Annotated in this window: 52 protein-coding genes, 1 tRNA gene and 1 pseudogene (2 of these 54 cut by a window edge); 30 read left to right on the forward strand and 24 right to left on the reverse strand. The window is 69.2% G+C overall.

What is annotated here, in order from left to right; all coding sequences use genetic code 11:
• The 6 genes in view from rsmH to mraY are tightly spaced (at most 43 nt apart) and all read left to right on the forward strand, a layout consistent with a single transcriptional unit that may run on beyond the window.
• Positions 1–761 carry the 3' portion of a 16S rRNA (cytosine(1402)-N(4))-methyltransferase RsmH gene (gene rsmH / locus DDE23_RS03555; protein WP_107749988.1) on the forward strand. The gene continues 229 nt to the left of window position 1, outside the view, so the window shows 761 of its 990 coding nt (coding positions 230–990); its start codon lies beyond the left edge, outside the window; the stop codon is at positions 759–761.
• A gap of 1 nt (position 762) precedes the next feature.
• Positions 763–1,089: a cell division protein FtsL gene (gene ftsL, locus DDE23_RS03560; protein WP_107749989.1), complete on the forward strand. Its 327-nt coding sequence runs from the start codon at positions 763–765 to the stop codon at positions 1,087–1,089.
• Complete coding sequence (locus DDE23_RS03565; protein ID WP_107749990.1) at positions 1,086–2,861, forward strand: peptidoglycan D,D-transpeptidase FtsI family protein; 1,776 nt, start codon at positions 1,086–1,088, stop codon at positions 2,859–2,861. Before ftsL ends, DDE23_RS03565 begins: the two co-directional genes overlap by 4 nt.
• Positions 2,862–2,904: 43 nt before the next feature.
• Positions 2,905–4,377 (forward strand): UDP-N-acetylmuramoyl-L-alanyl-D-glutamate--2,6-diaminopimelate ligase, encoded by a 1,473-nt coding sequence (locus tag DDE23_RS03570; protein ID WP_107749991.1) that lies wholly within the window; start codon positions 2,905–2,907, stop codon positions 4,375–4,377.
• 1 nt (position 4,378) lies between these two features.
• The gene (locus tag DDE23_RS03575) at positions 4,379–5,779 is read left to right on the forward strand and encodes a UDP-N-acetylmuramoyl-tripeptide--D-alanyl-D-alanine ligase (protein ID WP_107749992.1); all 1,401 of its coding nucleotides are present in this window, start codon (positions 4,379–4,381) and stop codon (positions 5,777–5,779) included.
• Position 5,780: 1 nt separating this feature from the next.
• Positions 5,781–6,866 carry a phospho-N-acetylmuramoyl-pentapeptide-transferase gene (gene mraY / locus DDE23_RS03580; RefSeq protein WP_107749993.1) on the forward strand — a complete coding sequence of 362 codons (1,086 nt, stop codon included), beginning with the start codon at positions 5,781–5,783 and terminating at the stop codon, positions 6,864–6,866.
• A 110-nt stretch (positions 6,867–6,976) separates the two neighbouring features.
• On the opposite strand, the gene DDE23_RS03585 is transcribed toward mraY, so the two are convergent.
• Positions 6,977–7,480, reverse strand: a complete 504-nt coding sequence (locus DDE23_RS03585) for a GNAT family N-acetyltransferase (RefSeq protein WP_133239514.1) — start codon at positions 7,478–7,480, stop codon at positions 6,977–6,979.
• A 100-nt stretch (positions 7,481–7,580) separates the two neighbouring features.
• The gene (locus DDE23_RS03590) at positions 7,581–7,838 is read right to left on the reverse strand and encodes a DUF6455 family protein (RefSeq protein ID WP_107749995.1); all 258 of its coding nucleotides are present in this window, start codon (positions 7,836–7,838) and stop codon (positions 7,581–7,583) included.
• A gap of 147 nt (positions 7,839–7,985) precedes the next feature.
• Here DDE23_RS03590 and DDE23_RS03595 point away from each other — a divergent pair, with 147 nt between their 5' ends.
• Positions 7,986–8,960 carry a tetratricopeptide repeat protein gene (locus DDE23_RS03595; RefSeq protein ID WP_107749996.1) on the forward strand — a complete coding sequence of 325 codons (975 nt, stop codon included), beginning with the start codon at positions 7,986–7,988 and terminating at the stop codon, positions 8,958–8,960.
• Here DDE23_RS03595 and der read toward each other — a convergent pair.
• The 3 genes from der to DDE23_RS03610 all read right to left on the reverse strand — a co-directional run bounded on the left by der (position 8,944) and on the right by DDE23_RS03610 (position 12,477).
• Complete coding sequence (der, locus tag DDE23_RS03600; protein ID WP_107749997.1) at positions 8,944–10,416, reverse strand: ribosome biogenesis GTPase Der; 1,473 nt, start codon at positions 10,414–10,416, stop codon at positions 8,944–8,946. The two genes, DDE23_RS03595 and der, sit on opposite strands and share 17 nt — an antisense overlap.
• 61 nt (positions 10,417–10,477) lie before the next feature.
• Positions 10,478–11,800, reverse strand: coding sequence for an outer membrane protein assembly factor BamB family protein (locus DDE23_RS03605; protein WP_107749998.1), 1,323 nt, complete (start codon positions 11,798–11,800; stop codon positions 10,478–10,480).
• Positions 11,801–11,817: 17 nt separating this feature from the next.
• A complete protein-coding gene (locus DDE23_RS03610; protein ID WP_107749999.1) occupies positions 11,818–12,477 on the reverse strand; it encodes a hypothetical protein in 660 nt (219 codons plus the stop codon).
• Positions 12,478–12,857: 380 nt separating this feature from the next.
• On the opposite strand from DDE23_RS03610, the gene DDE23_RS03615 reads away from it, so the two are divergent.
• The gene (locus DDE23_RS03615) at positions 12,858–14,006 is read left to right on the forward strand and encodes an efflux RND transporter periplasmic adaptor subunit (protein ID WP_107750000.1); all 1,149 of its coding nucleotides are present in this window, start codon (positions 12,858–12,860) and stop codon (positions 14,004–14,006) included.
• Positions 14,007–14,010: 4 nt separating this feature from the next.
• Complete coding sequence (locus tag DDE23_RS03620) at positions 14,011–17,727, forward strand: efflux RND transporter permease subunit (protein ID WP_107750001.1); 3,717 nt, start codon at positions 14,011–14,013, stop codon at positions 17,725–17,727.
• 275 nt (positions 17,728–18,002) lie between these two features.
• Here DDE23_RS03620 and DDE23_RS03625 read toward each other — a convergent pair whose 3' ends face one another.
• Positions 18,003–18,779, reverse strand: coding sequence for a heme-dependent oxidative N-demethylase family protein (locus DDE23_RS03625; RefSeq protein ID WP_107750002.1), 777 nt, complete (start codon positions 18,777–18,779; stop codon positions 18,003–18,005).
• A gap of 81 nt (positions 18,780–18,860) precedes the next feature.
• Between DDE23_RS03625 and dddP the strand changes: the two genes are divergently transcribed.
• On the forward strand, positions 18,861–20,195 hold the full coding sequence (gene dddP / locus DDE23_RS03630) for a dimethylsulfonioproprionate lyase DddP (RefSeq protein WP_107750003.1): 1,335 nt from the start codon (positions 18,861–18,863) through the stop codon (positions 20,193–20,195).
• A 374-nt stretch (positions 20,196–20,569) separates the two neighbouring features.
• Here dddP and DDE23_RS03635 read toward each other — a convergent pair whose 3' ends face one another.
• The 4 genes from DDE23_RS03635 to DDE23_RS03650 form a co-directional block, all read right to left on the reverse strand.
• Positions 20,570–21,406 (reverse strand): hypothetical protein, encoded by an 837-nt coding sequence (locus DDE23_RS03635; RefSeq protein WP_107750004.1) that lies wholly within the window; start codon positions 21,404–21,406, stop codon positions 20,570–20,572.
• 119 nt (positions 21,407–21,525) lie between these two features.
• On the reverse strand, positions 21,526–21,942 hold the full coding sequence (locus DDE23_RS03640) for a hypothetical protein (RefSeq protein WP_133239515.1): 417 nt from the start codon (positions 21,940–21,942) through the stop codon (positions 21,526–21,528).
• 154 nt (positions 21,943–22,096) lie between these two features.
• Positions 22,097–23,503, reverse strand: a complete 1,407-nt coding sequence (gene glnA / locus DDE23_RS03645) for a type I glutamate--ammonia ligase (protein WP_107750006.1) — start codon at positions 23,501–23,503, stop codon at positions 22,097–22,099.
• Positions 23,504–23,537: 34 nt separating this feature from the next.
• Positions 23,538–23,876, reverse strand: a complete 339-nt coding sequence (locus DDE23_RS03650) for a P-II family nitrogen regulator (protein WP_107750007.1) — start codon at positions 23,874–23,876, stop codon at positions 23,538–23,540.
• A 182-nt stretch (positions 23,877–24,058) separates the two neighbouring features.
• Here DDE23_RS03650 and DDE23_RS03655 point away from each other — a divergent pair, with 182 nt between their 5' ends.
• Positions 24,059–25,705, forward strand: a complete 1,647-nt coding sequence (locus DDE23_RS03655) for an NAD(P)H-hydrate dehydratase (RefSeq protein ID WP_107750008.1) — start codon at positions 24,059–24,061, stop codon at positions 25,703–25,705.
• A gap of 33 nt (positions 25,706–25,738) precedes the next feature.
• On the opposite strand, the gene DDE23_RS03660 is transcribed toward DDE23_RS03655, so the two are convergent.
• Positions 25,739–26,242: a Hint domain-containing protein gene (locus DDE23_RS03660; RefSeq protein ID WP_107750009.1), complete on the reverse strand. Its 504-nt coding sequence runs from the start codon at positions 26,240–26,242 to the stop codon at positions 25,739–25,741.
• A 127-nt stretch (positions 26,243–26,369) separates the two neighbouring features.
• Between DDE23_RS03660 and DDE23_RS03665 the strand changes: the two genes are divergently transcribed.
• Positions 26,370–26,453, forward strand: a tRNA-Leu gene (locus tag DDE23_RS03665).
• A 45-nt stretch (positions 26,454–26,498) separates the two neighbouring features.
• Here the strand turns inward: DDE23_RS03665 and DDE23_RS03670 are convergent.
• Positions 26,499–26,942, reverse strand: a complete 444-nt coding sequence (locus DDE23_RS03670; RefSeq protein ID WP_107750010.1) for a winged helix-turn-helix transcriptional regulator — start codon at positions 26,940–26,942, stop codon at positions 26,499–26,501.
• Between the two features lie 98 nt (positions 26,943–27,040).
• On the opposite strand from DDE23_RS03670, the gene DDE23_RS03675 reads away from it, so the two are divergent.
• Together DDE23_RS03675 and tig are read left to right on the forward strand one after the other, a co-directional pair.
• On the forward strand, positions 27,041–28,426 hold the full coding sequence (locus tag DDE23_RS03675) for an MATE family efflux transporter (protein WP_107750011.1): 1,386 nt from the start codon (positions 27,041–27,043) through the stop codon (positions 28,424–28,426).
• 94 nt (positions 28,427–28,520) lie between these two features.
• Positions 28,521–29,852, forward strand: coding sequence for a trigger factor (tig, locus tag DDE23_RS03680; protein ID WP_107750012.1), 1,332 nt, complete (start codon positions 28,521–28,523; stop codon positions 29,850–29,852).
• Between the two features lie 332 nt (positions 29,853–30,184).
• On the opposite strand, the gene DDE23_RS03685 is transcribed toward tig, so the two are convergent.
• Together DDE23_RS03685 and DDE23_RS03690 are read right to left on the reverse strand one after the other, a co-directional pair.
• A complete protein-coding gene (locus DDE23_RS03685; protein ID WP_107750013.1) occupies positions 30,185–31,696 on the reverse strand; it encodes a malonate--CoA ligase in 1,512 nt (503 codons plus the stop codon).
• 135 nt (positions 31,697–31,831) lie between these two features.
• On the reverse strand, positions 31,832–32,773 hold the full coding sequence (locus DDE23_RS03690; RefSeq protein ID WP_107750014.1) for an L-threonylcarbamoyladenylate synthase: 942 nt from the start codon (positions 32,771–32,773) through the stop codon (positions 31,832–31,834).
• A gap of 118 nt (positions 32,774–32,891) precedes the next feature.
• Between DDE23_RS03690 and DDE23_RS03695 the strand changes: the two genes are divergently transcribed.
• The 4 genes from DDE23_RS03695 (at position 32,892) to DDE23_RS03710 (ending at position 36,595) form a co-directional block, all read left to right on the forward strand.
• Positions 32,892–34,601: an acyl-CoA dehydrogenase gene (locus DDE23_RS03695; protein ID WP_107750015.1), complete on the forward strand. Its 1,710-nt coding sequence runs from the start codon at positions 32,892–32,894 to the stop codon at positions 34,599–34,601.
• Positions 34,598–35,662, forward strand: a complete 1,065-nt coding sequence (locus DDE23_RS03700; RefSeq protein WP_107750016.1) for an MBL fold metallo-hydrolase — start codon at positions 34,598–34,600, stop codon at positions 35,660–35,662. The genes DDE23_RS03695 and DDE23_RS03700 overlap by 4 nt, the downstream gene beginning before the upstream one ends.
• Positions 35,663–35,787: 125 nt before the next feature.
• The gene (locus tag DDE23_RS03705) at positions 35,788–35,922 is read left to right on the forward strand and encodes an aa3-type cytochrome c oxidase subunit IV (RefSeq protein WP_107750017.1); all 135 of its coding nucleotides are present in this window, start codon (positions 35,788–35,790) and stop codon (positions 35,920–35,922) included.
• A 73-nt stretch (positions 35,923–35,995) separates the two neighbouring features.
• Positions 35,996–36,595 carry a hypothetical protein gene (locus DDE23_RS03710; protein ID WP_107750018.1) on the forward strand — a complete coding sequence of 200 codons (600 nt, stop codon included), beginning with the start codon at positions 35,996–35,998 and terminating at the stop codon, positions 36,593–36,595.
• 56 nt (positions 36,596–36,651) lie between these two features.
• Here DDE23_RS03710 and DDE23_RS03715 read toward each other — a convergent pair whose 3' ends face one another.
• The 5 genes from DDE23_RS03715 to DDE23_RS03735 all read right to left on the reverse strand — a co-directional run bounded on the left by DDE23_RS03715 (position 36,652) and on the right by DDE23_RS03735 (position 39,697).
• Entirely contained in the window at positions 36,652–36,984 is a 333-nt protein-coding gene (locus DDE23_RS03715; protein ID WP_107750019.1) for an AzlD domain-containing protein, read from the reverse strand.
• Positions 36,981–37,709: an AzlC family ABC transporter permease gene (locus DDE23_RS03720; protein WP_107750020.1), complete on the reverse strand. Its 729-nt coding sequence runs from the start codon at positions 37,707–37,709 to the stop codon at positions 36,981–36,983. The genes DDE23_RS03715 and DDE23_RS03720 overlap by 4 nt, the downstream gene beginning before the upstream one ends.
• A gap of 20 nt (positions 37,710–37,729) precedes the next feature.
• The gene (locus tag DDE23_RS03725; RefSeq protein WP_107750021.1) at positions 37,730–38,698 is read right to left on the reverse strand and encodes a hypothetical protein; all 969 of its coding nucleotides are present in this window, start codon (positions 38,696–38,698) and stop codon (positions 37,730–37,732) included.
• 13 nt (positions 38,699–38,711) lie between these two features.
• Positions 38,712–39,182, reverse strand: a complete 471-nt coding sequence (greA, locus tag DDE23_RS03730) for a transcription elongation factor GreA (protein ID WP_107750022.1) — start codon at positions 39,180–39,182, stop codon at positions 38,712–38,714.
• 131 nt (positions 39,183–39,313) lie between these two features.
• Complete coding sequence (locus tag DDE23_RS03735) at positions 39,314–39,697, reverse strand: VOC family protein (protein ID WP_107750023.1); 384 nt, start codon at positions 39,695–39,697, stop codon at positions 39,314–39,316.
• A 76-nt stretch (positions 39,698–39,773) separates the two neighbouring features.
• On the opposite strand from DDE23_RS03735, the gene soxR reads away from it, so the two are divergent.
• From soxR to DDE23_RS03755, 4 genes are all read left to right on the forward strand, one after another.
• On the forward strand, positions 39,774–40,226 hold the full coding sequence (gene soxR, locus DDE23_RS03740) for a redox-sensitive transcriptional activator SoxR (RefSeq protein ID WP_107750024.1): 453 nt from the start codon (positions 39,774–39,776) through the stop codon (positions 40,224–40,226).
• 122 nt (positions 40,227–40,348) lie between these two features.
• On the forward strand, positions 40,349–42,004 hold the full coding sequence (locus DDE23_RS03745; RefSeq protein ID WP_107750025.1) for an electron transfer flavoprotein-ubiquinone oxidoreductase: 1,656 nt from the start codon (positions 40,349–40,351) through the stop codon (positions 42,002–42,004).
• Positions 42,005–42,121: 117 nt separating this feature from the next.
• Positions 42,122–43,837, forward strand: a complete 1,716-nt coding sequence (locus tag DDE23_RS03750; protein ID WP_107750026.1) for a tetratricopeptide repeat protein — start codon at positions 42,122–42,124, stop codon at positions 43,835–43,837.
• The gene (locus DDE23_RS03755) at positions 43,837–44,682 is read left to right on the forward strand and encodes a 4-(cytidine 5'-diphospho)-2-C-methyl-D-erythritol kinase (RefSeq protein WP_107750027.1); all 846 of its coding nucleotides are present in this window, start codon (positions 43,837–43,839) and stop codon (positions 44,680–44,682) included. Before DDE23_RS03750 ends, DDE23_RS03755 begins: the two co-directional genes overlap by 1 nt.
• A gap of 9 nt (positions 44,683–44,691) precedes the next feature.
• On the opposite strand, the gene DDE23_RS03760 is transcribed toward DDE23_RS03755, so the two are convergent.
• On the reverse strand, positions 44,692–45,687 hold the full coding sequence (locus tag DDE23_RS03760) for a polyprenyl synthetase family protein (RefSeq protein WP_107750028.1): 996 nt from the start codon (positions 45,685–45,687) through the stop codon (positions 44,692–44,694).
• A 52-nt stretch (positions 45,688–45,739) separates the two neighbouring features.
• Between DDE23_RS03760 and DDE23_RS03765 the strand changes: the two genes are divergently transcribed.
• The 3 genes from DDE23_RS03765 (at position 45,740) to DDE23_RS03775 (ending at position 46,976) form a co-directional block, all read left to right on the forward strand.
• Positions 45,740–45,943 carry a putative signal transducing protein gene (locus DDE23_RS03765; protein WP_107750029.1) on the forward strand — a complete coding sequence of 68 codons (204 nt, stop codon included), beginning with the start codon at positions 45,740–45,742 and terminating at the stop codon, positions 45,941–45,943.
• Positions 45,933–46,700, forward strand: coding sequence for a tRNA1(Val) (adenine(37)-N6)-methyltransferase (locus DDE23_RS03770; RefSeq protein ID WP_420330155.1), 768 nt, complete (start codon positions 45,933–45,935; stop codon positions 46,698–46,700). Before DDE23_RS03765 ends, DDE23_RS03770 begins: the two co-directional genes overlap by 11 nt.
• Before the next feature lie 108 nt (positions 46,701–46,808).
• Positions 46,809–46,976: a YdcH family protein gene (locus DDE23_RS03775; protein ID WP_107750031.1), complete on the forward strand. Its 168-nt coding sequence runs from the start codon at positions 46,809–46,811 to the stop codon at positions 46,974–46,976.
• Here DDE23_RS03775 and yddG read toward each other — a convergent pair.
• The gene (gene yddG / locus DDE23_RS03780; protein ID WP_107750032.1) at positions 46,954–47,835 is read right to left on the reverse strand and encodes an aromatic amino acid exporter YddG; all 882 of its coding nucleotides are present in this window, start codon (positions 47,833–47,835) and stop codon (positions 46,954–46,956) included. The genes DDE23_RS03775 and yddG overlap by 23 nt on opposite strands.
• A gap of 145 nt (positions 47,836–47,980) precedes the next feature.
• On the opposite strand from yddG, the gene DDE23_RS24840 reads away from it, so the two are divergent.
• Positions 47,981–48,166, forward strand: a complete 186-nt coding sequence (locus DDE23_RS24840; protein WP_133239516.1) for a hypothetical protein — start codon at positions 47,981–47,983, stop codon at positions 48,164–48,166.
• A 53-nt stretch (positions 48,167–48,219) separates the two neighbouring features.
• Here the strand turns inward: DDE23_RS24840 and phbB are convergent.
• The 3 genes and pseudogenes from phbB to DDE23_RS03795 all read right to left on the reverse strand — a co-directional run bounded on the left by phbB (position 48,220) and on the right by DDE23_RS03795 (position 51,236).
• A pseudogene (gene phbB, locus DDE23_RS03785) lies at positions 48,220–48,942 on the reverse strand (acetoacetyl-CoA reductase).
• Positions 48,943–49,047: 105 nt separating this feature from the next.
• On the reverse strand, positions 49,048–50,220 hold the full coding sequence (locus DDE23_RS03790) for an acetyl-CoA C-acetyltransferase (protein WP_107750033.1): 1,173 nt from the start codon (positions 50,218–50,220) through the stop codon (positions 49,048–49,050).
• Positions 50,221–50,402: 182 nt separating this feature from the next.
• Entirely contained in the window at positions 50,403–51,236 is an 834-nt protein-coding gene (locus DDE23_RS03795; protein WP_107750034.1) for an EAL domain-containing protein, read from the reverse strand.
• A 130-nt stretch (positions 51,237–51,366) separates the two neighbouring features.
• Between DDE23_RS03795 and argH the strand changes: the two genes are divergently transcribed.
• The 4 genes from argH to DDE23_RS03815 form a co-directional block, all read left to right on the forward strand.
• Positions 51,367–52,755, forward strand: a complete 1,389-nt coding sequence (argH, locus tag DDE23_RS03800) for an argininosuccinate lyase (RefSeq protein ID WP_107750035.1) — start codon at positions 51,367–51,369, stop codon at positions 52,753–52,755.
• Between the two features lie 106 nt (positions 52,756–52,861).
• Entirely contained in the window at positions 52,862–53,164 is a 303-nt protein-coding gene (locus tag DDE23_RS03805) for a DUF2834 domain-containing protein (RefSeq protein WP_107750036.1), read from the forward strand.
• 38 nt (positions 53,165–53,202) lie between these two features.
• On the forward strand, positions 53,203–54,468 hold the full coding sequence (gene lysA, locus DDE23_RS03810; protein WP_107750037.1) for a diaminopimelate decarboxylase: 1,266 nt from the start codon (positions 53,203–53,205) through the stop codon (positions 54,466–54,468).
• A 12-nt stretch (positions 54,469–54,480) separates the two neighbouring features.
• Positions 54,481–55,392: the 5' end (the start) of a DUF4175 domain-containing protein gene (locus DDE23_RS03815; RefSeq protein ID WP_107750038.1), read on the forward strand. Its footprint extends 1,620 nt past the window's final position; 912 of the gene's 2,532 nt are visible here — the first part of the coding sequence; the start codon lies at positions 54,481–54,483; its stop codon lies off the right edge, out of view.

The following is a 55,392-nucleotide window of genomic DNA, read 5'->3' on the forward strand; positions in this document are numbered from 1 at the left end:
TGGTGCAGGGCACGTTTTCGGACCTCGATACGCTGGCGGGCGAGCCGCTTGACGGCGTGGTGCTCGACCTTGGCGTGTCGTCCATGCAGCTCGACCTGCCCGAACGCGGCTTTTCTTTCGCCAAGGACGGCCCCCTCGACATGCGGATGAGCCAGGAGGGGCCCTCGGCCGCCGATCTGGTCAACCACGAGGATGAAGCGGCGCTGGCCGACATCCTCTACCATTACGGCGAAGAACGCGCCTCGCGCCGCATCGCCCGGGCCATCGTCAAGGCCCGCGCGCTGGAACCCATCGAGACCACGCTGCGCCTGACCGAGATCGTCAGCAGCCAGCTGCCCCGGCCGAAACCCGGGCAAAGCCACCCCGCGACGCGCAGCTTTCAGGCGCTTCGCATCGCGGTGAATGCCGAGTTCCACCAGCTCGCCGAAGGGCTCGAGGCCGCCGAACGGGCGCTGAAACCGGGCGGCATGCTGGCCGTGGTCAGCTTCCATTCGCTGGAAGACCGGATCGTGAAACGCTTCCTGCAGCAACGCTCGGGCCGCGCCGGGCAGGGGAGCCGCCACGCCCCGATGCAGGAGGCCGAAGCGCCGCGCTTCGAGACCCTGACCCGCAAGGCGGTCGCCGCCGACGAGGCCGAATGCGCCGCCAACCCCCGCGCGCGCTCGGCCCTTCTCAGGATCGCCCGGCGCACCGATGCCCCGGCCGGCCCCGTCGACCGTTCGGCCCTTGGCCTTCCCTCGCTTGTCCTGAAAGGAGACTGAGTTGCGCGCGCTCTTCTATCTGCTGACGGCCTTCGGGGTGATCGGGCTGGCGATCTGGGCCTATGACCAGAACCAGAAGACCCAGGTGGCGATCCGCGACGTGCGGGGCCTGCGCGCCGAGATCCGCGCGCTGCACGAGGCGCTGGATGTGCAGCGCGCCGAATGGGCCTATCTCAACCGCCCGCAACGCCTGCGGGCGCTGGCTCAGATGAATTTCGAGCGCCTGGGCCTTCTGCCGCTGCAAGGCGGGCAATTCGGCCAGGTTGACGAGATCCCTTATCCGCTGATCGGCGCCGCCGCCAGCACCGGCCCGGAGGATACGCTGTGAACCGCCTGCCGCTGCGCCCGCTGGCCCGCATCCTCGATGCCCGCGCCCAGGGCGTGAACCCGCTGACCATCGAGAAGGAAAACCTGCGCCTGCGCCGCGAGCAGCAGCGCGACGCCGGGCGCCGCCGGGCGGAATGGCGGCTGCTGTTCCTCGCCACCGCGTTTTTCGCGGGCTATGCGGCGATCGGCGCCAAGATGGGGATGCTGGCCGCCTCGCCGGTCGTGGAATCCGAACCCTATGTCGGCGAGAGCATCTCGGGCGAACGGGCCGATGTGCTTGATCGCAATGGCAATATCCTCGCCACCAACCTGGTGACGCATTCGCTTTACGCCGAGATGCGCTACATGGTCGACGGCCGCCGCGCCGCGCATGAACTGGTGCAGATCTTCCCCGATCTGGACGAGGAACGTCTGGCCGCGCGGCTGACCGATCCCAACCGCCGCTTCGACTGGATCCGGGCCCGCGTTTCGCCCGAACAGGCGCAGGCCGCGCATGACATCGGCGAGCCGGGCCTGCTGCTGGGCCCGCGCGACATGCGGCTTTATCCCAACGGGACGCTGGCCGCGCATGTGCTGGGTGGCACGACCTATGGCGAACAGGGTGTCACCGCGGCCGAGATCCAGGGCGTTGCCGGCCTCGAATACGCCCAGAACCAGCGGCTGAGCGACGCCGATCTGGCCGACGTGCCGCTCACCCTGTCGCTGGACCTTGGCGTGCAGGCGGCGGTCGAGGAGGTGCTGGCAGACGGCATCGCCATGTATAACGCCAACGGCGGCTCGGCGATCCTGATGGACGCGCATACCGGCGAGATCGTCGCCATGACCTCGGCCCCGACCTTCGATCCGAACGACCGCCCGGCGCCGGCACTGACCGGCGATCCGGCCGATTCGCCGCTGTTCAACCGGGCGGTGCAGGGGCTTTACGAGCTGGGCTCGGTGATGAAGGTCTTCACCGTGGCCCAGGCGCTCGACATGAACATGGTCACGCCCGAGACGATGATCGACACCCGCGGCCCGATCCGCTTCGGCCGCTTCCGGCTGAGCGACATGCATTCGATGCCCGCCTCGATGTCGGTGACCGACGTGCTGGTCGAAAGCTCGAACGTCGGCACCGCGCGGATCGCCCAGATGATCGGGGCCGAGCAGCAGCAGAACTTCCTGCGCCGTCTGGGCCTTCTGGACCAGATGCCGCTGGAGGTCAGCGAAACCGGCCGTGTGCGCCCGCAATACCCGGCGCGCTGGTCGGAGCTTTCGGCCATGACCATCAGCTATGGCCACGGCATGACCATGACGCCGCTGCATCTGGCGGCGGGCTATGCGGCGATGGTGAACGGGGGCACGCTGGTGCAGCCGACGCTGCTGCGCCGCCCCGACGCGCCCGTGGGGCAGCGGGTCATCACCGAAGAGACCTCGCGCATCATCCGCACCATGCTGCGTGATGTGGTGACCGAGGGCACGGCCTCGTTCGGCGATGTCGACGGCTATGCCGTGGGCGGAAAGACCGGGACCGCCAACAAGGTCCGTCCCGAGGGCGGCTATTATCAGGACCGTACCGTTGCCACCTTTGCCGGGGCCTTTCCGATGAACGACCCCCGCTATGTCTTTGTGGTGACGATGGATGAGCCGACGATCTTTGTCGCCGGCCAGAACCGGCGCACGGCGGGCTGGACGGTGGTGCCGGTGGTGGCGCAGATGATCGGCCGGGTGGCGCCGATGCTGGGATTGCGCCCGCAGACCCCCGCAGAGATTGAAGCGGGCATGCAGCTGCGTTAGGCATCCCCCAGACGGGCTGACGCCGACGGGCAAGGGGACCAGGATGACCGACAAGACCCTGGGAGAGCTGGGACTTACCGCGCAAAGCGGCGATTCCCGGGCGCCGATCACGGCGATCACGCTCGACAGCCGCGCGGTGCGGCCCGGGACGCTGTTCGCGGCGCTGCCCGGCAGCCGGGTGCACGGGGCCGAGTTCATCGACCCGGCGCTGCGCATGGGGGCCTCGGCCATCCTGACCGACCGGCAGGGCGTCCAGATCGCCGCCGAGACGCTGGCCCGCCACCCGCAGGCAGCCCTTGTCGTGGCCGAGGACGCACGCGCGGCGCTGGCCATGGCGGCGGCGCTTTTCTACGGCGCGCAGCCCTCGGTGATGGCGGCGGTGACGGGGACCAACGGCAAGACCTCGGTCGCCAGCTTCACCCGCCAGCTCTGGACCGCGCTGGGCCATGCCGCGATCAATGTCGGCACCACGGGGGTCGAGGGCGCCTGGGGCATGCCGCTGGCCCATACCACCCCCGACGCGGTGACGCTGCAATCGCTGCTGGCCCAGGCCGCGGCGGCGGGCGTGACGCATGCGGCGATGGAGGCGAGCTCGCACGGCCTCGACCAGCGGCGGCTGGAGGGCGTGCGCCTGTCGGCGGCGGCCTTTACCAACCTCACGCAGGACCACCTCGATTATCACCCCTCGATGGAGGAGTATTTCCTCGCCAAGGCCGGGCTCTTCACCCGCCTCCTGCCCGAGGAAGGGATCGCGGTCATCAACACCGACGATGCCTATGGGCGGCGCCTGTTGGGCATGGTCGAACAGCCGGTGCTCAAGGTCGGCCAGGACGAGGATTGCGACCTGCGCATTCTCGACCAGCGTTTCACCGCCCATGGTCAGACGCTGCGTTTCCGCTGGAAGGGCCGGGCGCAGCAGGTCGATCTGGCGCTGGTCGGGGGCTTTCAGGCGGCGAATGCGCTGCTGGCGCTGGGGCTGGTGCTGGCCACCGGCGGCGACGCGGCCGAGGCGATTTCGGCGATGGAGACGCTGCAAGGCGTGCGCGGCCGGATGCAGCTGGCCGCCACGCGGCAGAACGGCGCCCCGGTCTTCGTCGATTACGCCCATACCCCGGCAGCGGTGGAAACCGCGCTGAAGGCGCTGCGCCCGCATGTGATGGGGCGGCTGATCGTGGTGCTGGGGGCGGGCGGCGACCGTGACAAGACCAAGCGCCCGCTGATGGGCAAGGCGGCGGTCGAGAATGCGGATGTTGTTTTTGTGACAGACGACAACCCTCGGAGCGAGGATCCGGCGGTGATCCGTGCAGAAATATTGCAAGCCGCGCCCGAAGCCACCGAAGTCGGCGACAGGGCCGAGGCGATCCTGCGGGCCGTTGACGCGCTGGAGCCGGGCGATGCCCTGTTGATCGCGGGCAAGGGGCACGAGACCGGGCAGACGGTCGGAGGCATCGTCTATCCCTTCGACGATCTGGAACAGGCCAGCGTGGCGGTGGCCGCGCTTGACGGGACATTGTGACATGAGCCTCTGGACCCATACCGAGGCCGAAGCGGCCACCGGCGGCAGCGCCACCGCGCCCTTCGCGGTGACCGGCCTTTCCATCGACACCCGCAGCCTGCGCCCGGGCGACCTGTTCGTCGCCCTGAAAGCGGCGCGGGACGGGCATGATTTCGTGGCCCAGGCCTTTGCCGCAGGCGCCGCGGCGGCGCTGGTCGACCACGTGCCCGAGGGCGTGACCGGCCCCTGCCTGGTGGTGCCCGAGGTGCTGGCGGCGCTGACCGCGCTGGGCGCGGCCGGGCGCGCGCGGGCCAAGGGCAAGGTGATCGCCGTCACGGGGTCCGTCGGCAAGACCTCGACCAAGGAGATGCTGCGCGAGATGTTCGACGCTTTCGGCAGCGTCCACGCCGCCGAGGCCAGCTTTAACAACCATTGGGGCGTGCCGATCACCCTGGCCCGGCTGCCCGCCGAGGCCGATTTCGCCGTCATCGAGATCGGCATGAACCACCCCGGCGAGATCGCGCCGCTGGCCCGCCTCGCCCGGCCGCATGTGGCGATGGTCACCACCATCGCCCCCGCCCATCTGGAGGCCTTCGACTCGCTCGCGGGCATCGCGCGGGAAAAGGCCGACATCTTCCTCGGCCTCGAACCCGGCGGCACCGGCGTCTACAACGCCGATCTCGAGACCAGCCCGATCCTGGCCGCGGCGGCGGGTGAGGGGGCGCTGTCCTTCGGCCTGAGGGGCACGGTGACACTGACCGCGATCCGCCAGACCGCGGTCGCGACGGTGGCCGAGGCCGATATCGACGGCGGGCATTACCTGCTCAGGCTCGCCGACGCCGGACCGCATTTCGCGCTGAACGGGCTGGGCTGTCTGGCGGTGGCCCGGGCGCTGGACCTCGACCTCGCGCTGGCGGCGCAGGCGCTGGGCCGCTGGCGGCCGCCCGCCGGGCGCGGCAAGCGCGAGGTGCTGCTGCTCGATCCGGCCAGCGATGCCCGGGCCACGCTGATCGACGACGCCTTCAACGCCAATCCCGCCTCGCTCGCCGCCGCGCTCGACGTGCTGGCCGCGACCCAGCCCGGCCCGGGCGGGCGCCGCATCGCCATCCTGGGCGACATGCTGGAACTCGGCCCCGACGAAATCGCCCTGCACCGCGCCATTGCCGACCACCCGGCCATCGCCCGCACCGACCTTGTGCACACGGTCGGGAGGCGGATGGAGGCCCTGTGGCAGGCGCTACCGCAATCGAAGCGCGGCAAGCATGTCGCGCAGGCCGACGATCTGGGCGCCAAGGCGCATCACCTGGTCCATCCCGGTGATGTCGTGCTGGTGAAGGGGTCGAAAGGCAGCTATGTGTCCCGCGTCGTGGATGCGCTGCGCCATCTGGGTCACCCGCTACCTGAAGAGCCGACAGGGGAATAGGATGCTCTACTGGCTTGCCGAATTTTCCGAGGCCTTCATCGGCTTCAACCTGTTTCGCTACATCACCGTCCGCGCCGGCGCCGCCTTCTTCACGGCGCTGATCTTCGGCTTCGTCTTCGGCAAGCCGCTGATCAACTTCCTCAGGAAGCGGCAGGGCAAGGGCCAGCCGATCCGCGAGGACGGGCCGCAATCGCATCTATTGACCAAGAAGGGCACGCCGACCATGGGCGGGCTTTTGATCCTCAGCGCGCTGACCGTCTCGACCCTGCTCTGGGCGCGGCTCGACAATCCCTATGTCTGGCTGGTGATGGGCGTGACCTGGGGCTTCGGGCTGATCGGCTTTGCCGACGATTACGCCAAGGTGACCAAGTCCAACGTCAAGGGCGTTTCGGGCAAGATCCGCATGGCGGCGGGGCTGGTGATCGCGCTGATTGCCGCCGTGGTGGCGATGTGGCTGCATCCGGCCGAGCTGACCGGCCAGCTGGCCATGCCGGTGTTCAAGAGCGCGCTCCTCCCGCTGGGCTGGGCCTTCGTGCCCTTCGCCATGCTGGTGATCGTGGGATCGGCCAATGCGGTCAACCTGACGGACGGGCTGGATGGTCTGGCCATCATGCCGGTGATGATCGCGGCGGGGACGCTGGGGGTGATCGCCTATGCGGTCGGCCGGGTCGACTTCACCGCCTATCTGGACGTGCATTACGTGCCGGGGACCGGGGAACTGCTGATCTTCACCGCGGCGCTGGCGGGCGGGGGCCTCGGCTTCCTGTGGTACAACGCGCCGCCGGCGGCGGTGTTCATGGGCGACACCGGCTCGCTGGCGCTGGGCGGCGCGCTGGGGGCGATCGCGGTGGCGATCAAGCATGAGATCGTGCTGGCCATCGTCGGCGGCCTCTTCGTGGTCGAGGCGATGTCGGTCATCATCCAGGTCGTCTATTTCAAGCGGACCGGGAAACGGGTCTTCCTGATGGCCCCGATCCACCATCATTTCGAGAAACGGGGCTGGGCCGAGCCGCAGATCGTGATCCGGTTCTGGATCATCAGCCTGATCCTGGCCCTGATCGGCCTCGCGACGCTGAAAATCCGCTGACGGTGCCGGTGTCCCCCGCGTGGGACACCCCGACCGGCCAAGCCTTTCCAAAGGCTTGGCCGCGCGCATTCAGGAAAACTTAAGAAAGTCCCTTTGGACGGAAGGCGGGGTCAGAACCGCGCTTCCAGCAGGACCACGGCGATCGGCGGCAGACCCTCGCGCCCCGGGAAAACGCCGCGCCCGACTTCGGCAAAGCCCCAGCGGCGGTAGAAGGCCACCGCGTTCAGCGTGGCCTCGATGCGGATCAGCCGGTCACCCGCCGCCCGCGCATCGGCCAGCGCGCGCTCCATCAGCGACTGGCCCAGCCCGCGTCCGGCATGATCGGCGCGCACGAATAGGCGTTTCACCTCACCCGGCTCACCCAGGGCAAAACCCAGGGTCACGCCATCCGCCTCGGCGATCCAGACCTTGCCCGCGGCGCAATCGGGCCGGTAATCCTCGGGCGTGCGGCCGGTCATCCAGGTGGCGACGACCTCGGGCGGATAGGGATCGGGCGCCAGCCGCCGCACCGAATCGCCGGTCAGAGAAAAGACGGTTTCGGCGTCTGCACCCGTCGAGCGCCGGTAGATGACGAATTGCGAAGATATGGCGGATTCTCCTGTTTTCCGGCTCACCTTGCCGACGAAAAAGGTACCGTCAATCTACAGAAGCGTGATTCTCCTCCTGCGGGACAGGCGGCACCGGAACACACCCGGCCACCGCCCCGCCCCCAGGTCAGTCCGCGCGCAGGCGATGCAGCATCGCCCGGTTGCGGCAGTAATCGGGCGTATCCCCGGCGCCCGCGGCGTGATCGCTCAGCCAATTGGCGCACTCGCCCGAGCCTTCGCAGCCCATGCAGGCCATGACCGCGTTGCGCATATCCTGCCCGGTAATCCTGCCTTCCGCCAGACCCTGGCCGAGATCGGCGTGAAGCGTTTCGGCCATGCTGCCGATCAGGCCGCTTGCGCGGTCCAGTTTCTTGAAAAAGCCCATGGTGTGCTCCCGCCCAACCCCGTTGCATTGGCAACAACTATGCGGGGCCCGGGGCGGCGGCTCCTTGATCCAGATCAAGCTGTGCCGCGGGGAACAGCAGGGCACGGCGTCTGCGGGGCAGGGTGGGGCATACCCAAGGAGCCCGTCATGGTCGAAACCGTCGCTGCCCTGATCGCCGATGCCGAGAGGCTGACAACCCATCACCGCCCGGATGCGGCCGCAACGAGGCTGCGCCGGGCGCTGGCCTTTGACGGGCCGAGCCTTGAGGACCGGGCACGGCTGAACCTGGCGCTGGCCCGGTCCCTGTGGGCGCTGCGCGACGGCGAGGCGGCGCTGGATGCGGTCTGCGCGGCGATGGTGATCGACCTGCCCGAGGTGCTGCCGGATCTGGCCGCGGTGCTGGGGCAGATGCCGGCGCCCTCGGTTCAGGGGGCGCTGCGGCTGGTCCGGGCCCGGGCCATGGCCGGGCTGTCCGGTGCGCCTCTGGCCGGGGTGCTGGCGGTCAGCGGCCAGCATCTGCTGGCGCTGGCCACGACCTGTGACCATGGCAGCACGCGTCCCGACCGCGCCCGGGAGCAGGCGCTGGCGGGTGAGGCTTTCGCCGATCTGACGGCGGCGCTGGCCTTTCCGCAGCCCGAGGCGGTTCACGCGGCCCGGGCCGAGGCTTGCGCCCGCAGCGGCGCGCATCGCGAGGCGGCGGCGCTCTGGCAGCGGGTCGGGCAGGAGTTCGGGCTGCCGGTGGCCTTCGCCCGGCAATCCAACGCCCTGATGGCGCTGGAGGATTGGGTCGGCGCGGCGCGGGCCTATGCCTGGTACGAGGCGGGCGGGGCGGAACCCCTCTGGTCGGCGGGCGCGGCCCGGGCCGAGGCGCTGCTGGACGAGGGGCGGGCCGCCGAGGCCATCGCGCCCGCCCGCATGGCGCTGAAGGCCTCGCGCGACCGGCAGGACGCGCGCTTCGCGGCGCTGGCCGGGGGCGCGCTGGGACGGGCGCTGGCGGCCACGGGGCAGGGGGCAGCGGCCCGGCGCGTACTGCGCGAGGCTCTGCCGCTGTTGCGCGAGGAATGGGGCGAGGGCATCGCCCAGGTCGCAGCCGCCGAGGCGGCGCTCAGCGCCCTGGGTTGATGTGCTTCTTCAGCCGCGAGGGCTGGCTGGTCTTGCGGCCCTGATAGGGGTTCTTCTTCGCATCCGAGCGGAAGAACAGGCGAATCGGCGTGCCGGGCATGTCGAAGCGTTCGCGCAGCCCGTTGACCAGATAGCGGCGATAGGCCTCGGGCAGTTCCTCGGGGTGCGAACATTTCACCACGAAACCCGGGGGGCGCGTCTTGGCCTGGGTGATGTATTTCAGCTTGATGCGGCGGCCGCCGGGGGCGGGCGGGGGATGCGCCTCGGTCATCGCGCCCAGCCATTGGTTGAGGCGCGAGGTGCCGACGCGGCGGTTCCAGATCGCATGCGCCCGCAGGATCGCGGCATGCAGACGGTCCAGCCCCCGGCCGGTCTTGGCCGAAACGGTGACCAGCGGCGCGCCTTTCAGCTGCGGCAAGGCGCGCTCGAACATCTCGAGCAGCGCTTTCAGCTTGTCCTGCTTGTCGTCCTCGAGGTCCCATTTGTTGACCGCGACGACGACGGCGCGGCCCTCGGTCTCGGCGAGGTCGGCGATGCGCAGGTCCTGCGTTTCGAACGGGATCTGGGCGTCGAGCAGCACGACCACGACTTCGGCGAATTTCACGGCGCGCAGGCCATCCGCAACCGACAGCTTCTCCAGCTTGTCCGTCACCCGGGCGCGGCGCCGCATCCCGGCCGTATCGAACAGCCGCATGGGCGTCTGGTTCCAGGTGAAGGGCAGGGCGATGGAATCGCGGGTGATCCCGGCCTCCGGCCCGGTCAGCAAGCGGTCCTCGCCGATGATCTTGTTGATGAGCGTGGATTTTCCGGCGTTCGGGCGGCCGATCACCGCGACCTGGAGGGGGCGCTTTTCGGTGGGGGCCCAGACCGGGGCCTCTTCACCCTCGGTGTTGTCGTCCTCGCTGTCCTCGGCGATGGAGACATCGGTCTCCGGCGCCTCGGCGGCGGCGCGTTCCTCGAAGGTGGCGGCCAGCGGCAGGAGTTCGTGGTAAAGCTCGTCGATCCCGGCGCCGTGTTCGGCGGACAGGCGAATGGGCTCGCCCAGACCCAGCGAGAAGGCCTCGAGATAGCCGCCCTCGGCCGCGTTGCCCTCGGACTTGTTGGCGGCGAGGATGACGTGGCGCGCCCGGCGGCGGAGGATGTCGGCGAAGATCTCGTCGGCCGGGGTCACCCCCACCCTCGCGTCGATCATGAAGAGGCACACATCAACCATCTCGACCGCGCGTTCGGTCAGGCGGCGCATCCGGCCTTGCAGGCTGTCGTCGGTCACATTCTCCAGCCCCGCGGTGTCGATCACCGTGAAGCGCAGGTTGTGCAGACGCGCCTCGCCCTCGCGCAGGTCGCGCGTGACGCCGGGCTGGTCGTCGACCAGGGCCAGCTTCTTGCCGACGAGGCGGTTGAAGAGCGTGGACTTGCCCACGTTCGGGCGGCCCACGAGGGCGAGGGTGAAGCTCATGATCTACTCGGGTTCAGCGCAAGCCGCCCCGATACGCGGGACTGCCGCGTTTGTAAAGCGCTCAGCGGTAGGCGAGCAGATCCCCGTCGCGGCTGAGGATGTACATGATGCCGCCCGCAACGATCGGGGCCGAGGCCGCGCCGCCGGGAATCTCGATCTCGGCGGTGGTGTTGCCCGAGACAGGATCGAAGCCCCTGAGCACCCCGTCGCCCGACGCGACCCAGAGCCGTCCGCCGGCCAGGACCGGCCCGTGCTGCGGATAGATCGCCAGACGGCGGCGCACGCGGGACGTGGTGTAGAGCGGCAGCTCATGCGCCCAGATCAGCGAGCCGTCGCTGGCGTCGAGCCGGAGCAGGCGGTTCTGGTCGGACACGAGGAAGACCGAGCCGCCCACCGGCCAGACCGGGGCGTTGGCGCCTTCCTCGACCGACCAGATGGTGGCGCCGCTGCGGGCGTCCATGGCGAAGACCCGGCCCGATTGGTTCGCGGCATAGATGCGGTTGCCCTCGACCACGGGATCGCCGGTCAGCGCCGGGATCGTACCCAGCGCGGCGCCGGTGCGGCGGCCTGCGGCGACCGTGGTCCAGAGGAGCCCGCCGTTCGAGCGGCGCACGGCGGTCAGTTCCCCGGCCTGGGTCGGGAAGACCACGGCTTCCCCGGCGATGGCCGGGGCCGAGCCGCGGGCGATGGTCGACAGCGCGGGCGTGCCGGCCAGGGTCCATTCGATGCGGCCCGTCGCGGCGTCGAGGCCCCAGAGGGTCGAATCGATGGCCGTGACATAGACCCGGTTGTCGGCGACCGCGGGCGAGCCGGTCAGCGGCGCCGCGAAATCGGTGCGCCAGATCTCTTGCCCGGTCGCGGCATCGAGCGCGGCCAGATAGGCCTGGGCCGAGGCGACGAAGACCCGGCCCCCCGCCACGGCCAGCGAGCCGCCCGAGGCCGAGGAGCGCGCATCGCGGGACGGCGTGAGGTCCGTGCCCCAGAGCACCGCGCCCGAGGGCGAGGTCGCCTGCACATGGGCGCGGGCGTCGAGCGTGTAGACGCGGCCGTCGGCATAGACCGGATCGGTGGTCAGGCGCGCGCGGCGGCTGTCGCCCTGGCCGATCGGGGTAGACCAGATCAGCTGCGGGCTGGCCGAGAGCGCGGGATGACCCGGGCGGCCGCCGGGCGTGCCCTGGCGCTGGCTCCAGCTGGCATTGGCGCTTTGCCCGGGCAGCGAGATCGGCAGACTGCGGTTGGCGGTCTCGGCGTCGCTGCCGCCCCAGGGGGCGCGCAGGTCGACGCGCTCGCCTTCCAGCGGGCGCTCGCGGTTGCAGGCAGCCAGCGCGCTGGTGGCCATCAGGGCGGCAAGGCCGGTCAGGGCGTGTCGGCGGGTCAGGCTCACGGTCGCTCTCCCTCGTCTCAGCCCAGATCGGTCGGCTGGGCGCCGCCGAGCAGGACGATCAGTTGCGCGACGCGGCGGCGCAGCCCGTCGGTCAATTCGGGTTCCTGGGCCAGCGCCTGCGCCTGTTGCAGCGCGGCGGCGCGGTCGCCCTGTTCCAGCGCCAGAAGCGCCAGTTGTTCCAGCGCCAGCGGCCGGAAGGTGCCGCCCGGCGCCGCAAGGCCCTGCAGCGTGGCGCGGCGGTCGTCGGCGGGAATCTCGGCGCCGCCGATCATCACCCGCTTCAGCGCGGCGATCTGGCGGTAGCTGAGCGGCAGAGTCGCGTCATTCTCGACCGCGGCGAGGGCGGTCAGCGTGCCGGGGCGGTCGCCCTCGGCCAGATCGGTGGCGGCGATGAGCAGGTTCAGGATGCCCTGGCGGTCGCCCGCGGCCGTCACCCCGCCCAGCGCGGCGCGGCGCGCCTCGGGGTCGGTCACGTCGAGCGCGGCAACCACCTGATCGCCAAAGGCTTCGGCGGCGGCACGGTCCTGGGCCTTGCGCCATTCGTTATAGGCGGCACCGCCCACCAGCACGATCACCAGCACGATGGCGATCCAGCCGTAGCGGCGCATGGCGGCGAACAGGCGGTCGCGCTTGAGTTCCTCGTTCACCTCGTCGATGAAGCTGTCGGGGTTGCTCACGTCTCGCCTCCGGGTCCTGCTGGGCAGCCCGCGAGGCGGGCTCGCGGCGCTTTGGTCCCCCTCTTAGCGCGGACCGGCCGGGCTGCCAAGCCTGCCGCCATCACCCCCGCGTGGGTTTGCCGCTTTTCACGTCAGCGCGGGGCAGGGCTGCCCCTGGGGCAGCGGCCGGGCGCAAGGGGCGGGGTGACGTGGCGGCAGGCCGCGCGCCGCGATTGCAAAAAAAAGGGGCTGGGAGTAATCCACCGGCCATAGCCTGCCTATATAAGGCACGCGCACGCCAGGGGCGTGGATCGCGGGGCGCCGGGGTCTGCGCCTTGCGGGTGACGCTTCCGGCGGCGCGAGAAATCCGGGCATGGGTCCGGGCAAGGATGGGTGTAGACATGCGAGTGGTCCCGCTGATTACCGCCACGCTGGTGCTGGTGTTGCTGTACCTGTTCGTGATGGAGCGCGAGACGCTGCTGTCCTGGGTCGGCGTCGAGCCCGCCCCGGTCGAGGCTGCGGCGCCCGCCGGGGCGGCGATGGCCGCGCCGGTGGCCGAGGATCTGCCCTTTGCCGTGGTCGTCGAGCATCTGGTCGAGCGTGACCTCGAAAGCGCCATCGTTCTGCGCGGGCGCACCGCCGCCTCGCGCTCGGTCGAGGTTCGGGCCCAGACCACGGGTCTGGTGATCTCGTCGCCGCTGGCGCGGGGCTCGATGGTGGCCGAGGGCGATGTGCTCTGCGAACTCGATCCCGGCACCCGGGCGGCCTCGATGGCCGAGGCGCGGGCGCGGCTGGCGGGGGCCGAGGCCGGTCTGGCCGAGGCCGAGCTGAACCGCGCCACCGCCACCCGGCTGGCCGAGGGTGGGTTCCGCGCCCAGAACACCACCGCCAGCGCCGACGCCGCGCTCGAAGGCGCGCGCGCCTCGGTCGAGGCGGCGCATGCGGGCGTCGAGGCGGCGCAGGCCGAGCTGGACCGCCTGACCATCACCGCGCCCTTTGCCGGGCTGGTCGAGGCCGATCCGGCCGAGACGGGCAGCCTGATGCAGGCGGGCGGGCTCTGCGCCACGGTGATCCAGCTCGATCCGCTGCTGATCGTGGGCTATGCCGCCGAGGCGCAGATCGACCGGCTGGCGGTGGGGGCCATGGCGGGCGCGCAGCTGCCCAGCGGCGAGCAGGTTGTGGGGCAGGTGACCTTCCTCGCCCGCGCCGCCGATCCCGCGACCCGGACCTTCCGCGTCGAGGTGACGGTGCCGAACCCCGATTTCGCCATCCGCGACGGGCTGAGCGCCGACATGCTGGTCGCCGCCACCGCGACGCGCGGCCATTTGGTGCCGGGTTCGGCGCTGACCATCAACGACGAGGGCGAGCTGGGCCTGCGGCTGGTCGATGCCGAGAGCCGCACCTTCTTCCAGCCGGTGCGCGTGCTGCGCGACGCGCCGCAGGGTTTCTGGGTCGATGGTCTGCCGACCGAGGCCGATGTCATCGTGGTCGGTCAGGAATATGTCACCGACGGGATCGAGGTGCGGGTGACGCGCCGCGGGGAGGAATAGCGCGATGTCGGGCATGATCGACTGGGCCGCGGCCCGCGCCCGCATGGTTCTGGCCTTCGTGGCGCTGACGCTGGCCGCGGGGCTCATGGCCTATGTCGGCCTGCCCAAGGAGGGCGAGCCCGATATCGAGGTGCCCGCGCTGTTCATCTCGGTCCCGTTCCAAGGGATTTCCGCCAGCGATTCCGAGACCTTGCTGGTCCGGCCGATGGAGCAGGAACTCTCGGGCCTGACCGGGCTTACCGACATGACGGCGACGGCGTATCAGGGCTATGCCTCGGTCGTGCTGGAATTCGAATTCGACTGGGACAAGAACGCGACCATCGCCGACGTGCGCGACCGGATGAGCCGGGCGGCGACGAATTTCCCCGAAGGCGCCGACAGTTACACGATCAACGAATTCAACTTCAGCCAGTTCCCCATCGTCATCGTGGCGGTGGCGGGCGATGTGCCCGAACGCACCCTGATGCGCGCCGCGACCGATCTGCAGCGCGCCATCGAGGGGGTGGACGCGGTGCTCAGCGCCGAGGTGGCGGGCACCCGCGACGAGATGGTCGAGGTGGTGATCGACCCCTTGCGGCTGGAAGCCTACAACGTCAGCGCCGGTGAGCTGATAAACGCCGTCACCCTGAACAACCAGCTGGTGGCCGCGGGCGAGATCGAAACCGAGAGCGGGCGCTTCTCTCTGTCGCTGCCGGGCTCGTTCGAGGATATCCAGGACATCTACGAGCTGCCGATCAAGGTGAACGGCGACCGCACGGTGACGCTGGGCGATCTGGCGACGATCCACATGACCTTTCAGGACCGCACCGGCACGGCGCGCTTCAATGGCGAGCCGACGCTGGCCCTTCAGGTGGTCAAGCGCAAGGGCTTCAACCTGATCGACACGGTGGCCGCGGTGCGCGCCGCCATCGACGCCGAGGTCGCCACCTGGCCCCAGGCGCTGCAACAGACCATCCATGTGACGCCCGCGCTCGACCGCAGCTATCAGGTCGCCTCGATGATCGACCAGCTCGAAGGCTCGGTGCTGACGGCGATCGCGCTGGTCATGATCGTGGTGCTGGCCTCGCTCGGCACCCGCACGGCGCTGCTGGTCGGCTTCTCGATCCCGTCCTCGTTCCTTCTGTCCTTCATTCTGCTGGGGATCATGGGGGTGACGATCTCGAACATCGTCATGTTCGGCCTGATCCTGGCCGTGGGGATGCTGGTCGACGGCGCCATCGTCGTCGCCGAATACGCCGACAACCAGATCGCCGAGGGCAAGGGGCCGATGGCCGCTTATACCACGGCCGCCAAACGCATGTTCTGGCCGGTCGTCTCCTCGACCGCGACGACGCTCTGCGCCTTCCTGCCGATGCTGTTCTGGCCGGGCGTGGCGGGCGAGTTCATGGGCATGCTGCCGGTCACGCTGATCTTCGTGCTGGCCTCGTCGCTGATCGTGGCGCTGATCTATCTGCCGATCCTGGGCGGCGTCACCGGTCGCATCGCGCGGCGCTTCGACCAGATCGCGCAGGGGCTGCGGCGCCTGCCCTGGCTGGCGCGCGTGCCGGTCATGCTGCTGGCGCTGGCCCTGCTGGCGGGCGGGGTGGTGGCGATGCTGAACCCGGGGCTGCTGTTCCCCGATCCGGCCGCGCGGCTGGCGATGGGGGCGCTGGCCGTGGTGCCCGGCGCGCTAGGCATGGCGCTGGGCGCGGCGGGCATGTCGATCACGCTGAACGCGCTGAAGCCGCGGGCCCGGCCGAAACCCGTGGACGCCACCTATCGCCACACGCTGTTCGGCTGGATCACCAAGCTGATCGTCGGCAATCCGGTGATGCCCTTCGTCGCCACCGCCACCATCGTCTTCGCCGTCTGGCAGGTATTCACCTATTACGGCGAGAACAATTACGGCGTCGATTTCTTCGTCGAGACCGAGCCCGAGCAGGGCATCGTCTATGTCCGTGCCCGCGGCAACCTGTCGCTCGCCGAAAAGGACGCCATGCTGGCCCAGGTCGAGGCCATCGTGCTGGAGGAACCCGGCGTCGCCGCGAGCTTCGCCTTCGGCGGCTCGGGCGGGCTCAATTCCAACACCGGCGGCGGGCAGGCGCCCCGCGACGCCGTCGGCCAGATCCAGTTCGAACTGGTCAACTGGGATCAGCGCGGCGGCCATCCCGAGATGCTGGGCCAGGCGATCCTCGACCGGATGGAGGCGCGCTTCCAGCAGATCCCGGGGATCATCACCGAATACATGATCATGTCGGGGGGGCCCGCCTCGGCCAAGCCGATCCATCTGCGGCTGACCGGGCAGGATTTCGACGCGCTGGGTCAGGCGGTCGACATCGTGCAGGCCCGCATGCGCGAGATCGGCGGCATCACCGGCATCGAGGACAGCCGCCCCTTGCCCGGCATCGACTGGGAAATCCGCGTCGATACGGCGATGGCCGGACGGTTCGGGGCGGATGTGGCGACGGTCGGCGGCATGGTGCAGCTGGTCACCCGCGGCATCATGCTGGACACGATGCGGGTCGAGACCTCGGACGAGGAAATCGAGATCCGCGTCCGCCTGCCCGAGGAAGACCGCCTGCTGGCGACGCTGGACACGCTGCGGGTGCCTACGGCGCGCGGGCTGGTGCCGCTCTCCAACTTCGTCACCCGCGCCCCGGTGGCGCTGCGCGGCACCATCGACCGCTACGGCGAGGAACGCTATTTCGACGTCAAGGCCGATGCCGCGCCCGCCATGCTGAGCGTGGTCGATGCCGGGGGGCAGAGCCTGCGGCTGGTGCCGGCGGCGCAGGTCGATCCGCGGCTGCATCCGGCGGGCTCGGCCGAGGCCGAAGCCGCGCGCGCGGCCCGGGCCGAAATTACCGGGGCCGGGCAGCATCTGGTGCCGGTCACGCCCTCGGAACGGATCGCGGCGCTGACCCAATGGCTCACCGCCGAGACGCCGCTGCCCGACGGCGTCAACTGGCAATGGACCGGCGAGCAGCAGGACCAGGAAGAGACCGGCGCCTTCCTCGGCGTCGCCTTCAGCGCGGCGCTGGGGCTGATGTTCATCATCCTGCTGGCGCAGTTCAACAGCTTCTACAACGCCATTCTGGTGCTGCTGGCGGTGGTTCTGTCCACGGCGGGCGTGCTGATCGGCATGCTGGTGATGGGGCAGAGCTTTTCCATGATCATGACCGGCACGGGCGTGGTGGCGCTGGCCGGGATCGTGGTGAACAACAACATCGTGCTGATTGATACCTATCAGGAATTCGTCCGCTACATGCCGCGGCTCGAGGCCATCGTGCGCACGGCGGAACAGCGGCTGCGGCCGGTGCTGCTGACCACGATCACCACCATGGCGGGGCTGGCCCCGATGATGCTGGGGCTTTCCATCGATTTCGTGAATGGCGGCTACACGATCGACAGCCCGACCTCGATGTGGTGGAAACCGCTGGCGACGGCGGTGGTCTTCGGGCTCGGCGTCTCGACGGTGCTGACGCTGGTGCTGACCCCGGCGCTGCTGGCGGTCCGGGTCTGGGTCGAGGCCTTCTTCAAGGCGGTGCTGCCCTTCCTGCGCTCGCTGGCCGGGGGACGCGCGCGCGACGACCGCAGGCTCAAGCGCCGCACTGGCCGCGTGCGCCATGCCGAGATCATCTGGGACCCGACTGGCGCCCCCGCCGCGCCCGCCTCGGTCCCGGAAAAGCGCCCCGAGACACCCGTCCGCGGGGCCCCCGGCACGCCCCGCCACGCGGCGGAATAGGCGAGGTGTTTCGCCCTCGTTGCCCGCTGCCGCGGGCGCCTCGGGCGACCAACGGCGCGGCGTGCCGCCGCGCCGAAGAAGGGGGGCTTTCTGCCCCCCTCTTGGCCTGAAGGCCAATTCACCCCCCGAGGATATTTGCAGCGCAAAGAAGTCGGCGTAACGCCCTCTTAATCTTCATCTTTGTTCTTCAAATATCCACGGGGTTTCCAAAGGGGGGCGTACCCCCCTTTGGGCAGGGGGTGCGGGGGGCGGCAGCCCCCCGCATGACCCGGCCTCTACCGTGGCCGGGCCGAAAAGGCCGCCTCTTCCTCGGCCGTCAGCATTTCGCGCGCCACGACATACGTGTGGATCGAGAAGATCACCGCCTGCGTCCGGGGCAGCCGCATCAGCCCCTGCCGTTCGCTGCGGATGAAACCGCGCGGGCCTTCGGGCTTCTCCCGCCGGTTGGCCTCGGACCGCGGCTGGTAGAGCGAGGGATCGACGTAATCGAGCACATTCGCCCGCCAGAGCGGCTGCCCGACCCGCACCGCGTCGAACAGCCGCTGCACGCGGGCCGCGAGCCCCTCGTCATAGACCGAGACCGGGCGGTGGATGCCGGGCAGGCCGCGGCCGAGTTTCTCGACCAGCGTCCAGCTGGCGGGAAAACAGAGCACGGCGGCGGTCAGGACATGATGCCCCTCGGGACCCGCTTCCATGACGCAGAGATCCTCCTGCACCAGCTGCCCCAGCCGGGCGAGCACCGGGCCGCCATCCGCCACCAGCCGCCCGTCCGGGCAGCGCCAGGCCGCCCCCTCACGGGCGAAGCCGAGGCCGGGCAACCGTGCCTCCACCGCCTCGGCCAGTTCCGCCACCGCCGGTTCCGAACCGGGCAGGGCTCCGGTCACCGCCCCGGGCTCGCCGGCGATCAGCCGTGCGCGTTCCGCCATCTGCCCGGCATAGGCCTCGTCCACCCGCAGCCAATCCTCCGGGTCCATGGGCAGGATCCCCGGCAGCCGGGTCAGGCGCGGGTCCATCCAGACCTTGAAGGGCAGGGAATCGTGCAAAATCGCCATGGGATCGGGGCTCCGGGTCGCGTTCAGGCCAGACCCGCCCCCGGCCCCGCGCGAGGCTTCCCGGGGACAGGAGGCGCGACGATGGACCACTACCGAGACCGGCGCAAGATCGACCCCGGCCGCGGCGAGACGCTGGCGGACGGCACGCCGAACGACAACGACCGGGTCGAGATCGGACCCACGCAGCTGGCCTTCCGCGAATGGGCCGAGGCGGGGCTGGCGCTGCCGGACCTGGCGCGGATGCGGCGCTACCGGCTGGACCGGCTGGTGGCGGCCCTGCAGGCGCGCGACATCGGCGGGCTGCTGCTGTTCGACCCGCTGAACATCCGCTACGCGACCGACACGACCAACATGCAGCTGTGGAACAGCCACAACCCGTTCCGCGCCTGTCTGGTCTGCGCCGACGGGCATATGGTGGTCTGGGAATACAAGCAATCGCCCTTCCTCGTGACCTTCAACCCGCTGGTGGCGGAGCTGCGGCACGGCGCGTCCTTCTTCTATGCGGTGACCGGCGACAAGGGCGAGGACGCCGCCCGGGGCTTCGCCGGTCAGGTGGACGAGGTGATGCGGGCCCATGCCGGGGCGAACCGGCGGCTCGCGGTCGACAAGATCATGGTCGCGGGGCTCAGGGCGCTGGAACGCGCGGGATTCGCGGTGCTGGAAGGCGAGGAGGTGACCGAACGCACCCGCGCGGTGAAGGGCCCGGACGAGATCCTGGCCATGCGCTGCGCCCACCACGCCTGCGAGGCGGCGATGGCCGGGATGGAGGCCTTCGCCAGGGCCGAGATCCCGAAAGGCGGGGTCAGCGAGGATGATGTCTGGGCCGAGCTTCACCGCGGCAACATCCGCCGCGGCGGCGAATGGATCGAGACGCGGCTTCTGGCCTCGGGTCCCCGGACCAACCCCTGGTTCCAGGAATGCGGGCCCCGGATCATCCAGCCGAATGAGATCGTGGCTTTCGACACCGACCTGATCGGCTGCTACGGCATCTGCATCGACATCAGCCGCACCTGGTGGGTGGGCGAGGGGCGGCCGACCAACGCCATGGTCTCGGCCATGCAGCACGCGATGGACCATATCCGGACCAATATGGCGATGCTGAAACCCGGCGTCGCGATCGAGGACCTGGTGCGGGGCGGGCATCAGCTGGCACCGGAATACTGGGCGCAGAAATATTCCTGCAAGATGCATGGGGTCGGGCTCTGCGATGAATGGCCCTACGTGCCCTATCCCGACGGCTGGATCCCGGGGGCCTTCGACGCCGTGCTGGAGCCCGGCATGGTGCTCTGCGTCGAGGCACTGGTCTCGCCCGAGGGCGGGGATTTCTCGATCAAGCTCGAGGAACAGGTGCTGATCACCGAGACGGGGTATGAGAACCTGACGCGGTATCCGTTTGATCCGGCTCTGTTGGGGTGAGCGCGCTCGGACCATGAGGAAGCGGGGGGCCAGCCCCCTCGACTCCCGGCCGCGCCACGGGCGCGGCGTTCGCGGCGAGAGGCGCGCCACTGGCGCGTTCCCGAGACGCCGCTCACCCCCCGCCAAAGGGGACCCTCGGGCCCCCTTTGGAAACCCCCGAGGATATTTAGAGAACAAAGATGAAGATTAAGAGGGTACTAAGCCCCATCTTTGTTCTTCAAATATTCTCGGGGGGTGAATGCCCGCAGGGCAGAGGGGGGCAGACGGCCCCCCTTTCTTCGGCGCGGCGAAGCCGCGCCGCTGGTCGCCCGAGGCGCCCGCGGCAGCGGGCAACGAGGGCGAAACACCTCCCCCGTCTTTCAGGGCGGGCCGTTTCAGCCGACACCGCCGAGGCCGGTGAGGGCAGGGAGAAGGCTGGTCCAGAGGGAGGCGGCCCGGCGGTTGGCGTGTTTCTGTTCCGGCCCGGTGTCGCGCAGTGCGGCGGTCACCCGGTCGGAGGCGCGGTCGAGGCGGGGCAGGAGGGGCGCGCGCCCCGGGGGCTCGCGTCTGCCGAAGAGGCGGCCGAGGCTGGCGGCGTCGGCGCGGTCCTGGCGGGTGACGGGGTCGGGGGGGGACGCGTCCGTCATCAGCGCGCTCGCGCCTGGGCGGGGCAGGGCCAGACGGTCGCTGCGGGGCGGGGTCAGGGGCACGCGGGCATCGCCCGGTTGCAGCAGCAGATCGACCCCGGCGCGGCGGAATTCCTCGGTCGTGAGCACCAGGCCGCCGGGTTGCCAGACCAGCATCGAGGGCGCCGTGGCCTCGATCACCGGCAGCAGGCAGAAGCGGCCCTCCTCGGCGAGGGTCCGCATCGCCTCGTCCAGGTCGAGGATCGGTGCGCCACGGCGGCGCAGGAGGAACCCCATGGCGTGGCGGTGGATGCGCAGCGTCCGTCCCAGATGCACGCGGGCGAAATCCGGCGCCTCGCCCATCGGCGGGCGCAGCAGGCCCTGCATCGAGGTGAAGGGCAGCGGCGCCTCGGCCACGGTCAGCACCAGCTCATAGGGGTCGGTGCGCAGCCGCAGCGTCGAGGGGGTCAGCTTGATCGCGGCGATGCGCCGCCCTTCGCTGCGCAGGTCGTCGAGCAGGTATTGCATGGCCTGCACCAGATCGGGCGCCTTGTCGCGCGGCCCGAAGAGCATGGTCGCCCCGGCAATCCCCGATCCCTTGCGCATGGTGCCCCTTCTCCGCCGCGCCGGGTTGGGGCGCAGGGTCGGAGGATAGCAAAAGGCGGCTCTGGCTTCCCCCCTGAAATTCTTACAATTTCAGTACACTTGTCGGGGCGGCGGCCGGGTCAGAAGGGCAGGCGGAAGCCGAGATCCAGCGCCCAGAGGCGCAGCTGCAGGATCAACGGATCGAGGATGTCGGTCTGCTGCGCCAGCACGATCACGATGATCCCGAAGATGATCAGCGAGCGCAGGAACCCCATCAGCCCGCCGAGCGCGCTTTCGGCGCGGCGCGTGGCGCTGCCCGGGGCCGGGCTGGCCGCCGGGGTGGCGGCGGTGCGGCTTCTGCCGCTGGTGCTGGACCAGGGGGCGGCGGGCTGCTGCACGCCGGCGGTGGCCGGTCGGGCCTTTTCCGTCCGCGCGCCCGAGGCACGGGCGGGCTGGGGCGCGGCGCTGCGCGCGGGCATCGCGTCCAGCAGGTAGTCGCGGCGCGTGAGGTCCCGGTTCGAAGGGTGGCGCACGTCGAGGGGGTGATATTTGCTCATGGTGTTCCCGATCCGGGCCGACTGGCCGGAGGCCATCCTACAACCCGCCTGCGCGGGGCAAAAGAGGCCACGGTGCGCGCCCACGCAAATGCGAGGTCACCCAAGCAGAAGGGGCGCCTTGCGGCGCCCCTCCGGGTCCTTCGATCCTGAGGGATCAGCAGGAATAGTACATCTGGTACTCAATCGGGTGCGGCGTGTGCTCGTAGGCGTAGACCTCTTCCCACTTGAGCGCCATGTAGCCCTCGAGCTGGTCCTTGGTGAACACGTCGCCGGCCAGCAGGAAGTCCATGTCCTTCTCCAGCTCCTCCAGCGCCTCGCGCAGCGAGCCGCAGACGGTCGGGATCTGGGCCAGTTCTTCCGGCGGCAGGTCGTAGAGGTCCTTGTCCGAGGCTTCGCCCGGGTGGATCTTGTTCTTGATGCCGTCGAGGCCGGCCATCAAGAGGGCGGCGAAGGCCAGGTAGGGGTTCGCCGAGGGATCGGGGAAGCGGGCTTCGACGCGCTTGGCTTTCGGCGATTCGGTCCACGGAATACGCACGCAGCCCGAGCGGTTGCGGGCGGAATACGCGCGCAGAACCGGGGCTTCGAAGCCGGGGATCAGGCGCTTGTACGAGTTGGTCGAGGGGTTGGTGATGGCGTTGAGCGCCTTGGCGTGCTTCAGGATGCCGCCGATGAAGTAGAGCGCTTCCATCGACAGGTCGGCATATTGGTCGCCCGCGAAGAGCGGTTTGCCGTCCTTCCAGATCGACATGTTGACATGCATCCCCGAGCCGTTGTCGCCCTTCATGGGCTTGGGCATGAAGGTCGCGGTCTTGCCGTAGCCGGCAGCGACGTTGTGGATGATGTACTTGTATTTCTGGATGTTGTCGGCCTGTTCGACCAGACCGCCGAAGATCATGCCCAGCTCGTGCTGGCAGGTCGCGACCTCGTGGTGGTGCTTGTCGACCTTCATGCCGATCGACTTCATGGTCGACAGCATTTCCGAGCGGATGTCCTGGGCTTCGTCGATCGGGTTGACCGGGAAGTAGCCGCCCTTGTGGCCGGCGCGGTGGGCGAGGTTGCCGCCTTCGAATTCGGCATCCGTGTTCCAGGCCGCGGCATCGGCGTCGATCGAATAGCCGACTTTCGCCGGGGTGACCGAATAGCGCACGTCGTCGAACAGGAAGAACTCGGCCTCGGGGCCCGCGTAGAAGGTGTCACCGATCCCCGAGGATTTCAGGTAGGCTTCGGCCTTCTTGGCGGTCTGGCGCGGGCAGCGGTCATAGACTTCGCCGGTGTCGGGCTCGACCACGTCGCAATGGATGGCCAGCGTCTTCTCGGCGTAGAACGGGTCGAGGTAGACGCTCGTGGTGTCGGGCATCAGTTTCATGTCCGACTGATCGATGGATTTCCAGCCGGCGATCGACGAGCCGTCGAACATGAAGCCTTCTTCGAGGAAGTCCTCGTCCACCAGATCCGACACGACGGTCACGTGCTGGAGTTTGCCTTTGGGGTCGGTGAAACGGATGTCCACATATTCGACCTGTTCGTCGGCAATCAGCTTGAGAACTGATTCAACGCTCATACTAAGTCCCCTGGATTGTTAGAGAAGTTTAGGGTCAGACCGCATCTTCGCCGGATTCGCCGGTGCGGATGCGGATGACCTGTTCGACGGGCGAGACGAAGATCTTGCCGTCGCCGATCTTGTCGGTCCGCGCGGCGGCGATGATCGCCTCGATGGCGGCCTCGACCATGTCGTCGGTCAGCACCACCTCGATCTTGACCTTGGGAAGGAAGTCCACGACGTATTCGGCGCCACGGTAAAGTTCCGTGTGGCCTTTCTGGCGGCCAAAGCCCTTCACCTCGATCACCGACAGCCCCTGGATCCCGATGTCCTGCAGGGCCTCTTTCACTTCGTCGAGCTTGAAGGGCTTGATGATGGCTTCAATCTTTTTCATGCACGGTTCCCCCGTCCGGTTCGGGCACGGAGCCCAATGACCACGTTCACACCGGCACGACAATCCGCTAGCCTGCCGCAGGCCGGTTTTCCCCCGCCTGTCGGCAGGATTTGCCTAATCGTGCCTAAAAAACAAGCAAATGGCCCACCTGATGTGCGGGTTATGGATGATTGAGCGGCGAAATGACCGATTTGGTGACATCTGCACAAATGCGCGCCATCGAGCGAACGGCCTTTGAGTCGGGGGTTGTGACTGGCCTGGACCTGATGGAGCGCGCGGGTGAGGGGGTCGTGGCGGCGATTCAGATGCGCTGGCCGGACGCGCAGCGGGTCACCGTGCTCTGCGGGCCGGGCAACAACGGCGGCGACGGGTTCGTCGTGGCGCGGCTCTTGCGCGAGGCGGGCTGCGCGGTGAGGGTGCTGGCGGCGGCGGTGCCCGACAGGATGCCGCCCGACGCCGCCGAAAATGCGCGGCGGTGGCTGGAGGCGGGCGTCATACTGCCCCTGACACGCAAGACGTTGAACGATCCTGACTGGGGACGCTCCGATCTCTATGTCGATGCGATCTTCGGCACCGGGCTTTCGCGCCCGCCCAAAGGTGACATCGCCAGCGTCCTGTTGCGCCTCGGCGGCGCGAGCGGCGATGGCGAATACTACTCAAACCGGCTGGTGGCCATCGACGCACCTTCGGGCCTGTGTCTTGACAGCGGACGCATCCTCCTGGCCGGGGAATCGGTGCCCCATGCGGCGTTGACGGTGACCTTTCACTGCCTGAAGGCTGGGCACGTCCTGTCGCGCGGGCCCGAGGTCTGCGGCGAAGTCGTCGTGCACGATATCGGCCTTGAACCCTGGTTGCGAAATCGCAAAGGCATGAATTCGCAAGAGTTCGCCTGGTTCATGGCCGGGCGCACCCCTCCGCTTGGCCTGGTGTCTCCGCTTCCCTTCGAGAGGATGAACGCCGACGCGCGGGTCGGTTCGTTCATGATTGAGGCTCTGAACAAGTTTGGCCGACTGAGCGAGGAGACCCACAAATACACCTATGGACACGCGCTGGTCCTGACCGGCGGCATGGGCCGTACCGGGGCGGCGCGGCTGGCGGCGCGGGCGGCGCTCAGGGTCGGCGCCGGGCTGGTGACGCTGGGCGCGCCGGGCGGGGCGATGCTGGAATGCGCGGCGCAGATCACCGCGCTGATGCTGCGCCGGGTCGAGGGCGGCGGGGATCTGGCGGCGCTGCTCGGCGACCCTCGGATCACCGCGCTGTGCCTCGGGCCCGGGATGGGGGTGGAGCGGGCGGCGGAGATGCTGGCAGTGGTGCGGGAGGGTGGTGTGAAACCCCATCCTACGGTGGTGGTCGATGCCGATGGGCTGACCGCTCTGGGGCCGGTTGCGGCGCCCCTGCCGCCCGGCTGGGTGCTGACGCCGCACGGTGGGGAATTCGCGCGGCTCTTCCCCGATCTTGCCGCGAAACTGACGGCGCCAGCGGACACCGGCCCGGCCTATTCCAAGGTCGATGCGACGCGCGAGGCGGCGGCACGGGCGGGTTGTGTGGTGCTGTTCAAGGGGCCGGACACGGTGATCGCCGCGCCGGACGGGCGGGCGGCGGTGCATGCGGCGACGGGCGCGCGGGCGGTGCCCTGGCTGGCGACGGCGGGGGCGGGGGATGTGCTGGCCGGGCTGATCGCGGGGCTTTGCGCCCGCGGGCTCGGCGGGTTCGAGGCCGCCTGCGCCGCGGCCTGGCTTCACGTCGAGGCGGCGCGGGCCTTCGGGCCGGGCCTGATCGCCGAGGATCTGCCCGAGGCCCTGCCGGGGGTGTTGCGGGCGCTGGGGTAGGATGGGCAATATTGCCCATCCTACGGGCGCCGCTCAGTGCAGCCAGCGCTGATGCGCGGCGACCGGCGTGCGGGCGCTGGCGATCTCGTGCCCGCCCGCGCTGAACACCTGCGGCGCGTCGAAATGCAGCCGGATCAGCCGCAGCCGCGCCCGCGTCTCGCGTCGGACGAACAGGTCGTCGACCAGCGAGGCCGCCGGGGTCAGCATCTCGTCCTGGCCGTGCAGCACCATGGCCCGCCAGTCGCGGACCAGCACCTGCTGGTTGGCGGGCAGGGTCAGCGGCGCCCCGGCCTCGCCCCCGGTGGCGGCGGGGCTGTCGATCACCACCACCTCGACGCTCAGGGCCTCGAGGACCGAGGTCCCGCGCAGTTCCACCAGCCCGTTGCGGGTCTGGATCCGGTCGCCCGCCAGCAGGAATTCCACCGGCATCGGACCCTCGGCGGTCTCCACCAGCGTGCCGGGCAACAGCCCGGTCGGGCGCGAGCGGCGGGTGGCGAGGGGGAGGGGCGGCAAACTGGGGGCAAGCTGCGGAAGCATCGGGCGTCCTTTCCGGGTTACTGTTTCCAATCTGACGACAATCTTGGCGCAAATAGGGCATCACCGGCGCGTTTTCGCGGCGATTCCCCCTCGCGCGGCGGCGAGGGCGTTGCTAGAAGCGGCGCATGCGGGTGTGGCGGAATTGGTAGACGCACCAGATTTAGGTTCTGGCGCCTTTGGCGTGGGGGTTCGAGTCCCTTCACCCGCACCATCCTGACATCGCGGGACAATCCCCGCCAGCCGCGGCCGGGCTTTGTCAGGCGTTCCGTACCGCTGTCACGTCGCGATGGGTGATCGGCCGTCCGGTGCGGGCGTCGGTCAGCACCGGCTCGATTCTCTCACCCGTCTCGCGCGAGACCAGCGTGATGGCGGTTTCCCCCTCGGGCGGGACATGGTCCTCGGCCCAGCCGATCAGCGCCACCAGCACCGGATAGAGCGCCTTGCCCTTCTCGGTCAGGCGGTATTCGTAGCGCGTCGGACGCTCCTGATAGGCCTCGCGCCGCAGCACGCCATCGGCTTCCAGCTTGCGCAACCTGTCGGCCAGGACATGGCGGGTGATGCCCAGCCGGGCCTGCATCGCCTCGAACCGGCGGATGCCGAGGAAGCAGTCGCGCAGCACCATCAGCGTCCAGCGGTCGCCGATCACCGACAGGCCGCGGGCCACGGGGCAGGATTGGTCTTTCAGCTCGTCCCATTTCATGCGGCCATCCTAAACCACGTTGACAGGTTCCGAAAGGGAACTTACCCATAGTCCATTCCTTTTTGGAACCCACTATATCATCAGGCGAGGTGCGGGCGATGAGCATGGCGATGGAGGGCCGCGAGCAAGCGGCGGCGGCGCGGCGCGCGGCGCGGACCAAGGCGATGCTCGAGGGGCCGATCGGCCCGGTGCTGGCCCGCCTTGCCGCGCCCAATGTGCTGGCCATGGTGGTGCAGGCGCTGATGAGCATCGCCGAGGGCATCTTCGCCGCCCGCCTTGGCGTCGGGGCGCTGGCCGGGCTCGCGCTGGTCTTCCCGCTGGTCATGCTGACGCAGATGCTGTCGGCGGGGGCGATCGGCGGCGCCATCTCCTCGGCGGTGGCGCGGGCGCTGGGGGCGGGGAACGCGGCGCGGGCCAGCGGCCTTGTGCTGGCCGCCTGGGTGGTCGCCACGGGTTCGGCGCTGCTGTCGCTCTTGGCAATGGCCCTGTTCGGCCGCGTGATCTTCGAGGCGCTGGGCGGCGCGGGCGAGCCCGCCGAGGCGGCGCTGGCCTATGCCGCGGTGTTTTTCCCCGGCTGCCTCGCGCTCTGGCTCTGCCACGCGACGCTGAGCGTGCTCAGGGGCACCGGCGGGATGGCCGCGGCCTCGGGCATCCTGCTGGCGGTGTCGCTGGTGTCGATCCCGATGTCGGGGGCATTGGCGCTGGGCTGGGGCGGGCTGCCGGCGCTGGGCATGGCGGGGCTCGCGCTGGGGACGGTGCTGGCGCATGGCGCGGGGGCGGTGCTGGCGGTGGCGCTGCTGGCCTCGGGGCGGGCCGGGCTTTCGCTCAGGGGCGCGCGGATCGCCCGGGGCATGTATGCCGACATCCTGCGGGTGGGGGGCATCGCCGCGCTCAATACCGCGCTGACGGTGCTGACCATCGTGCTGATGGTCGGCGCGGTCGGCCGCTTCGGGGCCGAGGCGCTGGCGGGCTACGGGCTGGGCGCGCGGCTGGAATTCCTGATGATCCCGGTCGTGTTCGGCATCGGCGCGGCGATGACCGCCATGGTCGGCGCCAACACCGGCGCCGGGCAGAAGGAACGGGCGCTGCGGGTGGCCTGGGCCGGATCGGTCGCCGCCGCCGTCATCGTCGGCGCCATCGGCCTGACGGTGGCGCTGGCGCCGGACCTCTGGCTGCGGCTGTTCCTGACGGCGGAAGAGGGCGGGGCGCTGGCCGCGGGCCGGTCCTATTTCCGCATCGTTGCGCCCTTTTACGGCTTCTTCGCCCTGGGCCTCGCGCTCTATTTTGCCAGCCAGGGGGCGGGGCGGATGCTCTGGCCCTTCCTGGGCGGCGTGGTCCGGATCGCCGTCGCCTTTGGCGGCGCGATGGCGGCGGTGGCATGGACCGGCTGGGGCGTGAGCGGCGTGTTCATCGCCATCGCGGGGGGCATGGCGAGCTATGGTTTCTTCGTGGCGGGGGCCCTGGCCCTGACCCGCTGGCGCTGATTCAGGGTTGATCCGCCTTCCCGCCCGCTCTAGGAAGGCGCAGATTTCTTCAGGCCGCCGTCCGGGCGGCCTGTCAGCTTATGCGAGGACACGAATGCAAGTCACCGAGACCCTGAACGACGGTCTGAAGCGCGGCTACACGATCACCATCCCGGCCGCCGATCTGGCCGCCAAGGTGGACGAGAAGCTGCGCGAGGCCCAGCCCGAAGTCGAGCTGAAGGGCTTCCGCAAGGGCAAGGTTCCGATGGCGATGCTGAAGAAGCAATTCGGCCCGCGCCTGATGGGCGAAGCGATGCAGGAAGCCGTCGACGGCGCCATGCAGAACCACTTCGACGCCTCGGGCGACCGTCCGGCGATGCAGCCGAAGGTCGAGATGAAGGACGGCGAGACCTGGAAAGAGGGCGACGACGTCGTGGTCGAGCTGAGCTACGAGGCCCTGCCCGAGATCGCCGAACCCGACTTCACCGCCCTGACGCTGGAGCGTCTGGTGGTGAAGGCCGATGAATCGGCCGTGGACGAGGCGCTGGGCAACCTCGCCAAGCAGGCGCAGAGCTTCGAGGACAAGGACGGCGCGGCCGAGAACGGCGACCAGGTGACCTTCGACTTCACCGGGCGCGTCGACGGCGAGGCCTTCGAGGGCGGCGCTGCGCAGGATTACCCGCTGGTGCTGGGCTCGGGTCAGTTCATCCCCGGCTTCGAGGACCAGCTGGTCGGCACCAAGGCCGGTGACGAGAAAGACGTCACCGTCACCTTCCCGGAGAACTACGGCGCCGAGCATCTGGCGGGCAAGGAAGCGGTCTTCGCCTGCGTGATCAAGGGCGTGAAAGCCCCGGCCGAAGCGGAACTGAACGACGAGCTGGCGGCGAAATTCGGCGCCGAATCGCTCGAGGCGCTGAAAGGCCAGATCCGTGAGGGGCTGGAAGGCGAATACGCCCAGGCCGCCCGCGCGGTGGTCAAGCGCGGCCTTCTGGACCAGCTGGACAGCACCGTCTCGTTCGATCTGCCGGAAAGCCTGGTCGAGGCCGAGGCCAGCCAGATCGCCCACCAGCTCTGGCATGACGAGAACCCGCAGGTCCATGACCACAACCACGGCTCGATCGAGACCACCGACGAACACCGCAAGCTGGCCGTGCGCCGCGTGAAGCTCGGCCTCCTGCTGGCCGAAGTCGGCCGCAAGGCCGAGGTGACGGTATCGGACGCCGAGATGACCCAGGCCATCCTGGCTCAGGCCCGCCAGTACCCGGGGCAGGAGCGCGAATTCTTCGAATTCGTGCAGAAGAACCCGCAGATGCAACAGCAGCTGCGCGCGCCGCTCTTCGAGGACAAGGTCGTGGACATGATCCTCGGCAAAGCCTCGGTGAGCGAGAAGGAAGTTTCGAAAGACGACCTGAAAGCGGCGCTGGACAAGCTGGAAGAGGAAGCCTGAGGCTTCCCGACCCGCTGAGGAAATGGGCCCCCCGTACCGCAAGGTGCGGGGGTTTTCTCATGGCCGGGGGCGGGGGAGGGGTTTCGCCCTCGTTGCCCGCTGCCGCGGGCGCCTCGGGCGACCAGCGGCGCGGCGTGCCGCCGCGCCGAAGGAAGGGGGGCCGTCTGCCCCCCTCTTGGCCCAAGGGCCAATTCACCCCCCGAGGATATTTCCAGAACAAAGATGAAGACTAAGGGGGCGTTAACCCGCCTTCTTTGCGCTCCAAATATCCTCGGGGGTCCGGGGGCAGACGGCCCCCGGGGCTTGAGGCACGCGCGCGGTTCCGGTTCCGCTCAGCGCTTGAACCAATCCTTGAACGCGTCGCGCAGCAGGTTCTTCTGCACCTTGCCCATGGTGTTGCGGGGCAGGTCCGCGACCAGCACCAGAGCGCGCGGCACCTTGAACCGCGCGAGCCGGGCGCCGAGGTCCTTCAGGATCGCCGCCGTATCCGGCGTCTCGCCCGGCAGGGGCACGATCACCCCCAGCACGCCCTCGCCCAGATCCGGGTGCGGCACGCCGATGACGGCGCTTTCCTTGACACCCGGCGCCTCGTCCAGTTCCAGCTCGATCTCCTTGGGATAGATGTTGTAGCCCCCGGCGATGATCAGGTCCTTCTGGCGGCCGACGATGGTGACATAGCCGTCCGTGTCGATCCGCCCCAGATCGCCGGTGATGAAGAACCCGTCGGCCCTGAGTTCCGCCGCGGTCTTCTCGGGCATCTGCCAATAGCCCTGGAACACGTTCGGTCCCCGCACCTCGAGGATGCCGATCTCGCCCCGGGGCAGGGTCGCGCCGGTATCGGGATCGGTCACCTTCACCTCGACGCCCGGCAGGGGCAGGCCCACGGTCCCGGCGCGGCGTTCGCCGTCATAGGGGTTCGAGGTGTTCATGTTGGTCTCGGTCATGCCGTAGCGTTCGAGGATCCGGTGCCCGGTGCGGTCCTCGAAGGCGATATGCGTCTCGGCCAGCAGGGGCGCCGAGCCCGAGATGAAGAGCCGCATATGCGCGACCAGATCCCGGGTGAAGCGGGGATCGTCCAGAAGGCGGGTGTAGAAGGTCGGCACCCCCATCAGGCTGGTGGCCCGGGGCATCCAGTGAATGAGCGCGTCGATGTCGAGCCTCGGCAGCAGGATCAGCGTGCCGCCCGCGGCGAGCAGCGTGTTGGTGGCGACGAAGAGCCCGTGGGTGTGGAAGATCGGCAGGGCATGCAGCAGCACGTCGCGGTCGCTGAACTGCCAGTGATCGACCAGCACCTCGGCATTGGACAGAAGGTTGCGCTGGCTGAGCATCGCGCCCTTGGAGCGGCCAGTGGTCCCCGAGGTATAAAGCAGCGCCGCCAGATCCTCGGACCCCCGCTCCACCGCCGCCGCCTCGGGCGCCCCCGCCATCGCCTCGGCGAAACTGCCGCTGCCATCGGCGTTCAGCACCATCAGCCGCGTGCCGCAACGCTCGGCCACCGGGGCCAGCGCCGCCGCCTTGGCGCCGTCGGCCAGCAGCAGCTTCGCCCCGGCGTCGCCGAGGAAATAGGCCACCTCATCCGGGGTATAGGCGGTGTTGAGGGGCAGGAAGACCACGCCCGCCATCACCGCGCCGCCGTAAAGCGCCAGCGCCTCGGGCGATTTCTCGACCTGCACCGCCATCCGGTCGCCCGGTTCCAGCCCCAGCCCCCGCAGCGCCCCCGCCACCCGCGCGCACATCGCGTGGAAGGCGGCGCCCGAGATCGTGCTGCCATCGGGCAGGATCAGGAAGGCGCTGTCGCGGGTCTTCAGGGGCGCGAAGAGCGCGTCATAGAGCGGGTTCGGCATCGGTTTCCTCCTTGCGGCCCGGGCGTGCCCCGACCTTCTTCATTCACTTTGTTTCAAATACGCAGGGGGGGTGTCCAGAGGGGGGAGCCTGCTTCCCCCTCTGGCGAGGGGGTGCGGGGGGCGAGCAGCCCCCCGCTACCGCGGCGCCGCGGCGCGGCGCAACCGGTCATTGATGGCGCGCCCCAGCCCCGTCTCGGGCAAAGGGGCAAAGGCGATCCGCCCCTCGGGCCCGGCCAGCGCATCGGCCTCGTGCAGGGCGTGGAACAGGCGGGCGGCGGCTTCGGTGGTGTCGCCGGTCGCGCTCAGCGTCAGCGCGGCGCCGGGGCAGGGGCCGAAGCCGACCCAGATCTCGCCGGGCTCGGGCGCCGTCGCCTCCAGCCGGACCCGGCCGCGCGGCGCGTAATGGGACGCCAGCTGCCCGGGGGCGGTGATGGCGCCGCCCTCGCGCGCCGTAACCTTCAACCCCAGCGCCTCGATCGCCTCGACCGGCAGGCCGCCCGCGCGCAGCAGCACCGGCGCCTCGCCCGTCGCATCCAGGATCGTCGATTCCAGCCCGACCGCGCAATCGCCGCCATCCACCACCGCCGCGATGCGCCCGCCAAGCCCCTCCAGCACATGGCGCGCCGTCACCGGGCTGATCCGGCCCGAGGGATTGGCCGAGGGCGCCGCCAGCGGCCCGTCGAAGGCCTGCAGCAGCGTCTGCGCCACCGGATGGGCGGGCACCCGGATCGCCACCGTGTCCAGCCCCGCCGTCACCAGCGGTGACAGCCCGCCCTTCAGCGGCAGCACCAGCGTCAGCGGTCCGGGCCAGAAGGCCTGCGCCAGCCGCCGGGCCAGGGGCGTCAGCCGGGCGTAACGCTCGACCTGATCGAGGTCCGGCAGATGCGCGATCAAGGGGTTGAACCGGGGCCGCCCCTTGGCGGCGAAGATCCCCGCCACCGCCTGATCGTCGCGCGCATCGCCCCCCAGCCCGTAGACCGTCTCGGTCGGGAAGGCGACGAGCTTGCCGTCGCGCAACAGCCCGGCGGCGTCGCGCAGGCCCGTCGCATCGGGGGGCAGGAGGCGGGTTTCGGCCATGGTCCGGTGACGCTGCGTCTTGATTTCCGTGGGTAGCGTGCGAGGTTCATTTGCGGCAATACAGCCGGCGACCGGGCTTGCCAAGTCGCCCGGCCCGCGTGTTAGCCCGGAGGATGCCATGCCCTACGCCGCGCCTGTTGCCGATATCCGTTTCCTGCTCGACAAGGTGCTGGGCTATGATCGGCTCGCCGCCACCGAGACTTTCGCCGAGGCGGGCGCCGATGTGACCGAGGCGATCCTGGGCGAACTCGGCCGGCTTTGCGACGGGGTGCTGGCGCCCCTGAACCGCGCGGGCGACCTGACTCCGGCCCGGCTGGAGAATGGCGTGGTGCGCACCTCGCCCGGCTTCAAGGACGGCTACAAGGCGATTGCCGAGGGGGGCTGGCTGGGCATCTCGGCCACGCCCGAGCATGGCGGGATGGGCCTGCCGCAGACCCTGAACACGGCGATGAACGAGATGATGTCGGGCGCGAACCTGGCGCTGCAGCTCTGCCCGCTGCTGTCGCAGGGCCAGATCGAGGCGCTGGAGCATCACGCCTCGGACGCGCTGAAGGACCTCTATCTGCCGAAGCTGATTTCCGGCGAATGGACCGGCACCATGAACCTGACCGAGCCGCAGGCCGGCTCGGACGTGGGTGCGCTGAGGACCAAGGCCGAGGATAACGGCGACGGCACGTTCAGCGTGACCGGGCAGAAGATCTTCATCACCTGGGGCGACCATGACGTGGCCGAGAACGTCTGCCATCTGGTGCTGGCGCGTCTGCCCGACGGGGTGGCGGGGACCAAGGGCATCAGCCTGTTCCTGGTGCCGAAGCTGATCCCCGATGCCGCGGGCAAGCCGGGCGAGCGCAATTCATTGCGCGTCGTCTCACTGGAGCACAAGCTGGGCATCCATGGCTCGCCCACCTGCGTCATGTCCTTCGAGGGCGCGAAAGGCTGGATGGTCGGCAAGCCGAATGGCGGCATGGCGGCGATGTTCACCATGATGAACAACGCCCGCCTCGGCGTCGGCGCCCAGGGCATCGGCGTGGCCGAGGCCGCCTATCAGCACGCGCTGGCCTATGCCCAGGAGCGCAAGCAGGGCCGCACGCCCCAGGGTGACACGGCGATCATCGACCATGCCGACGTGCGCCGGATGCTGGCGGTGATGAAGGCCGAGACCTTCGCGGCCCGGGCCATCGCGCTCGATTGCGGGCTGGCCATCGACATGGGGCGCGCCACCGGCAAGGACAGCTGGAAGGCCCGCGCGGCGCTGCTGACCCCCATCGCCAAGGCGCATGGCACCGATATCGGCTGCGAGGTCAGTTCGATGGGCGTGCAGGTCCACGGCGGCATGGGCTTCATCGAGGAAACCGGCGCGGCGCAATATTTCCGCGATGCCCGCATCACGCCCATCTACGAGGGCACCAACGGCATTCAGGCCATGGACCTTGTGGCGCGCAAGATGATGGACGGGGGCGAGGCCGCGAGCCGCCTGTTGCAGGAGGTCGAGGATGCGGCCGAAGGCGCCCGCGCCACGCTGCCCGATCTGGCCGAAAAGGTCTGGGAAGCGGCCGAGACGATGCGCGAGGCGGTCGAATGGCTGGTCGGGCAGGAGATGAACGAGCGTTTCGCCGGGGCCACGGCCTTCCTGCGGGCCTTTGCCCGGGTGCTGGGCGCGCATTACCATCTGAAGGCGGCGCTGGCCGATCCCGAGGGGCCGCGCGCGCGTCTGGCCCGGGTCTTCATCACCCGCATCCTGCCCGAGCACGAATCGCTTCTGGTGCAGGCCCGCGCCGGGGCGGCGCAGCTTTACGACCTCAGCATCGAGGATCTGCAGACCGCATGACCAGCGCCACCACCGCCCCCCGCCCGGCCGAGCCCGGTATCCGCTTCCCGCATGAGGCGCCGCCCGGCCCGGGCGAGGCCATCGAGGTGGCGCCGGGGGTGCTGTGGATGCGTCTGCCGCTGCCGATGGCGCTGGACCATGTCAACGTCTTCGCGCTGGACGAGGGAGACGGCTGGACGGTGATCGACACCGGCTTTTCCTCGAAACGGGCCAAGGCCGAATGGCAGGCGCTGCTGGCGGGGCCCTTGGGCGGGCGGCCGGTGCGCCGCGTGGTGGTCACGCATCACCATCCCGACCATGTCGGGCTGGCGGGCTGGTTCCAGACCGAACACGGGGCCGAGCTGGTCACGACCCGCACCGCCTGGCTGTTCGCCCGGATGCTGCTGCTCGATGCCCATGCCCAGCCGGTGCCCGAGACCATCGCCTTCTGGCGCGGCGCGGGTCTTGAGGAAGACGAGATCGCCCGGCGCATCGCCGAGCGGCCGTTCAATTTCTGCGATGTGGTCGACCCGATGCCGCTGGGTTTCACCCGGGTCGGCGAGGGGCACGAGATCACCATGGGCGGCCGCCGCTGGGTCGTGCATTGCGGCAATGGCCATGCACCCGAACACGCGACCTTCTGGAGCCTCGACGACGATCTGGTGATCGGCGGTGACCAGCTGCTGCCGGGGATCAGCGCCAATCTCGGCGTCTATGCGACCGAGCCCGGCGCCGATCCGGTCGGCGACTGGATCGAGAGCTGCACCCGGCTCGCGGGCTTCGCCGAGGACCGCCATCTGGTGCTGCCCGGCCACAAGCTGCCGTTCACCGGCCTGCCGCTGCGCCTGCGCCAGATGGTCGAGAACCATCAGGGCGCGCTGAACCGTCTGCAGGGCTGGCTGACCGAACCGAAGACCGCGGCGCAATGCTTCCTGCCGCTCTTCAAGCGCGAGATCACCGGCCCCGCCGCCGGCATGGCGCTGGTCGAGGCGGTGGCGCATCTCAACCGGCTGCTGGTCGAGGGGCGGGTGCGGCGCTGGCGCGACGAGCGCGGCGCCTGGCTCTGGCAGGCGCAGGGCTGAGGCGGCCTTCGCTGTGGCCCTGCGGCGTCAGGTCGGCCTGGCGCAGGGCCCGGGCCGCGCTGGCGGGGTGACAGGGGTTTCGCCATCCGCTATGGAGTGGAAAACACACGGGAATGGAGACCCCCATGGCTGAGTACAAGCACGGCTCGATGGACACCACCGAGCAGGAAAAAACCTTCAACGGCTTCATCAAGGCGTCGATCTATGTCGCGGCCTTCTCGATCGCCTGCCTGATCTTCATGGGCCTCGTCAATTCCTGAGGAACCCCGGCGGGCGCCGCCCAAGGCGCCCTCGCCAAGCCGCTTCGCGCGGCCTGACAAAGGACATCCCGACATGTCGCTGCTGACGCGCCTTCTGGCCCTTGTCACGCTGGTCGTGCTGGCTGGCTGTACGACCAAGCCCGCGGTCTGGGCCCCGGACGAGGCGGTGATGGCCGCCCGCTATCAGGCGGCGGGGCCGACCGAGATCGTGCTCTTCAACGTCATCAATAACGAGAACGGTCGCGGCGAGCATTCGGCGCTGATGATCAACGCGCCCAGCCAGCGGGTGCTGTTCGATCCGGCCGGCACCTGGACGCATCCGGCGGCGCCGGAACGCCATGACGTGCATTACGGCTTCGATGACGCCCAGCTCTACCGCTACACCTATTACCACGCGCGCCGCACCCATCACGTGCTGATGCAGACGCTGTTCGTGCCGCCCGAGGTGGCCGAGCGCATCCTGCGGCTGGCCGAGGTCGAGGGGCCGGTGCCCGACGCCTATTGCGCGAAATCCATCATCAGCATCCTGCATCAGGTGCCGGGCTATGAATGGATCCGTGATTCCTTCTACCCCAACAGCCTGTCCGAGCAGTTTGCAACGATTCCGGGGGTGCGGGAGGAAAGGGTCTATTCCGACGCGCTGCCCACCGAACGACAGCAATACACGCAATAAGCAAAACGGGGCCTTCGGGCCCCGTTTTTCGTTTGTTCGGGGGGATGGCCGGAGCCTCAGGCGCCCAGCGTCAGGGTCAGCAGGGTCAGCGTCGCGGCGCCGCCCAGCATCGCCCAGATGGCATTCTTGGTCCAGACACCCACCGCCAGCGTCACCACCACCGCCGCCAGCCGCACCGGATCGGGGCCGGATTGCCCCTCGAGCGGCAGGAAGATCTGCGGCGCCATCAGCCCGGGGATCACCGCCACCGGCGTATAGCGCAAAAGCCTCAGCGCCCAGGGCGGCAGCGGGCGACGCCCGACCAGCCCCAGGAACGAGAAGCGCAGGGTGAAGGTGCCGATGGCCAGCGCCACGATGACGATCCAGATCGTCGTCTGATCCAGAATCATGACGCGCCTCCCACCGGGCGGTTCTTCTCGGTCCAGACCTCGACCAGGGCGCCGGTGACCATGGCGGCCAGCGCCGCGATCAGCAGGCCCAGGCTATAGGGCAGAAAGGCCAGCCCCAGCGCCACCACCACCGAGACGAAGGCCGCCGCGACATGGGCCAGCGTCCGCAGCATCGGGCCGATGAGGGCGATGAAGGCAATGGGCACGGCGGCGCCAATAGGCACCCAATCGGGGATCTGGCTGCCGACCAGCGCCCCCATCAGCGTGCCCAGATACCAGGTCGGGCAGATCAGGAACACCACCCCGAAATAGAAGGCGAGCTTGGCCCGGGGGCTCAGCGGCGGTCCCTGCTCGTAGCGCAGGATCGACACCGCATAGGCCTGATCGACCATCAGATAGGCCACCGCTGCCCGCTGCCAGACCGAGGCCCCGCCCAGATGCGGCGTCAGAGAGGCCGAATACATCGCCATCCGCGTGTTCACCGCCAGCGCGGTGATGATGACGATGATGGTCGGCGCCTGATCGGTCATCAGCTGCAGCGCGGTCAGCTGCGCCGCCCCGGCGATCACCGCGACCGAAAAGGCCATGGTCTGCCAGACGTCGAGCCCGGCCTCGCCGGCGACCACGCCGAAGACGAGGCCGAAGGGGGCGACAATCAGGATGAACGGCCCGCCGTTGCGCACGCCTTGCCAGAAGGCGCTCGAGGGAGTGATGTCAGTGCTCATGGTTTATCCGAAAATGCCGTTCATCCAAAAATGCCGGTGACCCGGCCCAGCAGCATGAAGGCCCGCGCCGAGCGGGTCTCGGCGAATTGCGCGATCTCGCCGTCCGAGGCCGAGGCCTCGAACACGGTGAAACGGCGGTCGAAGGCGCGCAGGAAGCGGTGCGCGGCCTCGCGGAACCCGGGGTCCGAGCGCATTCTGGCATAGGTCAGCGCCAGGCACGAGCGGTCGCGGATCCCGCCCAGCGCCGCCACCTCGGACCCGCGGGCGCCGAGCGCGAAGGCCCGCCAGACCTCGGGCCGGGCCCGGTCGGGGCGCAGGTCGTCCATGTAGATGCCTTCCTGCGCCAGCGTGGTCAGCACGTCCTGCGCCGCGCGCACCAGAATGGCGGTGCCGTGGTCGCCGAGCGCCCGGCGCAGCGCGGCGAAGCCTTCTTCGTCCGCTTCGGTCTCGGGGAAGTTGAGGGCCCGGATGAAGTCGGCCGGCGGCAGGGGTTCGGGCGCGGGCGCGGGGTTTTCCAGCGCCAGCACCGGCTGGGTGCCGTCCTGCGGCGCCGGTTCCTCGGCCGTGGCGGGGCGGGTCGGCGCGCGGCGGGTGTGGAACATGGCCATCCGCTCCTCGGCCGCCTTCTGCGACGCGGCGATCTCGTCGAGCTTTTCCTCGACCGTCGGGCGCAGCGCCAGACCCGCCGCCTGCTGCTCGCGGATCCAGCCGCGGCGCATCCCCTCGACGCTGGCCTGAAGCCTGAGCGATTCGTCGCGCATGTCGCGGGCCGCGCGCAGCACCAGCACCGCCATCCAGATCAGCGCCACCGGCAGAAAGACCGCCAGCGCCACCACGACCAGCCCCAGCGTATCCGAGATCCGCATACCCTGCTGGCCCAGCACCCGGAAGGCCGCGACCAGCGCCACCAGCCAGGCCAGCGACAGCAGGAAGGCCAGCAACTCGGGCGAGAGGCGCGGGCGGCGGCGGGGGGCTGGCTCGTCGGGCATCGACGGCCGCCTCTCAGCGGTATTCGACCGAGAGAACCTCGTAGCTGCGCTCGCCGCCGGGGGTGCGCACCTCGACCGAATCGCCGGGCTCCTTGCCGATCAGGGCGCGCGCCAGAGGCGACTTGATGTTGAGGAGGTTGTTCTCGATATCCGCCTCGGCCTCGCCGACGATCTGATAGGTCCGCTGCTCGTCGGTGTCCTCGTCGACGATGGTGATCGTCGCGCCGAACTTGATGGCGCCCGAGAGTTTCGACGGGTCGATGACCTCGGCGCGGCCGATCAGGCCCTCGACTTCCTTGATCCGGCCCTCGATGAAGCTCTGCTTCTCGCGGGCGGCATGGTACTCGGCATTCTCGGACAGGTCGCCATGTTCGCGGGCCTCGGCAATGGCACGGATCACCGCCGGCCGCTCGACTGACTTGAGCTCGCGCAGTTCCGCATCCAGGGCGTCGAAGCCGCGGCGGGTCATGGGGATCTTTTCCATCGGGTCTCACACGAAAAGAAAACGCCCGCGGCCGGGGCCGGGGCAATCAGGGTTCAGGCCCCTACCTGATAGCAGGCGGCGATGAAATGCAAGCCCCGCGGGTGGCCGATGAGCGGGGCTTGCCCGAAGCGTCAGGCGTAGCTGACCACCTCGTATTCGACGCCATCGGCATCGTGGAAATAGAACCGCCGGCCGGGTTCGTAATCGGCGTGGCTGTGGGTCTGGAACCCGGCCTCGCGCACTTTCGCCTCGGTCGCGTCGAGGTCGGCGACGGTCACCGCCAGATGGTTCAGCCCGCCGATCGTGTCATAGCTGCGGGCAGCGGCCGGGCGGGGCGCCTGCGATGGGCGGTAGAGCGCCAGATAGCTGTCGTCGCCGCCGATATGGATCGAGCGCCCGCCATGGATCGCCGAGCCCTGCCAGCGGATGTGCCAGCCAAAGACCTGCGCCATCCAGCGGGCGGTGGCCTCGGGGTCGGTGACGGTGAGATTGGTGTGTTCCAGCGCGGCCTGCATGATGGTCTCCTCGTGATTCGGGTTGCAGGCCGCTTGTGTAATTCCTAAACCTGACTTTAGGTCAAGGGAGGAAGCCATGCCACCGGAACGCGGACTTTCCATCGGCGCGCTGGCCGGGCGCACCGGGCTCGCCGTCTCGGCCATCCGCTATTACGAGGCGCAGGGGCTGATTGCCGCCGAGCGCAACGCGGGCAATCAGCGGCGCTTTCCCCGGGCGGCGATCCGGCGGTTGAGCTTCATCCTCATCGCCCAGCAATTCGGCGTCTCGCTGGCCGAGATCCGGGTGCTGCTGGCCGACCTGCCCGAGGGGCGCAACCCCAGCCCCGCCGACTGGCGCCGCATCAGCCTGCAGTTCCGCGACCGGCTGGACCAGCGCATCGCCACGCTGACCCGGCTGAGGGACGATCTGGACGGCTGCATCGGCTGCGGCTGCCTGAGCCTGCCGAAATGCGCGCTCTACAACCCCGGCGACCGGGCAGGCGAGCGCGGCGCGGGGCCGCGCTATCTGATGGGCGACCGGCCGGGATGAGTCGCGCGGGCAAGGCATTCTGACGTTCCGTAGCAATTGACCCCGCCCGGTTTCAAAGGGTATGCCGCAGCATAGCGAACCGTAACAATGTTGCGCACGACGTCAGCCAGCGAGGAGCCCCCATGTCCGAAGTCGAAACCGGGATCGAACGCGAGTCGATGGAATACGATGTCGTCATCGTCGGCGCAGGCCCTGCCGGTCTGTCGGCGGCGATCCGGCTCAAGCAGCTCGATGCCGACCTCAATGTGGTCGTGCTGGAGAAGGGCTCGGAAGTCGGCGCGCATATCCTCTCGGGCGCGGTGCTGGACCCTTCGGGGCTGAACCGGCTGATCCCCGACTGGAAGGAAAAGGGCGCCCCCCTGAACGTGCCGGTCACGCATGACAATTTCTATCTGCTGGGCGAGGCGGGCAAGATCCGCGTGCCGAACTGGCCGATGCCGCCCCTGATGAACAACCACGGCAATTACATCGTCTCGATGGGCAACGTCACCCGCTGGATGGCCGAACAGGCTGAGGCGCTGGGCGTCGAGATCTTCCCGGGCATGGCCGCCAGCGCGCTGGTCTATGACGGCGACCGGGTGAAGGGCGTCGTCGCGGGCGAATTCGGACGCGAGGCCGATGGCTCGATGGGCCCGAACTACGAGCCGGGGATGGAGCTGCACGGCAAATACGTCTTCATCGCCGAGGGCGTGCGCGGCTCGCTGGCCAAGCAGTTGATCGAGAAATACGAGCTGTCGAAGGGGCATTGCCCGCAGAAATTCGGCCTCGGGATGAAAGAGATCTGGGAGATCGACCCCGAGAAGCACCGCGAGGGCACCGTCACCCACACCATGGGCTGGCCGCTGGGCTCGAAAGCGGGCGGCGGCTCGTTCATCTATCATTTCGAGAACAATCAGGTGCTGATCGGTTTCGTCGTGCACCTGAACTACGCCAACCCCTACCTCTATCCCTACATGGAATTCCAGCACTTCAAGCACCATCCGATGGTGGCGGAGCTGCTGAAGGGCGGCAAGCGCGTGGCCTATGGCGCCCGGGCGATTTCCGAGGGCGGCTGGCAGTCGATCCCCAAGATGACCATGCCGGGCGCGGTGCTGCTGGGCTGCTCGGCGGGGCTGGTGAACGTGCCGCGGATCAAGGGCAACCACAACGCCATGCATTCGGGGATCGAGGCGGCCGAAGCTGCCTATGCCGCGATCCAGGCCGGGCGCGAGGGCGATGAGCTCACGATCTATGAGGAAAACGTCCGCGGCGGCGTGATCGGCAAGGACCTGAAGAAGGTCCGCAACGTCAAGCCGATGTGGTCGAAATGGGGCCTCGCGCCGTCGCTCGCGTTCGGCGGGCTGGACATGTGGACCAACACGCTGGGCTTTTCGCTGTTCGGCACGCTCCGGCACGGCAAGTCCGACGCCAAGGCCACCGGCGAGGCCAAGGATTTCAAGCCGATCGACTATCCCAAGCCCGATGGCGTGCTGTCCTTCGACCGGCTGACCAACGTCAGCTTCTCGTTCACCAACCACGAGGAAAGCCAGCCCGCGCATCTCAAGCTCAAGGATCCCTCGATCCCGATCGCGGTGAACCTGCCGAAATACGCCGAGCCCGCGCAGCGTTATTGCCCGGCCGGCGTCTACGAGGTGGTCGAGAAGGACGGCAAGCCCGAGTTCGTCATCAACTTCCAGAACTGCGTCCACTGCAAGACCTGCGACATCAAGGACCCCAGCCAGAACATCAACTGGACCACGCCGCAGGGCGGGGACGGGCCGAACTACCCGAATATGTGACGGTCTCGCGGTTGCGTGATGGCGCGCGTCCCTGACGGAGGGACGCGCGCATTGCCCTTGCCGGGCCGGACCGCTACACCTTGGGCAACGCATCCCTGACCGACGCGGGAGTTCCCCTTGCCTCTTTCCCCCCGATTTCGCCCGGCCTCTCTGGCCCTGCTGCTGATCCCGGCCCTGGCGCTGGCGCCTCAGGCGGGGCGGGCCGAGGGGACGGCAGGCGCCTTCCTCGCCGCGCGCGAGGCCGGGGTGATGAACGATTTCGCCGCCTCGCTGCCCTATCTGCAACGGCTGCAACAGGCCGATCCTTCCAATCTGGGTACGCTGGAAAGTCTGGCGGTCAGCGCCTTTTCCGTGGGCGAATTCGATCTGGCGGCGCAGACCGCGGGCGAACTGGCGGCGCTGGACCCGGCCAACCGGGCGGCGGCGCTGCTGCTTCTGGCCAAGGCCTTTCACGAGGGCGATTACGCCGCCGCGCTGACGATCAGCGACAGCGGGGCGTCGATCCATCCCCTGATCGAGGGGCTGGCCCGCGCCTGGGCGCAACTGGGCGCCGGGCGCATGTCCGACGCGCTGGCGACGCTCGACACCGTGGCCGGGGTCGAGGGGATGCAGGCTTTCGCCGAATATTGCCGGGCGCTGATGCTGGCGACCGTCGGCGATGTCGAAGGCGCCGTGGCGGTGATCGAGGATGACGCGGCCGGGGTGTCGACCGCGCTGAACCGGCGCGGCTATATCGCCTATGCCCAGCTTCTGGCGCTGAGCGAGCGCTACGACGACGCGCTGGCGCTGATCGACACGGTCTTCGCCCCGGGCGCCGATCCCGCCATCGACCGCATGCGCGCCGCCTATGCGGAAGGGCGGGCGCTGCCCTTCGACGTCATCGCCTCGCCCAGCGAGGGCATGGGCGAGGTGTTTTCGGTCATGGCCAATGCCATGGTCACCGGTCGCAACCCGCTGGAAGCGCTGATCTATTCGCAGGCCTCGGTCTGGGTGAATCCGGCGTTGACCGAGTCGCAGCTGCTGATCGGCCAGATCTTCGAAGAGATGGACCAGCCGCAGATGGCCGCTGCCGCCTACGAGGCGATCCCGGCCGACAACGTCTTCGGCAATGCCGCGCGGATGGGCCGGGCGCAGGTGCTGGAAACGCTGGGCCGCCGGGACGAGGCGATCGCCGATCTGCAGGCCATGGCCGAGGCCAATCCGCAAAGCTATGCCGCGCACAGCGTGCTGGGCGATTTCCTGCGCCGCGACAACCAGTTCGCCGAGTCCGCCGCCGCCTATACAAGGGCCATGGACCTGCTGACCGAGGCCGGGCTCGAACCGGAATGGCAGCTCTGGTTCTCGCGCGCGGTGGCCCTGTCGCGGGCCGATCAATGGCAGGCGGCCGAGGCCGATTTCCGCGCCGCGCTGGCCCTGCAGCCCGATCAGCCGACGGTGCTGAACTACCTCGGCTATTCGCTGATCGAACGCGGCGAGAAGCAGGACGAGGCGATGGAGATGATCGAGCGCGCCGTCGCGGGCGATCCCGACAGCGGCTATATCCTCGACAGCCTCGCCTGGGCGCTCTACCGGCTCGGTCGCTATGACGAGGCCGTGGGCCATATGGAGCGCGCGGTCGAGATGGAGCCGACCGACGCGGTGCTCAACGACCATCTGGGCGATGTCTATTGGGCCGTGGGCCGACACCGCGAGGCGCATTTCCAGTGGCGCCGGGCGCTGTCCTTCGCCCCGGCCGAGGATCTCGACGAAGAGCGTCTGCGCCGCAAGATCGAGGTCGGGCTTGACACCGTGCGGGCCGAGGCGGGCGAGCCGCCGCTGCACCCGGCGAACTGATGTCCGGCAGGGTCCGGGCCGTCGCCCCGGCCAAGATCAATCTGACCCTGCACGTCACCGGCCAGCGCGCCGACGGCTATCACCTGCTCGATTCGCTGGTGGTCTTCACCGAGGCGGGCGACGGGCTGACCCTGGCGGACGGACCGGGCCTGTCCCTGGACCTGACCGGCCCCGCGGCGCCCGCGCTGGCGGTCGAGCCTGACAATCTGGTCCTGCGCGCCGCCCGGGCCGTGGGCGCCACCCGCGCGGCCTTCACGCTGGAAAAGCGCCTGCCGGTGGCCTCGGGCATGGGGGGCGGCTCGTCCGACGCGGCGGCGGCGCTGAAGCTGCTGGCGGGGCGGGGCTTCCCGCCGCCCGATACCGCCGGGCTGATGCGGCTGGGCGCCGATCTGCCGGTCTGCATGGCCGCGCCCGCGCCCAGCCGCATGACCGGGCTGGGCGAGGGCGTGGCGCCGGTGGCGGGGGTGCCCGCGCTTTGGCTCTTGCTGGTGAACCCGGGGCAGGCTCTGTCCACGCCCGCCGTCTTCAAGGCTCTGAATCAGCGCGACAATCCCCCGATGCCCGAGGTGCTGCCGGGCTGGTCCGACGCCCCGGCGCTGGCCGAATGGCTGCGGGACATGCGCAATGATCTGGAGCCGCCTGCGACGGCGCTGATGCCCGGGATCGGCGATCTGCTGGCGGCGCTGCGGGCGCAGCCGGGCTGCCTGCTGGCGCGGATGACCGGCTCGGGCGCCACCTGTTTCGGGATCTTCGCCACCGAGGGCGCGGCGCAGGACGCGGCCCGCGCGCTGGCTGCGCCGGGGCGCTTCGTCTTGCCGACGCGCAGCCTGCCGTCGGTCAGGTGAAATCGCGGGTCAGTTGACCCGTTCGACCACGAAATCGGCCAGATCCGCCAGCATCGCCTTCAGCGGGTGATCGGGCAGCGGGTCGAGCGCCCGCCGGGCCCGCGCCGCCCAGTCCAGCGCCGTCTGCCGCGTGCTGGCCAGCGTGCCGTGCCGCGCCATCAGCGCCATGGCCTGCGCCAGATCCGCATCCCGCTGCTCGCCCCGGCCGATGGTCCGCTCCCAGAAGGCGCGTTCCTCGGCATTGGCGGCGGCGATGGCGCGGATCACCGGCAGCGTGAGCTTGCGTTCGCGGAAATCGTCGCCGAGGTTCTTGCCAAGCCCGTCGCCCGCCCCGCCGTAATCGAGGAAATCGTCAACGATCTGGAAGCAGATCCCCAGCGCGTCGCCATAGTCGAAAAGCGCCTGCACCTGCGCCTCGGGCGCGCCGGCGACCACCGGGCCCACCTGCGTCGCGGCCGAGAACAGCGCCGCCGTCTTGCCGCGGATCACCGTCATATAGGTGTCTTCGGAGGTGGCGATGTTCTGCGCCGCGGTCAGCTGCAACACCTCGCCCTCGGCGATTACCGCCGCGGCGTTCGACAGGATGCCCAGCGCCCGCAGGTTGCCGGGCTCGACCATCAGCTGGAAGGCCCGGGCAAAGAGGTAATCCCCCACCAGGACCGAGGATTTGTTGTCCCACAGCAGGTTCGCGGTCGGACGGCCCCGACGCTGGGCGCTTTCATCGACCACATCGTCATGCAGCAGCGTGGCGGTGTGGATGAATTCGACCGTCGCCGCCAGCTTCACATGCGCGTCGCCCCGGTAGCCGCAAAGCTGCGCCGCGGCCAGGGTCATCATCGGCCGGATGCGCTTGCCACCGGCCTCGATCAGATGCGCGGTGACCTCGGGGATGCGGGGCGCGTTTTCGGAGGCCATGCGCTCGCGGATCAGCGCGTTCACCCGGCCCATGTCCTCGGCCAGCACCTGAGACAGGGCTTCCAGCGGACTGATTTGGGTGACGCTCATCGGCTGCCTGCCTTGCTTTGACAAGTCCGGGGCCTTGCCGTTTAGTGACCGGATGAAAGAACTGCTGCGCACGACCGATCCAACGGTGATCCCCTTCGCAACGGCCCTGCTCGCGGCCGAAGGTATAGAGGCCTTTGCGGTGGACGTCCATATGAGCGCGCTGGCCATTGTGCCGCAACGGCTGCTGGTGCGGGACGAAAACCTGTTCATGGCCAAGGCCATCCTGCGCGACAATGGCGTTCAGGTTGATGGCTGAGCCCGCACTCACGCGGGACGTGTTTCTGGACGGCCGCCTGATCGCCTGGCAGCCGAAGGACGGCTACCGCGCGGCGACCGACCCCCTGCTGCTGGCCGCCGCGGTTCCGGCACGGCCGGGGCAGCGGGTGCTGGAACTGGGCTGCGGCGCGGGGGTGGCGCTGCTGGCGCTGGGCCTCAGGGTGCCGGGGCTGAGCCTGCGCGGCGTCGAACGGCAGGCGGAATACGCAGCGCTCGCCCGGCGCAATGGCGCCGAGAACGGCGTCGATCTGCAGGTGACCGAGGCCGATCTGGTGGCGCTGCCGCCCGAGCTGCGCGAAGGGTTCGACCATGTCATGGCCAACCCGCCCTATTACCGCCCGGGCTCGCCCCCCGCGCGCGACGCGGGGCGCGACGCCGCCCTGCGCGAGGAGACGCCGCTGGCCGACTGGGTGGCGACCGGTCTCAGACGGGCGAAAGGCGGCGGTTTCCTGACGCTGATCCATCTGGCCGAGCGTCTGCCCGAGATCCTGGCGGCGCTGGGCGGCCGGGCCTCGGCCACGGTGCGGCCGATCGCCGCGCGCGAGGGCAGGGCGGCCGGTCGCGTGCTGGTCCAGGCCCGCAAGGGCGGCCGCGCGCCATTCCGGCTGCTGGCGCCGCTCGTGATGCACGAAGGCCCCGCGCACCGGGCCGATGGCGACGATTTCACCCCCGGCGCGCAGGCGATCCTGCGCCACGCGCAGGCGCTCGACTGGGGTGATTCCGCGGTTTCGGCCTGAACCCGCCGGTCCGGTCAAATTGCCGCAAAACAACTTCGGGTTTCATGTGACAAACCGATGAAACTGTGGTGCACTGATGTCTCGGATACCCGAAACAGGAGGATACCAATGTCGTTGACTTCGCATCTTCAGGAATTGCGCCGCCGCCATCAGGCCCTGTCGGACCAGGTTGAAGTGGCCCAGCGCGCGCCGGGCAAGGACGACCTGGCCATCGCCGAGATGAAGAAGCAGAAGCTCCGCCTGAAAGAGCAGATCACTCGCCTTGCGGCTGAGTGACGCGTGACGACCCGGCGCGCGCGGCGAGGGCCGCGCCGCCGGTGATGACCAGGGCTGCCAGGGCCAGCGACAGGCTGGCCGGCGCCATCCCGGCCAGCACCAGCGCCAGCGTGGACAGGAGTGGCGCCGCATAGGACGCCGTCCCCAAGAGCTGGATGTCCCCGCCCTTGACCCCCACATCCCAGGTGTAGAAGGCCAGCCCCACCGGGCCGAGCCCCAGCGCCAGAATGGCCAGCCAGCCCCAGGCGCTTTCCGGCCAGATCGTCGTCTCCAGCCCCCAATGCGCCAGGGTGGACAGCAGCGCCGTGGCGAGGCAGGTGACCGCGACCGCCTCGGTCGGCACGCCCGCCAGCCGCCGCGAGCCCAGCGAATAGCCCGCCCAGGTCAGCGCCGCCACGAAGGCCACCGCATAGCCCGCCATCGCGCCCGAGACCGCGCCGATCCCGCCCGCGACGATCAGCGCCGCCCCGGCGAAGGCCAGGAGCGCCCCGGCGATATGCCCCGGACGCAGCGTCTCGCCCGGCAGAAGGCCCGAGAAGAGCACGATGAACAGCGGCCAGAGGTAGCAGATCAGCCCGGCCTCGGCCGCGGGGGCCAGCCTGAGCGCGGTGAAATAGAGGAAGTGATAGCCAAAAAGCCCCGCCGTGCCGAAGGCATAGGCCGAGAGCGGCACCGCGCGCAGCTTGGCGAGGCTGCCGTTCGCGACGATCCAGACCAGCCCGACAGCGCCGCCGATGGCGAAGGTCAGCGCGGTCAGCAGGAAGGGGGGCACCGGCGCGGTGGCCACCGTGAAGAGCGCCAGCAGCGACCAGAGCGCCACCGCCGAGAATCCCACCCAGGTTGCCTTGCGCCGTGCCATCGTCCCGTCCCGATTGAACCGGGACCCGACCCGGCACGACAGAAAAGCGTACCCTTTGGGAAAGGACAAGCCGATGAGTGCCGGTCTTCCACAATCGAGCGTCGCGCGGGGCGCCGCACTCTCCGAACCGCCGGGGAGGGGCGTGATGATCCACGCGCCCCTCCTCCTTGCGTTGCTGCTCGCGCTGGGCGGGCCGGCGCTGGGCCAGCCCACGGGCCCCGGCAATTCCAGCGGTGATGTGGTCCTGCAGGGCGACATGCCCCTGCCGCCACCGCGCCCGCGGCCTCGGGGTCCGGCAGCGCCCGGCTGCTGCACCGGCCTGTCGCGCTGAAACGCACAGGGCGGGGCCGAGGCCCCGCCCTGTCGTTCCGCCCCCGGAAGGGATCAGACGAAGAATTGCGCGCCGTTGGCGCTGATGGTCGAGCCGTTGACGAAGCCCGCGTCATCCGAGATGAGGAAGGCCACGCAGCGGGCGATTTCCTCGGGCTCGCCCAGACGGCCCGCCGGGATCCCGGCGATGATCGATTCGCGCACCTTTTCCGGAACCGCCATCACCATTTCCGTGGCGATATAGCCCGGGCAGACCGCGTTGGCGGTGATGCCGAAGCGCGCGCCTTCCTGGGCCAGCGACTTGACGATGCCCAGATCGCCGGCCTTGGTCGCGGCATAGTTCACCTGGCCGAACTGGCCCTTCTGCCCGTTGATCGAGCTGATGACGACCACGCGGCCGAACTTGCGCTCGCGCATCCCGGGTCAGAGCGGATGGACGGTGTTGAAGACGCCGGTCAGGTTGGTGTCGATGACCTGCTTCCACTGATCGGGGGTCATCTTGTGGAAGGGCGCGTCGCGGGTGATGCCGGCATTGGCGATCACCACATCGACCGGGCCCAGATCGGCCTCGACCTGGGCGATCCCGGCTTTCGAGGCGTCGTAATCGGCGACGTTCCACTTGTAGGTCTTGATGCCGGTCTCGGCGGTGAACTTGGCCGCCGCCTCGTCATTGCCGGCGTAATTGGCGGCGACGGTGTAGCCCGCGTTCTTCAATGCGACCGAAATCGCAGCGCCGATACCGCGCGACCCACCCGTAACCAGTGCAACCCGTCCCATATTTTCCTCCTGGGTATTGGCGTTGTAATTCTATTATCGAAATGAAAGGGCGGGCGCAACAAAGTTGCGCCCGCCCCTGGCAATTCCTTGCGAGATTCAGGCGCCTTAGCGCTCGATGCACATGGCAACGCCCATGCCGCCGCCGATGCACAGCGTGGCGAGGCCCTTCTTGGCGCCGCGGCGCTGCATCTCGAAGATCAGCGTGTTGAGGATCCGCGCGCCCGAGGCGCCGATCGGGTGGCCGATGGCGATGGCGCCGCCGTTGACGTTCACCACCTCGGGGTTCCAGCCCATGTCCTTGTTGACTGCGCAGGCCTGGGCGGCGAAGGCTTCGTTGGCTTCGACGAGGTCCAGGTCGGCGGCGTTCCAGCCGGCTTTCTCCAGCGCCTTGCGCGAGGCGAAGATCGGGCCCACGCCCATGATCGCCGGGTCGAGGCCCGCGGTGGCGTAGGAGGCGATGCGCGCCAGCGGCGTCAGCCCGCGGCGGGCGGCTTCGGCTTCCGACATCAGCATGACGGCAGCGGCACCGTCGTTGAGCCCCGAGGCGTTGGCAGCGGTGACCGAGCCGTCCTTGGTGAAGGCGGGCTTCAGCTTCTGCATGGCCTCGATCGTGGCGCCGTGGCGGATGTATTCATCGGAATCGACCACGATATCGCCCTTGCGGGTCTTGATGGTGAAGGGGATCACCTCGTCGGCGAATTTCCCGGCCTTCTGCGCGGCCTCGGCCTTGTTCTGGCTGGCGACGGCGAATTCATCCTGCATCTCGCGGCTGATCTGCCACTTCTGCGCGACATTCTCGGCCGTCTGGCCCATGTGGTAGCCGTTGAAGGCGTCCCAGAGCCCGTCCTTGATCATCGAATCGATGAACTTCATGTCGCCCATCTTGGTGCCGGCGCGCAGATGCGCGACATGGGGGCTGAGCGACATGTTTTCCTGACCGCCGGCGATGACGATGGCCGCGTCACCAAGCTGGACGTGCTGGGCGCCCAGCGCCACGGCGCGCAGGCCCGAGCCGCAGACCTGGTTGATGCCCCAGGCCGAGGCCTCCTGCGGCAGACCGGCGAGGATCGCCGCCTGGCGGGCCGGGTTCTGGCCCTGGCCCGCGGTCAGCACCTGGCCGAGGATGGTTTCCGACACCTCCGCCTTGTCGATCCCGGCGCGGGCAACGACCGCTTCGATGACCGCGGCGCCCAGTTCATGGGCGGGCGTATTGGCGAAGCTGCCGTTGAACGAACCGACTGCGGTTCGGCCGGCAGAGACGATAACGACGTTGGTCATGGAGGCTCCCTTCGCGTTTGGCGCGACCGCCAGGCCGCGAGACTGCGCGTAGGTTTATGCCCGGCGCCCCCTCAAATCAATGCCGCAGTGCGGAAAAGGCAGGCGTTCTGCCCTAATTCACGGCGTTAGCGCCGCCGGTATCGCGGCCGGTAGCGCCCCCGGCACGAGACCCGCCCGCCCGGTCAGGCCAGCTTGCTCAGACGCGAGGTCAGCCACGGCGCCTCGGTCGAGGGGATGCCGTAGAAATAGCCCTGCAGGCAGTCGAAGCCGATGTCGATGAGGTAGCGCGCGTCTTCCTCGTTCTCGACCGATTCGGCGACGGTGAACATGTCGAAATGCCGGGCGATGGAGACCAGCGCCGCGGCCAGCACCTGATTGTCCGGGTCATGGGCGATGCCGCGGATGAACTGGCCGTCGATCTTGATGATGTCGAAATAGAAATCCTTCAGATACCGGAAGGCGGTATAGCCCGCGCCGAAATCGTCGAGCGCGAAACAGATGCCGCGCGACTGCATGTCGGCCATGAAGACCGTCACCAGATCGGGCATCAGCATGGCCGAGCCTTCGGTGATCTCCAGGATCAGGCGTTCGGCGATGGTCGGATCGGCGCGCAGCCCGCGTTCCAGCGTCGCCAGCCATTGCGGATAGCCGATGGAGCGCGCCGACATGTTGACGCTGAGGCGGATCGAATGTTCCTTCGCCAGCGCGGCGAGGCCCAGTTCCAGCGCCAGACAGTCGATGCGGCGGCCGATTTCGTGGGTCTCCACCGCGCCCATGAAGTCACGCGCGGGGATCACCCGGCCCTTGTCGTCGAGGATGCGGATATAGGCCTCGTAGAAGGCGGCGCGGTTGGTCATGCGGGCCTGCACCACCGGCTGATAGGCCAGCATCGCGCGCTTTTCGTCCAGCGCCCGGCGCACCATGTCGATCGTCTCCTGCTGGCGCATCCGGTCGGCCACGGAAAGCGGGCTGTCGTAGCCGTCTTCGGGCAGGGCTTGGTTCTGGGGCGTGGACATTCGGAGACTCCCTCCTGAGGGTTTTTTCTACTTAGACGCGAAATTCGTTAACGCCCGGTGAATCGCGGCGCTGATTGCACGCCGGGGAGGCCGGGCGTATACCGGCGCCGCAAGGCGACAGGGGGTCAGGATGAGCGACAGCGCGAACAGCATGTGGGGCGGCCGGTTCGCCGGTGGGGTGGATGCGATCATGGAGGCGATCAACGCCTCGATCGGCTTCGACAAACGCCTCTACGCGCAGGACATCGCCGGATCGCGCGCCCATGCGGCGATGCTGGCCGCGACCGGGATCATCACCAAGGCGGACCACGCCGCCATCGACGCGGGCCTGCAGCAGGTCAAGGACGAGATCGAGGCCGGGAATTTCCAGTTCAAGACCGCGCTGGAAGACATTCACATGAATGTGGAATCCCGCCTCAAGGAGATCATCGGCGAACCGGCCGGGCGGCTGCACACCGCGCGCTCGCGCAACGATCAGGTGGCGGTCGATTTCCGCCTCTGGGTGCGCGACCAATGCGACGCGGCGATTGCCGGGATCGACCGGCTGATGCGCGCTTTCCTGAAACAGGCCGAGGCCGGGGCCGCCTGGGTGATGCCGGGCTTCACCCATCTGCAGACCGCGCAGCCCGTCACCTGGGGCCACCACATGCTGGCCTATGTCGAGATGCTGGCGCGGGACAAATCGCGCTTTCATGACGCCCGCAAGCGGATGAACGAATGCCCGCTGGGTGCCGCGGCGCTGGCCGGGACCTCGTTCCCCATCGACCGGCACATGACCGCCGCGGCGCTTGGCTTCGACCGGCCGACGGCGAACTCGCTCGACAGCACCTCGGACCGCGATTTCGCGCTGGAATTCCTGTCGGCTTCGTCGATCTGCGCCATGCATCTGAGCCGCTTTGCGGAAGAGCTGGTGATCTGGTCTTCCGCGCAATTCCGCTTCGTGCGGCTGTCCGACAGCTTCACCACCGGCTCCAGCATCATGCCGCAGAAGAAGAACCCCGATGCGGCGGAACTTCTGCGCGCCAAGGTCGGGAGGATCCTCGGCGCGACCGTCGCACTGTTCATGGTGATGAAGGGCCTGCCGCTGACCTATTCCAAGGACATGCAGGAGGACAAGGAACAGGTCTTCGACGCCGCCGACAACTTGATGCTGGGCCTCGCCGCGATGGAGGGCATGGTCAAGGACATGAACGCCAACCGCGAGGTTCTGGCGGCGGCGGCCTCGTCCGGTTTTTCGACCGCGACGGATCTGGCCGACTGGCTGGTGCGCAGCCTGAACCTGCCGTTCCGCGACGCGCATCATGTCACCGGCTCGCTGGTGGCGCTGGCCGAGAAGAAGGGTTGCGACCTGCCCGACCTGACGCTGGCCGAGATGCAGACCGGGCATCCGGGCATCACCCAGGAAGTCTATTCCGTGCTGGGGGTCGACAATTCGGTGCGGTCTCGGGTTTCCTATGGCGGGACGGCCCCCTCGAATGTCGAGGCGCAGGTCGCGCGCTGGAAGGAGGCGCTGGCATGAAACACCTTCTCTGGGCGGCTTTGCTGGCCTTGGCGGGTTGCGGGGCAGGGGATCCGCCCTCGGCCCCGGGTGGCATGGATCTGCGGGCCTTCTGGGCCGAAGGATCGTGAGGCCGGTCTGGCTGCTGCTGGCGCTCTGGGGCGCGGTGCATCCGATGTCGTGGTTCCTCGACTGGTTCGGCGAGCACGGCTTCACCCTCTCCGGCATGATCGGGGCCTGGCACGCCAATGCCGCGACCTCGGGTCTGGTCTGGGACCTGACCATCTCGGCCGTGGTGCTGACGCTCTGGATCGTCGTCGAGGGCGCCCGGACCCGGCACTGGCGGGGGCTCTGGGCGATCCCGGCGACCTTCTGTATCGGCGTGAGCTGCGGCTTGCCGCTGTATCTGTACCTGCGCAGGCAGGATTGACTTTCTGACAGCGCCGCGCGCGCATTCCGGGGGCCTTCGTGGACCATTTTCTCTATCGTAACGGGCATCTGCACGCCGAAGACGTCGCAATGTCCGACATTGCCGCCGCGGTGGGCACGCCGTTTTACTGCTATTCCGCCGCGACGCTGAGCCGCCACTTCCTGCTGTTCAAGGAAGCGCTGGAGCCGCTGCCGTCGCTCGTCTGCTTCGCGGTCAAGTCGAACTCGAACGTCGCCGTCCTGAAACTGCTGGGCGATCTGGGCGCCGGGATGGATGTCGTCTCCATCGGCGAATACCTGCGGGCCAGGGCCGCGGGCGTGCCGGGCGAGCGCATCGTCTTTTCCGGCGTCGGCAAGACGCCGGCCGAGATGCGCATGGCGCTGGAGGGCGGCATCCGCCAGTTCAACGTCGAATCCGAACCCGAACTGGAAGCGCTGAGCGCCGTCGCCTCCGCCATGGGGGTCGCGGCGCCGATCACGCTCAGGGTCAACCCTGACGTCGACGCCAAGACGCATGAGAAGATCTCGACCGGCCGCAAGGAGGACAAGTTCGGCGTGCCGATCTCCCGCGCGCGGGAGATCTACGCCCGGGCCGCCGCGCTGCCGGGGATCAGGGTGATCGGTGTCGACATGCATATCGGCAGCCAGTTGACCGACCTTGCCCCCTTCGAGGCCGCCTATACCAAGATGCGCGCCCTCGTTGAAGAGCTGCGCGCCGACGGCCATACGATCGAGCGGCTGGACCTCGGCGGGGGCCTCGGCATCCCCTATACCCGCGGCAACGAAGCCCCGCCCCTGCCGGTGGAATATGGCGCCATGGTCAAGCGGGTGCTGGGCGATCTGGGCTGCGAGATCGAGATCGAGCCGGGCCGGCTGATTTCCGGCAATGCCGGGATGCTGGTCTCGCAGGTGATCTACCGCAAGAAGGCCGAGGAACGCGAATTCCTCATCATCGACGCGGCGATGAACGATCTGGTGCGCCCGGCGATGTACGGCTCGCACCACGATATCGTGCCGTTGGTCGAACCGCCGGCGGGCGAGCCGCAGGTGGCGGTGGATGTGGTCGGGCCGATCTGCGAATCGGGCGACACCTTCGCCAAGCAGCGCGCCATGCCGCTGGTGCAGGCAGGCGAGCTGGTCGGTTTCCGCTCGGCGGGCGCCTACGGCGCGGTCATGTCCTCCGAATACAACTCCCGCCCCTTGGTGCCCGAGGTGCTGGTCTCGGGCGATCATTTCGCCGTTATCCGCCCCCGCCCGACCTATGACGAGATGATCGCCCGCGATACCATCCCGGCCTGGCTGTAGAAGAGGATTTCCATGGCGGACCCCAAGGACCCGCTCGCCCCCGCTTCGCGCGCGCTGTGGCTCACACGCGCGGGGATGGTGGCGGAACGGGTCGCCCGGGCGCTGTGGCTGCCGCTGTCGCTGGCGCTGATCGCCGCCACCCTCTGGGCCTTTGACCTGCACACCCGGTTGCCGGGCGATGCCGCGCTCTGGGTCGCGGGGGCCTTCGGGCTGGCGATGCTGGTCACGCTGGCGCTGGGCCTCTGGCGCTTCCGCTGGCCGTCCCGGGCCGAGGCGATGGCGCGGCTTGACCGCACGCTGACCGGCCGGCCGCTGGCCGCGCTGACCGATACGCAGGCGCTGGGCGCGACCGATCCCGCCTCGGCCGCGCTCTGGCAGGCGCACCGCGCCCGGATGCAGGCGCAGGCGGCCAAGGCGAGGGCTGTCCGCCCCGATCCGCAACTGGCCCGCCGCGACCCCTATGCGGTGCGCCTTGTCGCGCTGACCGCTGCGGCGGTGGCGGTGCTTTTCGCCGTGCCGGGCCAGCAGGGGCCGCTGGCGGGCATGCCAGGCGCCGCCGGGGCCGCCATCGGACCCAGCTGGGAAGGCTGGATCGTGCCGCCCGCCTATACCGGGCGGCCGGGCCTCTACCTCAATGAAATCGACCGCGAGAGTTTCGAGGTGCCGCAGGGCAGCCGCGTCGTGCTGCGCTTCTACGGACCGCCCGGCGCGCTGACGCTGGAGCAGTCGCTCGCCGATGGCGTGCAGGCCGACGAGACCGGGCAGGCGCTGGAATTCGACGCCCGCCGCAGCGGCGAGATCGCCATCGAGGGGCCGAACGGCCGCCGCTGGGACGTCGCCGTGGCCGCCGACATGCTCCCCGAGATCCTGCCGATGGGGCCGATGGAACGCGCCCGGGGCGGGGTGGCCGAACTGCCCTTCACC

This window comes from Pararhodobacter aggregans (assembly GCF_003075525.1).
Classification (GTDB): domain Bacteria; phylum Pseudomonadota; class Alphaproteobacteria; order Rhodobacterales; family Rhodobacteraceae; genus Pararhodobacter; species Pararhodobacter aggregans.

Excerpts from the sequence above, each read along its gene's own strand:
- DDE23_RS03755 (WP_107750027.1), top strand. The coding sequence starts at position 43,837 with ATGTCCGGCAGGGTCCGGGCCGTCGCCCCGGCCAAGATCAATCTGACC.
- DDE23_RS03790 (WP_107750033.1), bottom strand. The coding sequence starts at position 50,220 with ATGACCAACGTCGTTATCGTCTCTGCCGGCCGAACCGCAGTCGGTTCG.
- DDE23_RS03595 (WP_107749996.1), top strand. The coding sequence starts at position 7,986 with ATGGTCGAAACCGTCGCTGCCCTGATCGCCGATGCCGAGAGGCTGACA.
- argH (WP_107750035.1), top strand. The coding sequence starts at position 51,367 with ATGAGCGACAGCGCGAACAGCATGTGGGGCGGCCGGTTCGCCGGTGGG.
- soxR (WP_107750024.1), top strand. The coding sequence starts at position 39,774 with ATGCCACCGGAACGCGGACTTTCCATCGGCGCGCTGGCCGGGCGCACC.
- DDE23_RS03685 (WP_107750013.1), bottom strand. The coding sequence starts at position 31,696 with ATGCCGAACCCGCTCTATGACGCGCTCTTCGCGCCCCTGAAGACCCGC.
- DDE23_RS24840 (WP_133239516.1), top strand. The coding sequence starts at position 47,981 with ATGATCCACGCGCCCCTCCTCCTTGCGTTGCTGCTCGCGCTGGGCGGG.
- DDE23_RS03760 (WP_107750028.1), bottom strand. The coding sequence starts at position 45,687 with ATGAGCGTCACCCAAATCAGTCCGCTGGAAGCCCTGTCTCAGGTGCTG.
- DDE23_RS03695 (WP_107750015.1), top strand. The coding sequence starts at position 32,892 with ATGCCCTACGCCGCGCCTGTTGCCGATATCCGTTTCCTGCTCGACAAG.
- tig (WP_107750012.1), top strand. The coding sequence starts at position 28,521 with ATGCAAGTCACCGAGACCCTGAACGACGGTCTGAAGCGCGGCTACACG.
- yddG (WP_107750032.1), bottom strand. The coding sequence starts at position 47,835 with ATGGCACGGCGCAAGGCAACCTGGGTGGGATTCTCGGCGGTGGCGCTC.
- der (WP_107749997.1), bottom strand. The coding sequence starts at position 10,416 with ATGAGCTTCACCCTCGCCCTCGTGGGCCGCCCGAACGTGGGCAAGTCC.
- DDE23_RS03625 (WP_107750002.1), bottom strand. The coding sequence starts at position 18,779 with ATGGCGATTTTGCACGATTCCCTGCCCTTCAAGGTCTGGATGGACCCG.
- DDE23_RS03725 (WP_107750021.1), bottom strand. The coding sequence starts at position 38,698 with ATGCCCGACGAGCCAGCCCCCCGCCGCCGCCCGCGCCTCTCGCCCGAG.
- DDE23_RS03615 (WP_107750000.1), top strand. The coding sequence starts at position 12,858 with ATGCGAGTGGTCCCGCTGATTACCGCCACGCTGGTGCTGGTGTTGCTG.
- DDE23_RS03735 (WP_107750023.1), bottom strand. The coding sequence starts at position 39,697 with ATGCAGGCCGCGCTGGAACACACCAATCTCACCGTCACCGACCCCGAG.
- greA (WP_107750022.1), bottom strand. The coding sequence starts at position 39,182 with ATGGAAAAGATCCCCATGACCCGCCGCGGCTTCGACGCCCTGGATGCG.
- DDE23_RS03765 (WP_107750029.1), top strand. The coding sequence starts at position 45,740 with ATGAAAGAACTGCTGCGCACGACCGATCCAACGGTGATCCCCTTCGCA.
- DDE23_RS03590 (WP_107749995.1), bottom strand. The coding sequence starts at position 7,838 with ATGGGCTTTTTCAAGAAACTGGACCGCGCAAGCGGCCTGATCGGCAGC.
- DDE23_RS03720 (WP_107750020.1), bottom strand. The coding sequence starts at position 37,709 with ATGAGCACTGACATCACTCCCTCGAGCGCCTTCTGGCAAGGCGTGCGC.
- DDE23_RS03670 (WP_107750010.1), bottom strand. The coding sequence starts at position 26,942 with ATGAAATGGGACGAGCTGAAAGACCAATCCTGCCCCGTGGCCCGCGGC.
- DDE23_RS03620 (WP_107750001.1), top strand. The coding sequence starts at position 14,011 with ATGTCGGGCATGATCGACTGGGCCGCGGCCCGCGCCCGCATGGTTCTG.
- DDE23_RS03690 (WP_107750014.1), bottom strand. The coding sequence starts at position 32,773 with ATGGCCGAAACCCGCCTCCTGCCCCCCGATGCGACGGGCCTGCGCGAC.
- DDE23_RS03660 (WP_107750009.1), bottom strand. The coding sequence starts at position 26,242 with ATGCTTCCGCAGCTTGCCCCCAGTTTGCCGCCCCTCCCCCTCGCCACC.
- DDE23_RS03635 (WP_107750004.1), bottom strand. The coding sequence starts at position 21,406 with ATGCGCAAGGGATCGGGGATTGCCGGGGCGACCATGCTCTTCGGGCCG.
- DDE23_RS03795 (WP_107750034.1), bottom strand. The coding sequence starts at position 51,236 with ATGTCCACGCCCCAGAACCAAGCCCTGCCCGAAGACGGCTACGACAGC.
- DDE23_RS03575 (WP_107749992.1), top strand. The coding sequence starts at position 4,379 with ATGAGCCTCTGGACCCATACCGAGGCCGAAGCGGCCACCGGCGGCAGC.
- DDE23_RS03745 (WP_107750025.1), top strand. The coding sequence starts at position 40,349 with ATGTCCGAAGTCGAAACCGGGATCGAACGCGAGTCGATGGAATACGAT.
- DDE23_RS03655 (WP_107750008.1), top strand. The coding sequence starts at position 24,059 with ATGACCGATTTGGTGACATCTGCACAAATGCGCGCCATCGAGCGAACG.
- dddP (WP_107750003.1), top strand. The coding sequence starts at position 18,861 with ATGGACCACTACCGAGACCGGCGCAAGATCGACCCCGGCCGCGGCGAG.
- DDE23_RS03700 (WP_107750016.1), top strand. The coding sequence starts at position 34,598 with ATGACCAGCGCCACCACCGCCCCCCGCCCGGCCGAGCCCGGTATCCGC.
- DDE23_RS03640 (WP_133239515.1), bottom strand. The coding sequence starts at position 21,942 with ATGAGCAAATATCACCCCCTCGACGTGCGCCACCCTTCGAACCGGGAC.
- mraY (WP_107749993.1), top strand. The coding sequence starts at position 5,781 with ATGCTCTACTGGCTTGCCGAATTTTCCGAGGCCTTCATCGGCTTCAAC.
- DDE23_RS03775 (WP_107750031.1), top strand. The coding sequence starts at position 46,809 with ATGTCGTTGACTTCGCATCTTCAGGAATTGCGCCGCCGCCATCAGGCC.
- DDE23_RS03715 (WP_107750019.1), bottom strand. The coding sequence starts at position 36,984 with ATGATTCTGGATCAGACGACGATCTGGATCGTCATCGTGGCGCTGGCC.
- DDE23_RS03570 (WP_107749991.1), top strand. The coding sequence starts at position 2,905 with ATGACCGACAAGACCCTGGGAGAGCTGGGACTTACCGCGCAAAGCGGC.
- glnA (WP_107750006.1), bottom strand. The coding sequence starts at position 23,503 with ATGAGCGTTGAATCAGTTCTCAAGCTGATTGCCGACGAACAGGTCGAA.
- DDE23_RS03705 (WP_107750017.1), top strand. The coding sequence starts at position 35,788 with ATGGCTGAGTACAAGCACGGCTCGATGGACACCACCGAGCAGGAAAAA.
- DDE23_RS03675 (WP_107750011.1), top strand. The coding sequence starts at position 27,041 with ATGAGCATGGCGATGGAGGGCCGCGAGCAAGCGGCGGCGGCGCGGCGC.
- DDE23_RS03710 (WP_107750018.1), top strand. The coding sequence starts at position 35,996 with ATGTCGCTGCTGACGCGCCTTCTGGCCCTTGTCACGCTGGTCGTGCTG.
- DDE23_RS03650 (WP_107750007.1), bottom strand. The coding sequence starts at position 23,876 with ATGAAAAAGATTGAAGCCATCATCAAGCCCTTCAAGCTCGACGAAGTG.